The organism is Sphingomonas sp. 37zxx (assembly GCF_000786205.1).
Taxonomy (GTDB): Bacteria; Pseudomonadota; Alphaproteobacteria; order Sphingomonadales; family Sphingomonadaceae; genus Sphingomonas.
The window spans coordinates 171,456-228,324 of record NZ_JROH01000001.1 but is presented as its reverse complement, the minus strand read 5'-3'; the positions used below and the strand labels follow the sequence as shown (position 1 = coordinate 228,324).

The 56,869-nt window shown below is 66.5% G+C and carries 55 protein-coding genes (1 of these 55 running past the window's edge); 26 read left to right on the top strand and 29 right to left on the bottom strand.

The annotated features are described in order from the left end of the window. Positions 1-53 precede the first annotated feature (53 nt). The 3 genes from QU44_RS01085 (at position 54) to QU44_RS01075 (ending at position 3,791) form a co-directional block, all read left to right on the top strand. Complete coding sequence (locus QU44_RS01085; protein WP_033919611.1) at positions 54-443, top strand: hypothetical protein; 390 nt, start codon at positions 54-56, stop codon at positions 441-443. 80 nt (positions 444-523) lie between these two features. Continuing rightward, complete coding sequence (locus QU44_RS01080) at positions 524-2,551, top strand: TonB-dependent receptor family protein (RefSeq protein ID WP_033919537.1); 2,028 nt, start codon at positions 524-526, stop codon at positions 2,549-2,551. After that, complete coding sequence (locus tag QU44_RS01075; protein ID WP_033919610.1) at positions 2,538-3,791, top strand: PepSY-associated TM helix domain-containing protein; 1,254 nt, start codon at positions 2,538-2,540, stop codon at positions 3,789-3,791. The genes QU44_RS01080 and QU44_RS01075 overlap by 14 nt, the downstream gene beginning before the upstream one ends. 44 nt (positions 3,792-3,835) lie before the next feature. Here QU44_RS01075 and QU44_RS01070 read toward each other — a convergent pair whose 3' ends face one another. Continuing rightward, positions 3,836-4,132, bottom strand: coding sequence for a hypothetical protein (locus QU44_RS01070; RefSeq protein WP_033919535.1), 297 nt, complete (start codon positions 4,130-4,132; stop codon positions 3,836-3,838). A gap of 26 nt (positions 4,133-4,158) precedes the next feature. Beyond that, on the bottom strand, positions 4,159-7,026 hold the full coding sequence (locus QU44_RS01065) for a M16 family metallopeptidase (RefSeq protein ID WP_033919609.1): 2,868 nt from the start codon (positions 7,024-7,026) through the stop codon (positions 4,159-4,161). Positions 7,027-7,200: 174 nt separating this feature from the next. Between QU44_RS01065 and QU44_RS01060 the strand changes: the two genes are divergently transcribed. Beyond that, complete coding sequence (locus QU44_RS01060) at positions 7,201-8,805, top strand: M20/M25/M40 family metallo-hydrolase (RefSeq protein ID WP_033919533.1); 1,605 nt, start codon at positions 7,201-7,203, stop codon at positions 8,803-8,805. 180 nt (positions 8,806-8,985) lie between these two features. Here QU44_RS01060 and topA read toward each other — a convergent pair whose 3' ends face one another. Then, the gene (topA, locus tag QU44_RS01055; RefSeq protein WP_033919532.1) at positions 8,986-11,589 is read right to left on the bottom strand and encodes a type I DNA topoisomerase; all 2,604 of its coding nucleotides are present in this window, start codon (positions 11,587-11,589) and stop codon (positions 8,986-8,988) included. Positions 11,590-11,748: 159 nt separating this feature from the next. Here topA and QU44_RS17290 point away from each other — a divergent pair, with 159 nt between their 5' ends. Beyond that, the gene (locus tag QU44_RS17290; protein WP_052134195.1) at positions 11,749-12,174 is read left to right on the top strand and encodes a hemerythrin domain-containing protein; all 426 of its coding nucleotides are present in this window, start codon (positions 11,749-11,751) and stop codon (positions 12,172-12,174) included. A gap of 20 nt (positions 12,175-12,194) precedes the next feature. On the opposite strand, the gene dprA is transcribed toward QU44_RS17290, so the two are convergent. Both dprA and plsY read right to left on the bottom strand, forming a co-directional pair. Further along, positions 12,195-13,295, bottom strand: coding sequence for a DNA-processing protein DprA (gene dprA / locus QU44_RS01045; RefSeq protein ID WP_052134194.1), 1,101 nt, complete (start codon positions 13,293-13,295; stop codon positions 12,195-12,197). Then, the gene (gene plsY, locus QU44_RS01040) at positions 13,288-13,896 is read right to left on the bottom strand and encodes a glycerol-3-phosphate 1-O-acyltransferase PlsY (RefSeq protein ID WP_033919531.1); all 609 of its coding nucleotides are present in this window, start codon (positions 13,894-13,896) and stop codon (positions 13,288-13,290) included. The genes dprA and plsY overlap by 8 nt, the downstream gene beginning before the upstream one ends. A 130-nt stretch (positions 13,897-14,026) precedes the next feature. Between plsY and murI the strand changes: the two genes are divergently transcribed. Continuing rightward, the gene (gene murI, locus QU44_RS01035) at positions 14,027-14,824 is read left to right on the top strand and encodes a glutamate racemase (protein WP_033919530.1); all 798 of its coding nucleotides are present in this window, start codon (positions 14,027-14,029) and stop codon (positions 14,822-14,824) included. 11 nt (positions 14,825-14,835) lie between these two features. Here the strand turns inward: murI and QU44_RS01030 are convergent, their stop codons facing one another. Continuing rightward, positions 14,836-15,021 carry a hypothetical protein gene (locus QU44_RS01030; protein WP_033919528.1) on the bottom strand — a complete coding sequence of 62 codons (186 nt, stop codon included), beginning with the start codon at positions 15,019-15,021 and terminating at the stop codon, positions 14,836-14,838. Positions 15,022-15,242: 221 nt separating this feature from the next. Here QU44_RS01030 and hemA point away from each other — a divergent pair, with 221 nt between their 5' ends. Continuing rightward, positions 15,243-16,481 carry a 5-aminolevulinate synthase gene (gene hemA / locus QU44_RS01025; RefSeq protein ID WP_033919527.1) on the top strand — a complete coding sequence of 413 codons (1,239 nt, stop codon included), beginning with the start codon at positions 15,243-15,245 and terminating at the stop codon, positions 16,479-16,481. Here the strand turns inward: hemA and QU44_RS01020 are convergent. Both QU44_RS01020 and QU44_RS01015 read right to left on the bottom strand, forming a co-directional pair. After that, positions 16,465-17,121, bottom strand: a complete 657-nt coding sequence (locus QU44_RS01020) for a class I SAM-dependent methyltransferase (RefSeq protein ID WP_033919526.1) — start codon at positions 17,119-17,121, stop codon at positions 16,465-16,467. The two genes, hemA and QU44_RS01020, sit on opposite strands and share 17 nt — an antisense overlap. Continuing rightward, positions 17,118-18,353, bottom strand: coding sequence for a DUF3419 family protein (locus tag QU44_RS01015; RefSeq protein ID WP_033919524.1), 1,236 nt, complete (start codon positions 18,351-18,353; stop codon positions 17,118-17,120). The genes QU44_RS01020 and QU44_RS01015 overlap by 4 nt, the downstream gene beginning before the upstream one ends. A gap of 200 nt (positions 18,354-18,553) precedes the next feature. Here QU44_RS01015 and rpiB point away from each other — a divergent pair, with 200 nt between their 5' ends. Then, complete coding sequence (gene rpiB, locus QU44_RS01010; RefSeq protein WP_033919523.1) at positions 18,554-19,000, top strand: ribose 5-phosphate isomerase B; 447 nt, start codon at positions 18,554-18,556, stop codon at positions 18,998-19,000. An 84-nt stretch (positions 19,001-19,084) separates the two neighbouring features. Here rpiB and QU44_RS01005 read toward each other — a convergent pair whose 3' ends face one another. Further along, complete coding sequence (locus QU44_RS01005; protein ID WP_052134193.1) at positions 19,085-19,570, bottom strand: DUF3429 domain-containing protein; 486 nt, start codon at positions 19,568-19,570, stop codon at positions 19,085-19,087. 103 nt (positions 19,571-19,673) lie between these two features. Here QU44_RS01005 and glyA point away from each other — a divergent pair, with 103 nt between their 5' ends. The 4 genes from glyA to QU44_RS00990 all read left to right on the top strand — a co-directional run bounded on the left by glyA (position 19,674) and on the right by QU44_RS00990 (position 22,905). Then, complete coding sequence (glyA, locus tag QU44_RS01000; protein WP_033919521.1) at positions 19,674-20,987, top strand: serine hydroxymethyltransferase; 1,314 nt, start codon at positions 19,674-19,676, stop codon at positions 20,985-20,987. Between the two features lie 2 nt (positions 20,988-20,989). Beyond that, positions 20,990-21,154: a hypothetical protein gene (locus tag QU44_RS18440; protein ID WP_197054203.1), complete on the top strand. Its 165-nt coding sequence runs from the start codon at positions 20,990-20,992 to the stop codon at positions 21,152-21,154. Beyond that, positions 21,155-21,616 (top strand): transcriptional regulator NrdR, encoded by a 462-nt coding sequence (gene nrdR / locus QU44_RS00995; protein ID WP_033919519.1) that lies wholly within the window; start codon positions 21,155-21,157, stop codon positions 21,614-21,616. It begins immediately after the preceding gene. A 224-nt stretch (positions 21,617-21,840) separates the two neighbouring features. Further along, entirely contained in the window at positions 21,841-22,905 is a 1,065-nt protein-coding gene (locus QU44_RS00990; protein ID WP_081987779.1) for a TrmH family RNA methyltransferase, read from the top strand. A 6-nt stretch (positions 22,906-22,911) separates the two neighbouring features. On the opposite strand, the gene QU44_RS00985 is transcribed toward QU44_RS00990, so the two are convergent. Continuing rightward, entirely contained in the window at positions 22,912-23,214 is a 303-nt protein-coding gene (locus QU44_RS00985) for a chorismate mutase (protein ID WP_033919518.1), read from the bottom strand. A gap of 226 nt (positions 23,215-23,440) precedes the next feature. On the opposite strand from QU44_RS00985, the gene rpsD reads away from it, so the two are divergent. The 9 genes from rpsD to clpS all read left to right on the top strand — a co-directional run bounded on the left by rpsD (position 23,441) and on the right by clpS (position 32,770). Further along, positions 23,441-24,055 (top strand): 30S ribosomal protein S4, encoded by a 615-nt coding sequence (gene rpsD / locus QU44_RS00980; RefSeq protein ID WP_033919516.1) that lies wholly within the window; start codon positions 23,441-23,443, stop codon positions 24,053-24,055. 295 nt (positions 24,056-24,350) lie between these two features. Continuing rightward, a complete protein-coding gene (locus QU44_RS00975; protein WP_033919514.1) occupies positions 24,351-25,994 on the top strand; it encodes a M28 family metallopeptidase in 1,644 nt (547 codons plus the stop codon). A 69-nt stretch (positions 25,995-26,063) separates the two neighbouring features. Continuing rightward, positions 26,064-27,035 (top strand): agmatine deiminase family protein, encoded by a 972-nt coding sequence (locus QU44_RS00970; protein WP_033919513.1) that lies wholly within the window; start codon positions 26,064-26,066, stop codon positions 27,033-27,035. A 123-nt stretch (positions 27,036-27,158) separates the two neighbouring features. Continuing rightward, complete coding sequence (gene aguB, locus QU44_RS00965; RefSeq protein WP_033919512.1) at positions 27,159-28,007, top strand: N-carbamoylputrescine amidase; 849 nt, start codon at positions 27,159-27,161, stop codon at positions 28,005-28,007. 146 nt (positions 28,008-28,153) lie between these two features. Beyond that, complete coding sequence (locus tag QU44_RS00960; protein ID WP_033919510.1) at positions 28,154-29,155, top strand: sensor histidine kinase; 1,002 nt, start codon at positions 28,154-28,156, stop codon at positions 29,153-29,155. Positions 29,156-29,238: 83 nt separating this feature from the next. Continuing rightward, the gene (locus QU44_RS00955; RefSeq protein ID WP_081987778.1) at positions 29,239-29,535 is read left to right on the top strand and encodes an EthD family reductase; all 297 of its coding nucleotides are present in this window, start codon (positions 29,239-29,241) and stop codon (positions 29,533-29,535) included. Beyond that, entirely contained in the window at positions 29,528-30,067 is a 540-nt protein-coding gene (locus tag QU44_RS00950) for a cytochrome b (RefSeq protein ID WP_269429152.1), read from the top strand. Before QU44_RS00955 ends, QU44_RS00950 begins: the two co-directional genes overlap by 8 nt. A gap of 143 nt (positions 30,068-30,210) precedes the next feature. Beyond that, entirely contained in the window at positions 30,211-32,304 is a 2,094-nt protein-coding gene (locus QU44_RS00945) for a TonB-dependent receptor (RefSeq protein ID WP_033919508.1), read from the top strand. A gap of 130 nt (positions 32,305-32,434) precedes the next feature. Continuing rightward, positions 32,435-32,770 carry an ATP-dependent Clp protease adapter ClpS gene (gene clpS / locus QU44_RS00940; RefSeq protein WP_033919603.1) on the top strand — a complete coding sequence of 112 codons (336 nt, stop codon included), beginning with the start codon at positions 32,435-32,437 and terminating at the stop codon, positions 32,768-32,770. Positions 32,771-32,802: 32 nt separating this feature from the next. On the opposite strand, the gene QU44_RS00935 is transcribed toward clpS, so the two are convergent. Further along, on the bottom strand, positions 32,803-33,537 hold the full coding sequence (locus tag QU44_RS00935) for a Crp/Fnr family transcriptional regulator (RefSeq protein WP_231621567.1): 735 nt from the start codon (positions 33,535-33,537) through the stop codon (positions 32,803-32,805). 121 nt (positions 33,538-33,658) lie between these two features. Here QU44_RS00935 and murA point away from each other — a divergent pair, with 121 nt between their 5' ends. Further along, the gene (murA, locus tag QU44_RS00930; RefSeq protein WP_033919506.1) at positions 33,659-34,954 is read left to right on the top strand and encodes a UDP-N-acetylglucosamine 1-carboxyvinyltransferase; all 1,296 of its coding nucleotides are present in this window, start codon (positions 33,659-33,661) and stop codon (positions 34,952-34,954) included. Between the two features lie 4 nt (positions 34,955-34,958). Here murA and QU44_RS00925 read toward each other — a convergent pair whose 3' ends face one another. Continuing rightward, positions 34,959-36,227, bottom strand: coding sequence for an acyltransferase family protein (locus tag QU44_RS00925; protein WP_052134192.1), 1,269 nt, complete (start codon positions 36,225-36,227; stop codon positions 34,959-34,961). A gap of 100 nt (positions 36,228-36,327) precedes the next feature. On the opposite strand from QU44_RS00925, the gene ispG reads away from it, so the two are divergent. The 3 genes from ispG (at position 36,328) to QU44_RS00910 (ending at position 40,052) form a co-directional block, all read left to right on the top strand. Then, entirely contained in the window at positions 36,328-37,452 is a 1,125-nt protein-coding gene (gene ispG, locus QU44_RS00920; RefSeq protein WP_033919504.1) for a flavodoxin-dependent (E)-4-hydroxy-3-methylbut-2-enyl-diphosphate synthase, read from the top strand. Between the two features lie 28 nt (positions 37,453-37,480). Next, positions 37,481-39,010, top strand: coding sequence for a PQQ-dependent sugar dehydrogenase (locus tag QU44_RS00915; RefSeq protein WP_231621566.1), 1,530 nt, complete (start codon positions 37,481-37,483; stop codon positions 39,008-39,010). Between the two features lie 139 nt (positions 39,011-39,149). Then, positions 39,150-40,052: a DMT family transporter gene (locus tag QU44_RS00910; protein ID WP_033919501.1), complete on the top strand. Its 903-nt coding sequence runs from the start codon at positions 39,150-39,152 to the stop codon at positions 40,050-40,052. A 70-nt stretch (positions 40,053-40,122) separates the two neighbouring features. Here the strand turns inward: QU44_RS00910 and ppa are convergent, their stop codons facing one another. Together ppa and QU44_RS00900 are read right to left on the bottom strand one after the other, a co-directional pair. Further along, entirely contained in the window at positions 40,123-40,704 is a 582-nt protein-coding gene (gene ppa / locus QU44_RS00905) for an inorganic diphosphatase (protein WP_033919499.1), read from the bottom strand. Between the two features lie 110 nt (positions 40,705-40,814). Continuing rightward, positions 40,815-42,737, bottom strand: coding sequence for a M61 family metallopeptidase (locus QU44_RS00900; RefSeq protein WP_033919498.1), 1,923 nt, complete (start codon positions 42,735-42,737; stop codon positions 40,815-40,817). A gap of 150 nt (positions 42,738-42,887) precedes the next feature. Here QU44_RS00900 and QU44_RS00895 point away from each other — a divergent pair, with 150 nt between their 5' ends. Further along, positions 42,888-44,195 (top strand): methyltransferase family protein, encoded by a 1,308-nt coding sequence (locus tag QU44_RS00895; protein WP_231621565.1) that lies wholly within the window; start codon positions 42,888-42,890, stop codon positions 44,193-44,195. Here the strand turns inward: QU44_RS00895 and QU44_RS00890 are convergent. The 15 genes from QU44_RS00890 to QU44_RS00820 all read right to left on the bottom strand — a co-directional run. Next, complete coding sequence (locus QU44_RS00890; protein ID WP_033919496.1) at positions 44,192-45,565, bottom strand: glutamate--cysteine ligase; 1,374 nt, start codon at positions 45,563-45,565, stop codon at positions 44,192-44,194. The genes QU44_RS00895 and QU44_RS00890 overlap by 4 nt on opposite strands. 158 nt (positions 45,566-45,723) lie before the next feature. After that, a complete protein-coding gene (locus tag QU44_RS00885; RefSeq protein ID WP_033919494.1) occupies positions 45,724-46,830 on the bottom strand; it encodes an OmpA family protein in 1,107 nt (368 codons plus the stop codon). A gap of 109 nt (positions 46,831-46,939) precedes the next feature. Further along, complete coding sequence (locus tag QU44_RS00880; protein WP_033919492.1) at positions 46,940-47,446, bottom strand: DUF2793 domain-containing protein; 507 nt, start codon at positions 47,444-47,446, stop codon at positions 46,940-46,942. Next, entirely contained in the window at positions 47,443-49,563 is a 2,121-nt protein-coding gene (locus QU44_RS00875) for a phage tail protein (protein WP_081987775.1), read from the bottom strand. Before QU44_RS00875 ends, QU44_RS00880 begins: the two co-directional genes overlap by 4 nt. Positions 49,564-49,636: 73 nt before the next feature. Continuing rightward, positions 49,637-50,092: a peptidoglycan endopeptidase gene (locus tag QU44_RS00870; RefSeq protein ID WP_156140847.1), complete on the bottom strand. Its 456-nt coding sequence runs from the start codon at positions 50,090-50,092 to the stop codon at positions 49,637-49,639. Continuing rightward, positions 50,089-50,889 (bottom strand): DUF2163 domain-containing protein, encoded by an 801-nt coding sequence (locus tag QU44_RS00865; RefSeq protein WP_033919491.1) that lies wholly within the window; start codon positions 50,887-50,889, stop codon positions 50,089-50,091. Before QU44_RS00865 ends, QU44_RS00870 begins: the two co-directional genes overlap by 4 nt. After that, positions 50,886-53,171: a DUF2460 domain-containing protein gene (locus QU44_RS00860; RefSeq protein ID WP_033919489.1), complete on the bottom strand. Its 2,286-nt coding sequence runs from the start codon at positions 53,169-53,171 to the stop codon at positions 50,886-50,888. Before QU44_RS00860 ends, QU44_RS00865 begins: the two co-directional genes overlap by 4 nt. Before the next feature lie 100 nt (positions 53,172-53,271). Beyond that, a complete protein-coding gene (locus tag QU44_RS00855) occupies positions 53,272-53,838 on the bottom strand; it encodes a hypothetical protein (protein ID WP_033919487.1) in 567 nt (188 codons plus the stop codon). Continuing rightward, entirely contained in the window at positions 53,831-53,974 is a 144-nt protein-coding gene (locus tag QU44_RS18615) for a phage tail assembly chaperone (RefSeq protein WP_443018061.1), read from the bottom strand. Before QU44_RS18615 ends, QU44_RS00855 begins: the two co-directional genes overlap by 8 nt. A gap of 116 nt (positions 53,975-54,090) precedes the next feature. Next, on the bottom strand, positions 54,091-54,369 hold the full coding sequence (locus QU44_RS17615; RefSeq protein ID WP_231621563.1) for a GTA-gp10 family protein: 279 nt from the start codon (positions 54,367-54,369) through the stop codon (positions 54,091-54,093). 116 nt (positions 54,370-54,485) lie between these two features. Continuing rightward, entirely contained in the window at positions 54,486-54,893 is a 408-nt protein-coding gene (locus QU44_RS00840; RefSeq protein ID WP_033919483.1) for a phage major tail protein, TP901-1 family, read from the bottom strand. A 38-nt stretch (positions 54,894-54,931) separates the two neighbouring features. Then, positions 54,932-55,339: a tail completion protein gp17 gene (gene gp17 / locus QU44_RS00835; RefSeq protein WP_033919482.1), complete on the bottom strand. Its 408-nt coding sequence runs from the start codon at positions 55,337-55,339 to the stop codon at positions 54,932-54,934. Then, entirely contained in the window at positions 55,336-55,542 is a 207-nt protein-coding gene (locus tag QU44_RS00830) for a hypothetical protein (RefSeq protein ID WP_033919480.1), read from the bottom strand. Before QU44_RS00830 ends, gp17 begins: the two co-directional genes overlap by 4 nt. Beyond that, the gene (locus QU44_RS00825) at positions 55,539-56,093 is read right to left on the bottom strand and encodes a head-tail connector protein (RefSeq protein ID WP_081987787.1); all 555 of its coding nucleotides are present in this window, start codon (positions 56,091-56,093) and stop codon (positions 55,539-55,541) included. The genes QU44_RS00830 and QU44_RS00825 overlap by 4 nt, the downstream gene beginning before the upstream one ends. Positions 56,094-56,157: 64 nt before the next feature. Then, positions 56,158-56,869: the 3' portion of a phage major capsid protein gene (locus QU44_RS00820; RefSeq protein WP_231621562.1), read on the bottom strand. It continues 308 nt past the right edge of the window; only the last 712 of its 1,020 coding nucleotides appear in the window; its start codon lies beyond the right edge, outside the window; the stop codon is at positions 56,158-56,160.

Genomic DNA, 56,869 nt, shown 5'->3' with positions numbered 1-56,869 from the left:
GCGCCTCAGTCCCCGGTGACAAACCCCGCGCCCCGCGCTAGGTGCCCGCCAACATGTTCCAGATTCGTCGCCTCCTGTCGCGCCACCCGGCGCTTGCCGCGCTGCTGCTGGCAGCGGTGCTGGCGATGAAATTGCTGGTGCCCGCCGGATACATGACCAGCGTATCGGGCACGACGATCACCGTCGCGGTGTGCAACGGCAGCGGGCCGATGACGATCACCATCCCGATGGAAGGCCACGACCAGGCCGATCGCAGTGACGATGCGATGCCCTGCGCCTTTGCCGGGGTGCCCGGCGCGATGCTGGCGGCGACCGATCCGGTGCTGCTGCTGGGCGCAATCCTGTTCGTGCTGGCGCTGGGGCTGTCGCGCAGCCGGATCGTGCTGCCGCGCGCCGCGCCGTATTTGCGGCCCCCCTTGCGCGGGCCTCCCGCCCTCACCTGAACCAGCGAAGCGCCGCCGGCATATCCGGCGGCATCTGATCCGCGCGCGACCCGCGCGCCGCTTTTCCAGGTGAATTTTACATGGCTATCCGTTGCTACGCGCCGATCGGCGCGCCCTTGCTGTTGCTTGCCGCCCTTCCTGCCCATGCCGATGATCGCGAAGATCGGGAGCGCGACACCATCGTCGTCACCGGCCAGCGCCTGGCCGACCAAGCCGAAGCCGCGCTCCAGCGCACCCCCGGCGGTGTCGATGTCGTTGCCGCCGAGGAGTTCGAAAACACGCTGGCGGTGTCGCTGCGCGATGCGCTCGCCTTTTCGCCGGGCGTCTATGCCCAGCCGCGCTATGGCCAGGAAATCCGGCTGTCGGTGCGCGGATCGGGGATCAGCCGGGGATTTCACATTCGCGGGCTGATGCTGTTCCAGGATGGCGTGCCGATCAATCTGGCCGACAATAGCGGCGATTTCCAGGAGCTGGACCCGCAGGTGTTCGAGCGGATCGACGTGCTGCGCGGCGGCAACGCGCTTCGGCTGGGGGGATCGACGCTGGGCGGGGCGATCAACGCGATCACCCCCACCGGGCAAAGCGCGCCGGGGATCGAGGCCAGGATCGACGGCGGCAGCTTCAACACGTTGCGCGGCAAGGTGGCGGCGGGCTTTGCGACCGCGCGCGGCGATGCCTATCTGGCGCTGACGCATGACAGCTCGGACGGTGACCGCGAGCATGCCACGCGCCAATCGACCCGGCTGAACGCCAATGCCGGCATCCGGCTGACCGATAGCGTCGAGACGCGCTTTTACGGCACGATCAGCGACATCGACCAGGATTTGCCCGGCACGCTCAATCGCGCGCAAGCCCTCACCAATCCGGGTCAGGCGCTGCCGGCGCTGATCCTGGGCGATCAGGCGCGCGACGTGAATTCGATCCGGTTGCAGAACCGCACCACCATTGATCTGGGGCGCGGCACCGTGTCGGGCGGCGTGTTCGCCAATGCCAAGCAGCTTTATCACCCGATTTTTCAGGTGATCGACCAGAAATCCTTTGATTATGGCGCGTTCGTCCGGCTCGATCTGGCGAGCGAGATTGGCGGGATGCCACTCGATCTGGCGATCGGCAGCACCGCGCGGCTGGGATCGGTGAATGCGCGCCAATATATCAATATCGGCGGCAAGCGCGGGGCATTGACCGCGCGATCACGCCAGGAAGCGCAGACGATCGACAGCTATGGCGAGCTGCGCCTTAGTCCGCTGCCCGTGCTGTCGCTGATCGCCGGCGGGGTGCATTCGCATGGTCGCCGCCAGGTGACCAATTTCCTGAACGGCGCGCGCAGTGGCGAGGCGAGCTTCGATGCCTTTTCGCCCAAGCTGGGGCTGTTGTACGAGCCCAACGCCAGCATCCAGTTCTTCGCCAATGCCAGCCGGTCGATCGAACTGCCGGGCTTTAGCGACCTAAACCAGACGCCGTTCGCCAGCGGCGGCGTGATCGCTCCCGGCTTCGTCGATCTCGACCTGCAACGCGCCTGGACGTTCGAGGCGGGGACGCGCGGCACGGTGGGCATCGCCAAATGGGACGTCACCTTTTACCGCGCCGATATTCGCGGCGAGCTGTTGCAGTTCGATCAGGCCCCCGATGTTCCCGCCGCCACCTTCAATGCCGATCGCACCCGGCATCAGGGGATCGAGGCGGGGATCGACCTTGATCTCACCACCTGGCTGCGGCTGCGGCAGGCATATCAATATAACGACTTCACCTTTCGCCGTGACGCGCAGTTCGGCGACAATCGGCTGCCGGTGGTGCCGGAGCATGTGTATCGGAGTGAGCTGACACTGGGCACCGATCGCGCCAGCATCGCGCCGGTGATCGAATGGGTGCCGCGCGGGGCGTTTGCCGATTATGCCAATACCAGCCGCGTTCCGGCGTACACGCTGCTTAGCCTGCGCGCACAGGCGACGCTTCGCGACGGGCTGACGCTGTTCCTGGACGCGCGCAACCTGACCGATGAAAAGGCGATCGGCGACATTTCGGCGGCGGTGCGCGCTACCCCGGCGTCGGTGATCTATTATCCGGTCGAGCGCCGCGCAGTCTATGGAGGCGCGCGTGTCCGCTTCTGATCGACGTGCATCGCTGTATCGGTCGGTGTGGCGATGGCATTTCTATGCCGGACTGCTGGTGCTGCCGTTCCTGGGCTGGCTGGCGATCACCGGCGGGCTGTATCTGTACAAGGCCGAGATCGAGCGGCTGGTCTATGCCGACTGGATCGCGGTCGCGCCAGCCACGCCGCTGCCGGCGGCGATGCTGGTGCAGCGGGTTGGCGCGCAGACCGGGGTGAGCGTGACTCAGATCACCCGCCCCGCTGCTGCGGACGAAAGCTGGCGGATGACGGTGGTGAAGGATGGCGAGCGGCGCACCGCCTTTGTCGATCCGGGCACCGGGCGGGTGCTGGGCACCACCCATGCTGGCGGGATCATGGCGACGGTAAAGTCGCTGCACAGCCTGGCGATCACCGGGACGATCGGCAACGCGCTGATCGAGATTGCCGCCGGCTGGACGATCCTGCTGGTGGCGACCGGCGTGTATCTGTGGTGGCCGAATGGGGCCGCGCCGGCACTGGCGCTGCGCGGCAGGATGCGCGGGCGGTTGTTCTGGCGCGACCTGCATGCCTCGACCGGGGTCATCGCGGGTGCGCTGATCCTGTTCCTGGTGGTGACCGGCATGCCGTGGAGCCTGGTATGGGGCAAGACGCTGCACCGCGTGGTGGCGCAGCAGGGGCTGGGCCGGCCGCTGCCGCCGGTGCCGAGCGATCATCACCCGCTGCCCTGGTCGCAGGAGCATGTGCGCATGCCGGCATCGGGAGGGCATGGCGACATCGGCGTCGATCGCGCGCTCGCCATCGCTGCCGATCGGGGGATCGCCGCGCCCTGGATGCTGACGCTGCCGGCGACGCCCGGCGCGCCCTATCTGATGTCGCAAGTGCTGGCCAAGGCGAGCGATGCGCGGGTGCTGTATATCGACGCCAGTAATGGCGCCGTGTTGCAGGATGCGGCCTATGCCGATTTCGGTGCGCCCGCGCAGGTGATCGAATGGGGCGCGGCGGCGCATGAGGGGCGGCAATATGGCGAGGCCAACCGGCTGGTGATGCTGGCCGCCTGTATCGCGATCCTGCTGCTGGTGATCAGCGCGCCGGTGATGTGGTGGAAGCGCCGCCCGGCGCGCGGGCTGGGTGCGCCGCCTGCCCCGATCCATCGCGCGCGCGGGCTGGCGGGGCTGATGCTGGCGGCGGGAATCGTCTTTCCGCTGACCGGGCTGACGATGCTGGTCGCGCTTGCCGGGGAACGGCTGGCGCGGCGATGAGAGCTGGTGGCGCGGCGTTGCTGCCGCGCCACCAGCCTAACGGGTCAGCCGCGCTTGCCGATCAGGGGGAAGCTGCCGAACGCACCGGCGGTGACCTTGCCGTTCAGCTCGTCACCCTCGACCGTCGCTTCGCAATCGAGCGTCATCGGCATCGGGACGGTGATGTTCATCTTCCACGTCAGCGTATCGCCATCGACCGCGCCGGTGACGTCCGACGTACCCATGCCGCCGGCGAAATTGCCGGTGAAGCTGTCATCCGCCGAAGTGACCGCCAGCGTCGCCTTCTGGTCGCCCATCGGCGATTTGACCACTACGTCCCAGTTTCCGTCCACATTCGCCATCTTGTCTCTCCCAAGCCTATCGAGAATCACTGAGCCACGGCGGGGGCACCCGCGGGCGCGGCTGCTATCACCTCGACAGGCAGGCCCAGGCTGTCAAGCTGGCCGCGCACCTTGGCAGCATCGCCGACCACCACCCAAACAAAGCCCTTGGGGTCGATCGTCTCGCGTGCCGCAGCGTCAAGTTGCGCCACCGTGAGCGCGCGATATTTTTGCGCGATGCCGTCATAATAATCGTCGGGACGACCATAGAGGTCGTTGCCTTCCATCGCGCTGAGCACCTTGCCGCTGGTTTCGAAATTGCCCGCAAGCTCGCGAGTTTCGCCGTCGATCGTGCGGCGGAACTCGACATCGGTGATCCCCTGTGTCGACAGGAAGCCCGCTACCTGCTCGCGAAGCGACGCAAGCGCGGGGCCGGTCTTGTCGGCCTGCACCGGCGCGTTGACGATATAAGGCACCGCGCCCTCATAGCGCGAATAGCCGCCGCGCGCGCCATAGGACCAGCCCTTGGCCTCGCGCAGGTCCATGTTGATCCGGCTGAGGAAGCCCGAGCCGAGCACTTCGTTGGCGGTGAGCACCGGCAGCAATTCGGCCTTTGGATCGAGCTTGGTCAACTGGCCGCCGGTGATGATCGATTGCGGCGAATCGGGGCGATCGACCAGGATGATCCGCTCACCGCCGGCTTGCGGCTTGGTATCGATCGCCTTGGTCCCCGCCGGTCCTTGCGCGCGCCAATCGCCCAGCGCCGATTCAAATGCGGCGCGGACATCGGCCAGCGGCAAATCGCTCACCACGAAAATCTTGGCCTTGTCGGGGCGGATCCAGGCGCGGTGAAAGGCGACCAGATCTTCGCGAGTCGCGGCCTCTACCGCTGCCGGATCGCCCGTGCCCGCCGCCAGCTTACGGTAGGACGAGCCTTCCGCATACAGCAGCGGCGGCAGCGTCCGCGCGGCCATCGCGCCGGGATTGGTCAGCTCGGCCGAAATCTGCGCCAGCCGCTGACCGCGCACCCGCTCAATCTCGCTGAGGGCAAAGGCTGGGTTACGGACGACATCGCCGAGCAGCGCGACCGCTGCTGCAAGATTGGGGCTGGGCGCGAACAGGCTTAGGCCGCTGCGATCGGCATCGTTACCCGCACCGATCCGCGCGCCAAGCCGCTCCTGCGCTTCGGCCAGCGCAATCGAATCGCGCGTGGTGGTGCCTTCTTCGATCGTCGCCATCGTCAGGCCGGCAATGCCAAGCTTGCCGGCAGGATCGGCGACGATGCCCGCGTCGAAGCTGATGCTGACCTGGGTCGTCGGCACTGCCTGTTGCCGGGCATAGACGAGTTCGATGCCGTTCGACAGGCGCGTGCGCTCGACCGTGGGGAAGCGGATGTCGCGGACGTCGCCGATCGCAGGCATCGCGCCGCGATCGATCTTTGCCGGACCTTGCGCGGCGGCAGGGGAAGCCTTGGCCGTCGCGCCAGCGGCAGGGGTCGCCTCCTGGTACGCCTCGCGCGCGCCGGGTTCGATCGTCAGCGCATAAACCGGACGCGACAGCCATTTATTGGCCGCCGCCTTCACCCCCGCAGGCGTCGCCGCGGCGAACAGCGCGAGCTGCTTCTTGAAATAGAGAGGATCGTCGGCGAACAGCGCGCCCGATGCCAGCGTGCCCGCCTTGCCGCCGCCGCCGCCAACCGCCTCCAGCCCGGCGAGCCGGCCCGAGATCGCGGTGGTCGCGACTCGCTGGACTTCATCGGCGGTGGGGCCGGTTTGCAGGAAATCGGCGATCACCGCGTCGAGCCGAGCCTCGGCCTGCGCGACGTCGACGCCGGGGCGCACATCCATCTGCACGCCGAAATAGCCGATCTGAGTCAGCGCTTGGGCGAACGCCGCGACGCCGACCGCAAGCCGTTCCTTGCGGACCAGCACATTGTCGAGCCGAGAGCTGGCCAGCCCGCCAAGCACGCGCGCGGCGACGTCGAGATTGGCCGAATCGGGGTCACGCAAGCCCGGCACCGCCCACAGGCGATAGACGCGGGTAGTGGCCACCCGATCCTTCATCGTTTCGCGCACCGGCGCGGGTAGTGTCGGCACCGGCGCTGGCGGCGCGACGCTTTCGGGGCCACGGGGAATCGCACCAAAATATTTTGCCATCAGCCGCTTGGCGGTGGGCACGTCGATGTCGCCCGCCAGCGCGACCACCGCGTTGTTGGGACCATAATAGCTGCGGAACCAGGCCTTCACATCCTCCAGGCTGGCGGCCTGGAGATCGGCCATCGAGCCGATCGTCGAGTGGTGATAGGGATGGCCCGGCGGGAACAGCCCTTCGCTCAGCTTGTAGCGGAACAGGCCGTAAGGCTGATTGTCGCCCTGGCGCTTTTCATTCTGGACGACGCCGCGCTGGTTATCGAGATTTTCCTGCGTCACCGCACCGAGCAGATAGCCCATGCGATCGCTTTCGAGGAACAATACGCGCTCCAAGCCGGCGGTGGGCACCGTCTCGAAATAATTGGTGCGGTCCTGGTTGGTCGTGCCGTTGAGGTCGGTCGCGCCGAGCGTGCGTAGTGGTTCGAAATAATCGCCGGGGGCGTTTTCCGATCCGTTGAACATCAGATGCTCGAACAGATGCGCAAAGCCGGTCTTGCCCTTTGGCTCATGCTTCGACCCGACGTCGTACCACACCGACACGCCCACCACGGGTGCCTTGCGATCGGTATGCACCAGCACGCGAAGCCCGTTGGGCAGCGTGAACTCCTCATAGGGAATATCGACCTGCGCGATCAGCTCGGACACCGGCGCCGGGCGCGGCAACGTGGTTTGGGCGGTCTGGGCGGTCTGGGCGGTTTGCGCGATGGCAGAAGTGGTGAAGGCAGCAAGCGCGACACCGGCAAGGATATGAGAGACGAGGCGCATCGGCGAGGTTTCCAAATGGTTTCAATCGCGACGATACCCAGCCGCGCGCCGGGGGCAAGCCCCGCATTGGTACCGTAGCCCAGCGCCGGCGCACTTGCCGCGCCTTTTGCCGGGCTTGCGAGCGTTCGGTGTTGCGTTAGACCTGTCGCAACCTCTGCTGGAGACGAGCTTTCGATGCGCATGCTGACTTTCGCCGCCATTTTGATGCTTTCTACCTCGGTCCAGGCGCAGACCGGGCCGGCCCCTGCGATCACCCCCGACGGCGTGCGCGCGCATGTCGAATTTCTGGCCGACGATCTGCTCGAAGGGCGCGACGCCGGCACGCGCGGACACGAAATCGCCGCGCGCTATGTCGCGACCCAGTTCCAGGCGCTGGGGCTGAAGCCCGCCAATGGCGATAGCTGGTATCAGCAGGTGCCGCTGGAGATGCGCGCATTGGGCGAGCCGGCGACCTCGTTCGTGACGATCGGCGGCGCGCCCTTCGCCAATGGCAGCGAGGCGATCGTGCGCGCCAACCTGCCCGGACCGCAAAAGGCGAGCGGCGGCGCGGTGTTCGTCGGCTATGGCATCGTCAGCCCCGAAAACCGGATCGACGATTATGCCGGGCTCGACGTGGCGGGAAAGACCGTGGTGATGCTGTACGGCGCGCCCAAGAAGCTGCCGAGCGATGTCCGCGCGGCGCTGGCGCAGGACAAGGGCAAGGCGGCACTCGCCAAGGGGGCAGCGGCGGTCATCACGCTGTTCGATGCCGAGATGGTCAAGCAATATCCCTGGGAGGTGGTGGTCGGCGAGGCAGGCGGCCCCGCCACCCGGCTGGCCGAGCCGAGCGACAAGCCGCAGGAAACGACGCCGGTATCGGCGCTGCTGAGCCCGGTCGCCGCCGAAGCGCTGTTTGCCGGCGCGCCGACCAGTTACCGGCAAATGCTCGCCGCCGCCAACAAGGGGCGTGCGCTCAAGGGCTTTGCGCTTAAGCCACCGGTGGCGATCGAGGGGACGAGCAGCACGCGGACCTTTACCAGCCCCAATGTGATCGGCGTGATCCCCGGATCGGATCCGGCGCTGGCGGGCGAAGTCGTGCTGCTGATGGCGCATCTCGACCATAATGGCACGCGCGCCGACACCAAAAGCGAGGACAAGATCTTCAACGGCGCGATGGACAATGCCGCCGGCACCGCATCGATGATCGAGGTCGCGCGCGCCTTTGCCGCATCGGGCAAGGCCCCCAAACGCACGGTGATGTTCGCGGCGGTCACCGCCGAGGAGGACGGGCTGCTGGGGTCGCGCTATCTGGCGACGCATCCTGTGGGCGCGGGAAAAGTGGTGTCGGTGGTCAATCTCGACATGCCGATCCTGCTGTACGATTTCACCGATGTCGTCGCGTTCGGGGCCGAACATTCGACGATGGGGCCGCTGGTGGCGGCGGCAGCGGCGAAGGACGGGGTGAAATTGTCGCCCGATCCGATGCCCGAGGAAAATCTGTTCACCCGATCGGACCATTACAGCTTCGTCCAGCAGGGGGTGCCCTCGGTATTCCTGGTGACCGGCCATGCCAATGGCGGGGCGGCGGCGTTCAAGACCTTCCTGGCGACGCATTATCACAAGCCGAGCGATGACCTGAAGCTGCCGTTCAACTGGGCGGCGGGGGCAAAGTTCGCGCGGGTGAACTACAATATCGCGCGCGACCTGGCCGACGCGGCGCAGGCCCCGCGCTGGTATGCCGACAGCCCGTTCGGGAAGCAGTTTGCGGCGGATGCGCCCAAGGCGGTGCGGGCGAAATAGGGGGACGAGGGATCCCATACCCCCGTTCGTCCTGAGTAGGGGCTGAGCGCAGGCGAAGACCCGTATCGAAGGACCTGCCCCAAGCGAGCCGGTGCTTCGATACGCCGCTTCGACAAGCTCAGCGGCTACTCAGCACGAACGGGGGGTGGGGTGCGACTGCCCTACCCCGCCCCCTCCCGGTCAGTCCGCCTTTGCAGCCGCAGCTTTCTTCGCGGGTGCCTTCTTGGCCGCAGCCTTTTTTGCCGGGGCCTTCTTCGCCGCCGCCTTCTTCACCGGCGCCGCCGCATCCTTGGCCGGGGCCTTTTTCTTCACCGCTGCCTTCTTCTTCCCCTTGGGCGGGCCGAGCGCCGCGCGCGCGTCGATCAGCGCGGTGGCTTCCTCCAGCGTCAGCGTGTCCTTGTCGGCGGTCTTGGGCAGGGTCGCGTTGGTGGTGCCGTCGGTGACATAGGGGCCATAGCGGCCCTCCATCAGCTTGATCTCGCCGCCGCTGGTGGGGTGTTCGCCCAGCACCTTGAGCGGGGCCTGCGCCCCGCGCGCCGCGCGACCGCCGCCGGCGGCGGCCTCGGCCAGCTTCACCACCGCCGCGTTCATGCCCGTCTCGAACACATCGGCGGTCGTCGTCAGCCGGCCATATTTGCCGTTATGCGCCAGATACGGGCCATAGCGACCGATCGACGCGGTGATCGGCTCGCCGGTTTCGGGGTGGAGGCCGATGGTGCGCGGCAGGCTCAGCAGCTTGACCGCCCAGTCTAGGTCGAGATCAATGTCCTTGGGGATCGACGCGCGCGCCGCATCCTTGCCATCGCCCATCTGGATATACGGCCCGAATCGCCCCGAGCGCCGGACGATGTCCTCGCCGGTATCGGGATGCTTGCCCAAGGATTCGGGGCCGGTGTCGTCACCATCACCGCCGCCGGGCTGGGCGAAGCGGCGGGTATATTTGCAATCGGGATAGTTTGAGCACGCAACGAACGCGCCGAACTTGCCGCCGCGCAGCGCCAATTGCCCCGCGCCGCAATTGGGGCAGAGCCGCGGGTCGCTGCCATCGGCCTTGGGCGGGAACAGATAGGGTTCGAGGAACTTGTCGAGCTCGGCGGTGACCTCGCTCGGCTTGAACTCCATCACCTCGGTCGTGCGCGGTTTGAAATCGCGCCAGAAGGCGTCGAGCACGGTCTGCCATTCGGCGCGCCCGCCCGAGACGTCGTCGAGCTCTTCCTCGAGCCCGGCGGTGAAATCATAATTCACATATTTCTGGAAGAACCGCTCGAGGAACGCGGTGAGCAGCCGCCCGCTTTCCTCGGCAAAGAAGCGGTTCTTTTCGACGCGCACATAGGCGCGATCCTTGATGACCTGAATGATCGAGGCATAGGTCGAGGGGCGGCCAATGCCGAGCTCTTCCATCCGCTTGACCAACGACGCTTCGGAAAAGCGCGGCGGCGGCTGGGTGAAATGCTGTTCGGCGGTGACGCCGTGCTTGGCCGGCGCATCGCCCGAGCGCAGCAGCGGCAGGCGACGCGAATCTTCGTCCTCGCTGTCGTCGCGGCCTTCCTCGTAGAGCGCAAGATAGCCGGGGAAGAGTACCACCTGGCCGGTCGCGCGCAGCGCCACCGAACCGGTGCCGTCCTCTAGCTCGACGGCGGTGCGCTCCATCCGCGCCGACGCCATCTGACTGGCGAGCGCGCGCTTCCAGATCAAGTCGTACAGCCGGCCATGATCGCCCGATCCGGCCCGATCCTTGGTGAAATCGGTCGGGCGGATCGCCTCATGCGCTTCCTGCGCGTTCTTGGCCTTGGCGACATACTGGCGCGGCTTTTCGGGGATGTAGCCGCCGTCATAGCGGTTCACGATCGCCTTGCGCGCATCGTCGATCGCGCTGTGATCCATCTGAACGCCGTCGGTCCGCATATAGGTGATCGCGCCGTCTTCGTAGAGCGCCTGCGCGATCCGCATCGTGTGGCTTGCCGAAAAGCCCAGTTTCCGCGCGGCTTCCTGTTGCAGCGTCGAGGTGGTGAAAGGCGGCGGCGGATTGCGCGTTGCGGGCTTGGTCTCGACATTGGCGACGCTGAAGCGCCCGGCCTCGACCGCCGCCTTGGCGCGCATCGCGGTGCCTTGTTCACCGATCGTCAGCCGATCGATCTTTTTGCCCTCGAACTTGGCCAGCCGCGCGGTGAAGCGCGTCGAATCATGCTCGAACTCGGCGGCGACCGACCAATATTCCTGGGGCAAGAACCCCTCGATCTCGCGCTCGCGCTCGACGATCAGCCGCAGCGAGACCGACTGGACGCGGCCTGCCGACTTGGCCCCTGGCAGCTTGCGCCAAAGCACCGGCGACAGCGTGAAGCCGACGAGATAGTCGAGCGCGCGGCGCGCACGATAGGCGTCGATCAGATCGGTATCGAGCTGGCGCGGCGCTTTCATCGCGGCGAGCACCGCCGCCTTGGTGATCGCGTTGAAGGTGACGCGCTCGACCTCGCGGGGCAGCGCCTTTTTCTTGGCGAGCACTTCCTGGACGTGCCAGCTGATCGCCTCACCCTCGCGATCGGGATCGGTCGCCAGGATCAGGCGGTCGGCCTGTTTGGCAAGGTCGGTGATCGCCTTTAGCTGCTTGGCCTTGTCGGCGTAATTTTCCCATTCCATCGCAAAGCCGTCATCGGGGTTCACCGATCCGTCCCTGGGCGGCAAATCGCGGACATGGCCGTAGCTGGCGAGGACGCGATAATCGCTGCCCAGATATTTCTCGATGGTCTTCGCCTTGGCGGGCGATTCTACGATGACGAGTTGCATATGGTCTTGTCTGGCCCTGTTTCGCGTACACGCGCGAGGATGGAGAGGCGCACGCACCGCCGTCAAGCCGCGAACCGCCTGGCGGCATCGGTTCATACCAAGTGTTAAGCCTGGGATGGCATGGTCCGCTTGCCCCCAACCGACAGGTATTGCGCGTCCATGTATTCGTTCGAACGCCTCATCCGCGAACACAAGGCGATCGGCGTGCTTGCCGGCGAGCTGATGCGCGCCGCGCAAGGGGCAGCCGATGCAGAGGGCGGCCGGCGCGCGCTGAGCGCCCTTGCCACCGAGCTTTGCGATCATCTGGCGAATGAGGATGCCGACATTTATCCGCTGCTGATCCTGAGCAAGGATGAAGGGGCAGCGGCGATGGCGCGCGATGCGATCGCGGTGCATCAGTCGCTTGCCGCCGATTTCACCGCCTATGCCGCGCATTGGACGCAGGATGCGATTGCCGCCGATTGGGAGCGTTTCGCCGATGCAACCGATGGCCTGATGCAGCGGCTGGGCAACCGAATCCGGACCGAGAATGAATTGCTCTATCCGCTGGCATTGCGCGCCGCGCACATCAGCCTGCGCGGATAGGCCCCTGCGCGGCTGAAAGCTCAGGCAATCAGGCTCACCCGCCCGCCGGCGTGCCGTTCCAACCGGCCTGCCAGTTCGAGTTCGAGCAGCACCGTCTGCACCACGGCGGGGGCCTGGCCCGATTGGCGGATCAGTTCGTCGACGCTCACCGGCACCGGGCCGAGCAGGGCCGCGATCGTGCGGCGTTCGGCGTCACTGGCATCGGCGGGCGGCGGCCCTTGCCAGCCGCTGCCGGGCGAGCGAAGCGCGCGCGGGTCGATCGGGCGAACCGCCTCGAGGATGTCGTCGGCGGACTGCACCAATGTCGCGCCCTCGCGGATCAGCAGATTGCACCCCTGCGCGCGCGGATCGAGCGGGCTGCCGGGCACCGCCATCACTTCGCGCCCGGCTTCGGCCGCCAGCCGCGCGGTGATGAGCGATCCCGATCGCGGCGCCGCCTCGACCACCACGGTGCCGACCGCGCAGCCGGCGATGATCCGGTTGCGCGAGGGGAAGAAGCGCGCCAACGGCTCGGTGCCCGGCGGCTGTTCGGCGATCAGCAGCCCCTGATCGCCCACCCGCGCCTGAAGCTCGGCATTTTCGGGCGGAAAGGCGATGTCGATGCCGCTGGCGATCACGCCGACCGTGCCGCTTTCGATCGCGCCGTGATGCGCGGCGGTGTCGATCCCGCGCGCCAGGCCGGAAATGACGGTCACCCCCGCCTCGCCCAGCGCATGCGCGAGCAGCCGGGCAAAGCGGCATGCCGCTGCCGAGGCGTTGCGCGCGCCGACCATCGCGATGCAGGTGCGCGCCAGCAGCGCCACGTCACCGCGCACGATCAGCGCAGGCGGTGCTGTTTCGGTCGCCGCGAGCAAGGCGGGGTAATCGGCGTCACCGATCATGCAATAGCGCGCGCCCAGCCGCTGAACCCGCGCAATCTCGTCACGCACCGCGCGTTCATCGGCGATTCGCGGTGCTGCGCCACCCCCGCGCGCCGCGAGCATCGGCAATGCTTCAAGCGCGGCGCTGGCGCTGCCGAAGCGGGCGAGCAGTTGCGCGAAGCTGACCGGGCCGATTCGGGCTGAGCGGATCAGGCGCAGATGCGCCAGCCGCTCGCCCGCCGCCCCGGTGGCGTCAGCCACGCTGCGCCGCGCCGATGCGGGGCTCGGTGCCGTTCATCAGCCGTTCGATATTCTGGCGGTGCTTCCACAGCACGATCAGCGCCAGCGCCAGTAGCAACAGCACCAGATCGAACCGCCCCATCGCCGCTGCCCCCACCGGCGCACTGAACGCCGCCGCCAGCCCCGCCACCGATGAGATCCGCAGCAAGCCAAGCAGGCCGAGCCACACCACCGCATAGATCACCGCTGAGGGCCAGTGCAGCACCAGCACGATGCCCATCAGCGTCGCCACCCCCTTGCCACCGCGAAAGCGCAGCCACACCGGATAGCAATGCCCGATAAAGGCGGCGGCGGCGGCCAGCACGCCGTTGCCGGGCGCAATCGCCTCGACAATCAGGATCGCCACCGCGCCCTTGAGCGCATCGAGCAGCAACGTCGCAGCCGCCAGCCCCTTGCGCCCGGTTCGGAGCACGTTGGTGGCACCGATATTGCCCGATCCGATCGTCCGCAAATCGCCGGCACCGGCCATGCGCGTCAGCAGCACGCCGAACGGAATACTGCCCAGCAGATAGCCAATCGCCAACGCCGCTGCCGGTGCGACCCACAATATTTCGGTTTGCACGCCCTACCCCTCGTCGATCGCGCCAGATTAGGCGGGTTGTGCCCGATCCGCAACGACATGGATCAGCGTGCAGGGTTCGATGCGCGGCGACGTTGGCAAGCCGGCGGCGGATGCTTAGAGGCCCTCGAGCATGACCGATCCGCGCCCGATCCTGTTTTTCGATTCCGGGGTCGGCGGCCTTTCGGTGCTGGCCCCGACGCGCGCGCTGCTGCCGCAGGCGTCCTACGTCTATGTCGCCGATTCGGCGGGCTATCCCTATGGCACGCGAAGCGAGGCCGAAATCGCCGCGCGGGTGCCGGCGCTGCTGGGGCGGCTGGCCGAACGCTATCGCCCGCGATTGATCGTGATCGCCTGCAACACCGCATCGACGATCGCGCTGGCAGCGGTGCGCGCGGCGCTCGACCTGCCGGTGGTGGGCACGGTGCCCGCGATCAAGCCGGCGGCGGCGATCAGCCGCACGCGATGCTTCGGGGTGCTGGGGACGCAGGCGACGGTGCGCCAGCCCTATGTCGATGACCTGGCGGCGCGCTTCGCCGCCGATTGCACGGTGATCCGCCACGGCTCGGCCGAGCTGGTGGCGCTGGCCGAGGCCGAACTGCGCGGACAGCGCCAGCCCGATTCGGCGTATCGCGCGGTGCTGGCGGGGCTGTATGACCAGCCGGGAGCAGCCAAGATCGATGCGATCGTCAACGCCTGCACCCATTTTCCGCTGGTCGCCGATCGGCTGATCGCGGTGGCACCGGGGCCGGTGCGCTTCGTCGATGGGGGGGATGGGATTGCGCGTCGCGTGGCGTATCTGACGCAAGATCAGGCCTGGCCCGCCTCACCCGCCCCCGGTGTTGCGGTATTTACCCGAATCGATACAGAGACTGCAGCGCTGGCACCCGCGCTGCTGGCCCGCGGGCTGGAGCGGATCGAATCGCTCTGAAACAGCGCGGTTCAGCTCGCAGAGGAGCCGGAGGTCGGGGGCGCGGCAACCATCGGGGCGACTTCGACCCGGGCGTGATAGCGTTTCGCCATGCCCAGATGCGCCAGACGCGCGGCGATATCGCTACAGCGATCGGCGCGCGCGAGTTCCTGGCGCTCACGCTGCGCGAAATAATCGGTCTCGCTTCGGCTGCTCATCGCAAGAAGCTCCTAATATGCAAGCGGAAGGCTGTTGCTCCCTCGCGGGCCGGCTTGAGACTCGGACGCACCGCGATGGATTTTCTCTATCATAATGATCGAACGCGCGCATTGATCCAGAGCAACAGCGTGGTTGCCGACGATTCCCCTTCACTGAGTGCGCTACGGGATTTGGGGCTTTCGACTGGAAATCCACCGCCTCATTCGCTAGGTGGCACCCCATGATACGAGAGGCCAAGCCCGCAATCGATTATGCGCGCGTTTTTTCGCAAGCGATCGATCGACTGCACGCCGAAGGGCGTTACCGCGTGTTCATCGACATTTTGCGGAACAAGGGCGCGTTTCCCAACGCACGCTGCTTCGCCGGCCATAACGGGCCGAAACCGATCACCGTCTGGTGTTCGAACGACTATCTGGCGATGGGGCAGCACCCCAAGGTGATCGCGGCGATGGAAGAAGCGCTGCACGATGTTGGCGCAGGATCGGGCGGCACGCGCAATATCGGCGGCAACACCCATTATCATGTCGATCTGGAACATGAGCTTGCCGACCTGCACGGCAAGGAAGCAGCGCTGCTGTTCACCAGCGGCTATGTCTCGAACGAGGCGACGCTGTCGACGATCGCCAAGCTGCTGCCCGGCTGCATCATCTTTTCAGACGAACTGAACCACGCATCGATGATCGCGGGTATCCGCAATTCGGGCTGCGAAAAGCGGGTGTTCCGCCACAACGACCTGGCGCATCTCGAAGAATTGCTCGCCGCCGAAGAAGAGGGCGTGCCCAAGCTGATCGCGTTCGAAAGCGTCTATTCGATGGATGGCGATGTCGCGCCGATCCACGCGATCTGCGATCTGGCCGACAAATATAACGCATTGACCTACCTCGACGAAGTTCATGCCGTTGGCATGTACGGTACGCGCGGCGGCGGCATTTCGGAGCGCGACGAATGCGCCAGCCGGCTGACGATCGTCGAGGGCACGCTGGGCAAGGCGTTCGGGGTGATGGGCGGCTATATCGCCACCGATCGCACGATCGTCGACGTGATCCGCAGCTATGCGCCGGGGTTCATCTTCACCACCAGCCTATCGCCGGTGCTGGTGGCAGGCGCGCTTGCGAGCGTGCGGCATCTGAAGGGCTCGTGCGAGGAGCGTGACGGGCAACAGGCCGCTGCCGCGCGGCTCAAGGCGATGTTCGACGCAGCCGGCCTCCCGGTGATGGATTCGACCACGCATATCGTGCCGCTGATGGTGGGCGATCCGGTGAAGGCCAAGAAGATCAGCGACATCCTGCTCGCCGAATATGGCGTGTACGTCCAGCCGATCAATTATCCGACCGTCCCGCGCGGTACCGAGCGGCTTCGCTTCACCCCCGGCCCCGCGCATGACGAAGCGATGATGCGCGACCTGACCGCCGCATTATGTGAGATCTGGGGTCGGCTGGAGCTCAGGCTGGCCGCCTGACCTCCGCCGCCCAGGCATAGCCGCGATAGAGCGGTCTAAAGCACGCAACCCCGCCCGCCGCATCCGCCGCGCTCTCCACGATGCGCAACAGATCGCCGCGCGGGGTGACGTCGAACTTGCGCAGCCAGGCGAACAGCCCGGTGCGGAACGGGCGCGGCAACCGTTCCTGCTGGCCGAAATCAACGATGTGCAATTGCCCGCCGGGTGCGAGCGCGGCGGCAGCAGCGGCGATCGCGCCCTGCCAATCGGGGATCATCGACAGCGTATAGCTCATGAACACGCGGTCGAACGCGGGCACGCCGAACAGGGCGGCTGGGGCGAAATCGGTGGCATCGCCCTGCGCCAGCGTGATCCGATGCGACAGCCCCGCCCTGGCGACATTGGCGCGCGCGGTTTCGAGCATCGCCTGCGAAATGTCGAAGCCATAGCAATGCGCCTGCGGCCAGCGGCGCGCGGCGACGATCAGATTGCGCCCGGTGCCACAGCCGACTTCGAGCACCGTTCCCTGTGGCGGCGGCATCAGGTGGCGGATCAGCCGGTCGCGCCCGAGCAGATAATATTTGCGCGTCAGGTCATAGAAATGCCGCTGGGTGGCATAGATCGAATCCATCTGCCCGGCATGGCGCTGTGCCTCGCTCATCGCTTGAACACGTACAGATGGACGCCGCCATAGATCGCCGATCGGTCGCGGCGGGTGTAATCGAGCGATTCATCGGCGCGATAGTCCCAGCGATCGAGGATCGAGTCGGGCACGCGGCCCGGCAGCAGCGTCGGCGCGGCGGCGGTGCGGAACAGCACGCGCGCGCCGGGGCGGGCGGTGCGGGTGATGCCGGTCCACAGCCGGGTCAGTACCTCGTCGGTCATCCAATCCTGCGCGTCGAGCAATATGTAGCGATCGAGCGAGGCATCGGGCATCGATTCGAGATAGTCACACATATTGGCATGGCGCACCTCGACGCGATCGACGCGATCGACCACCGCCTGGTAATTGGCGGGCTTGAGATAGGGCGGCAGCGACGCCGCCGGTCCCTCGCCATAGCCGCGCCCAAACGCCTGCCAGGCGAAATAATTATCGGCGAGCGCGAAGTCGCAGGCGAGCTTTTCGAGCCGCTGCTTGAGCACCGCCGAAATCCCCTCGGGATCGTCGCCCGCCAGCGCGACATATTGCGCAGGGGGGATGCCGAGGCCGAACAGCGAGGCCGGCTGGTCGGTGAGCCAGCGGACGAACTTCTTGTCGAACACCGGCGCCAGCTTGGTCTCGAAAATCTGGCGCTGTTCCTCGATCGTTTTGGCCTGGAGGATGATTCGCGGATCGATGCCATAGAGCTTGGCGACCAGATGCGCCGCACCGATGAAGCCGCCGAGCAGCCCGCGCTTGTAAAAGCCCTTGGAGAAACCCGAGATGCGGCGCTTGCCGATCAGCCCGCGCCCTTCCCAATAACGCCGGCTGGTCTCGTCGAGATGCGGCGCGACATATTTGCGATAGGCGTCGATATTGTCGGGGCGGTTGGCCTCGCCGAAGAAGCGGTGGAAGGCGGCGTGATCGGGCAGATGCCGCGCGGCGGCGATCTTCAATTTGCCGAGCGCGATGTGCGCGGTGTTGAGATCGACCGCCGTGATCGCGGCCGGATCAGCGGTGAGATAGCTCAGCACGTTGCAGCCGCCCGAGGCGATCGTCACGACATGGCAATCGGGCGTGATCGCCAGCGCCTCGAGATCGACTTCAGGGTCTTCCCATATCTGGGCATAGACCAGCCCGCGAAACGCGAAGGAAAAGGCGCGTTCGAGCAGCCCCTGCTTCGACAAATGCTCGTGACGATGCACCGCGTCGCGGACGGCGTGGTTCTTGGGGGCTTTTGCAAGCGAGGCCATGGGCTATCCTTCAAGGAAGCGCGCGGACGGGTCCGTGCATCCAACCGCCGATAGTGATGCTGTGTGACGCTTCGATGTCAACACCGGCGCGGGGCCAGGCGCGGCGGGTGAAGGCGATATGTCCACGGGGGGTGGTGGCGCTATCGATCGCTCGAAGCTAGATACGCGCAGCATTCCCGCGAACCTGAGAGAACCCGCCCGTGCAACGCAACATCATCATCGCTTCGGATCATGCCGCGTTGGAGCTCAAGGCGGCACTGGCAGGCTGGCTGCGCGAGGGTGGCCATGCGGTCGACGATCTGGGGCCGCATGACGGCGCGAGCGTCGACTATCCCGATTATGGCTATCGGCTGGCGCAAGCGGTGGCTGGCAGCGATGCGATCGGCATCGCCTTGTGTGGATCGGGGATCGGCATCTCGATCGCGGTCAACCGCCACCCCGGCTGCCGCGCGGCATTGGTCAACGAACCGCTGTCGGCGGCGTTGGCGCGCGAGCATAACGACGCCAATGTCATCGCGCTGGGCGCGCGGCTGGTGGGGGTGGAGATGGCCAAGGCGTGCGTCGCGGCGTTCTTGGCGACCGAGTTCGGCGGCGAGCGCCATGCACGGCGCGTGGGCAAACTGGGCGCGCCGGTGCTGGGGGATTAGGGCAACGCGAAACGGGTTGCGGGAAAACGGGCCAGGAAAACGGGCCAGGAAAACGGGCCAGGAAAACGGGCTGGGGAAACGCGCCTAGCTCATCACCCCGATCGCCAGCGTCAGCCCGCCCAGCCCCAGCGACAGCGGCACCCGCAGCGTCATCCACCATGGCGGCGCGATCCCTTCCGCCACCAGCCGGCGATCGATCGCCAGACTGCCGACAATCCCCAATCCCAGCAGCATCAGCGACGGCCCCGGCCAGGTCATCCCGACCGCCCAGGGGATGGTGCTCACCAGCGCCACCAGCGACGGCAGCACCGCCATGCCGAACACCCATCCGCGCGCGGTATGGGCAGGCGCGGCGGCGGCAAGGCCCCACCACAGGCCACCCAGAAAGCTGAAGATGATCGCGGCATAGGCGAACGCCAGCGCCTGCGCCGAAAACGCCCATTCAGGATTGCCCGGCAGGATCGCGGCGAAGGCAGCGATTTGCGGCAGCAGCCCCGCGAAGCCGAGCAACCGGGCGTTGGCGGGAATGGCGGCGAAGCGGCTGGCGGGCGGGGAGGCGGATTGGGGCATACCCCCTTAATGGTGGGTGGCGTTCGGCTTCGCCAGCATCTAAGGACACAGCCGACCGGTGCGCCGCTCCAGATGCTGGCGCCCATCCGAAAGGTACCGCCGCATGAGCACCAATCCGCAAACCCTGCACGACCTTCAGCCCGACGGCTTTTTCACCCGCGACCTCGCCTCGAGCGATCCCGAAATCTTCGCGGGCATCGAGCATGAGCTGGACCGCGAACGCCACCAGATCGAGCTGATCGCGAGCGAGAACATCGTGTCGAAGGCGGTGCTGCAGGCGCAAGGATCGGTCTTCACCAACAAATATGCCGAGGGCTATCCCGGCAAGCGCTATTATCAGGGCTGCGCGCCGTCGGACGAGGTCGAGACGCTGGCGATCGAGCGCGCCAAGGCGCTGTTCGGGTGTGGCTTTGCCAACGTCCAGCCGCATTCGGGGGCGCAGGCCAATGGCGCGGTGATGCTGGCGCTGGCCAAGCCCGGCGACACGATCCTGGGCATGAGCCTCGATGCCGGCGGTCATTTGACGCACGGTGCCAAGGCGGCGCAGTCGGGCAAATGGTTCAACGCGGTGCAATATGGCGTTCGCCGCGAGGATCACCTGATCGATTTCGACCAGGTCGAGGCATTGGCCAAGGAGCATCGTCCCAAGCTGATCTTTGCCGGCGGTTCGGCCTATCCGCGCCAGATCGATTTCGCCAAGTTTCGCGCGATCGCCGATGAAGTCGGGGCCTATCTGCTGGTCGACATGGCGCATTTTTCGGGCATCGTCGCGGCGGGGCATCACCCCTCGCCCTTCGGCCACGCGCATGTCGTGACGACGACGACGCACAAGACGCTGCGCGGTCCGCGCGGCGGCATGATCATGACCAATGACGAGGCGCTGGCCAAGAAGTTCAACTCGGCGGTGTTCCCCGGCCTTCAGGGCGGCCCGCTGATGCACGTCATCGCCGCCAAGGCGGTCGCGTTCGGCGAGGCGCTTCGCCCCGAATATAAGAGCTATATCGCCGCCGTGGTCGAAAACGCCAAGGTGCTGGCGGCGACGCTGAAAGAGCGCGGATCGGACCTCGTCTCGGGCGGCACCGACACGCATCTGGCGCTGGTCGACCTGACCCCGCTCAAGGTGACCGGCAAGGACGCCGACGAGGCGCTCGAGCGTTCGGCGATCACCTGCAACAAGAACGGCATCCCGTTCGATCCGCTGCCGCCGATGAAGACCAGCGGCATCCGCGTCGGCAGCCCCGCGGGTACCACGCGCGGCTTTGGCACCGCCGAGTTCCGCGAGATCGGCAACATGATCGCCGACGTGCTCGACGCGCTGGCGGCGAACGGCGAACATGGGGACCCTTCGGTCGAGGCCGACGTTCGGTTGAGGGTGCGCGCATTGTGCGAGCGCTTCCCGATCTATCCGGAGCTTTGAACATGAACCAGAACGACACCGGCATCGACAAGACGCTCGGCAAGAGCATGGCAAAATGGGGCGCATTGGGTGCGGTCATCGCGATCCCGGTGCCGTTCATCGGCCCGATCATCGGCGCTGCCGCCGGCGCTGGCTATGCGTATTACAAGGGCAAGAAGCGGGTCTGAATGCGCTGTCCTTTCTGCGCCCATGAAGACAGCCAGGTAAAGGACAGCCGCCCGAGCGAGGACGGCGGCGCGATCCGCCGCCGTCGTCAATGCTCGGCCTGCGGCGCGCGCTTCACCACGTTCGAGCGGATTCAGTTGCGCGAGCTGTCGGTGCTCAAGAGCGAGGACCGCCGCGAACCGTTCGACCGCGAAAAGCTGATCCGATCAATCTCGATCGCCTGCCGCAAGCGCCCGATCGCCGCGCCGCAGATCGAGCAATTGGTATCGGGCATCCAGCGCCAGCTCGAAACCTCGGGCGAGACCGAGGTGGGGACGAAGCGGATCGGCGAGATGGTGATGGAGGGGCTCAAGGGCCTCGATTCGGTGGCGTATATCCGCTTCGCGAGCGTGTATAAGGACTTTCGCGAGGCACGCGATTTCGAGGAATTCGCCGGCAGCGTGACCGAGGTGGCGCGGGGGTGAAGGGTTCGTTCCTTACCCCGTTCGTCCTGAGGTGGGGCTGAGCGAAGGCGAAGACCCGTATCGAAGGACATTGCCCCACGCGACCCAGTCCTTCGATACGCCATTTCGACAAGCTCAATGGCTACTCAGGACGAACGGAGAGGAAAAACGCTGTCGCTGGCTTCTTTTCCGCAAGCCGCATACCGTTTAGCACCCCATCCAAACCGCGCATCGAAGGACCGCGAGTGGCATTCCACACCTATATTCTGCGCTGCTCCGACGGACATTATTATGTCGGCCACACCGATAACCTTGAACGGCGGATCGCGCAGCATCAGGCGGGCGAAATGCCCGGCTATACCCAGACCCGGCTGCCGGTCGAGTTCCTGTGGTCGGCCGATTTTCCTTCTCGCGCCGAGGCGTTGCAGGTCGAGTTGCAGCTTAAGGGCTGGGGGCGTCCCAAGAAGGAGGCGTTGATCCGCGGCGATTGGGCCGCGGTGCAGGCGCTGGCGAAAAAGTCCTTCGATACGGGTCTTCGACAAGCTCAGCCCCACCTCAGGACGAACGGGGAAGAGGATCATTCCGCACCCCAACTCGCCCCGCCCCCCGTCCTCATCCTTGTCCGCCCCCAGCTCGGCGAAAATATCGGCAAGGCGGCGCGGGCGATGCTCAATTTCGGGCTGACCGAGCTGCGGCTAGTGGCACCGCGAGACGGCTGGCCCAATCCCAGCGCCGGCCCGGCCGCCAGCGGGGCCGATCGCGTGCTGGCCGAGGCGACGGTCTATGACAGCGTCGCCGACGCGGTCGCCGATTGCGCGCATGTGTTTGCGACGACGGTGCGGCGGCGCGGCGTCGTCAAACCCGTCATGACGCCCGAACAGGCGGCGGTGGCGATCCATAGCGATTCGTCGCGCGCGGCGATCCTGTTCGGGCCTGAGCGTTCAGGGCTCGACAGCGACGATGTCGCGATCGCGCGGACGATCATCACCGTGCCGATCAACCCCGAATTCGGATCGCTCAACCTGGCGCAAGCGGTGATGGTGGTCGCGTATGAATGGTCGAAGCATGTCGCGCTGGCGCAGCCATCGCGCATCGAGCCCGATCCGCCCGCGCTGCAGGCCGATCTCGACGGCATGATCGGCCAATGGGATTCGATGCTGGAGGAGGCGGGCTATTTCTTCCCGCCCGATCGCACCCCGGTGACCAAGCGGATGATGCGGACGCTGCTGACCAAGCCCAATTGGAGCGCGCAGGAGGTGCGGACGGTGCGCGGGATGCTGACCGCTTTGGCCAAGCCGCAAAAACGCTGACGCGGGTTAGCGCCGGTCGAACGCCGCCAGTTCATAGGCGATCGACGCTTCGACCAGCCGTTCCCACAACTCGCCGACCACCGCCTCGGGCACACCCATGTCGCGGGCATGCGCTTGCGCATTGGCGATCACCTGCGCCTTGCGCGCTTCGTCGCGGACCTGGCCGCGCTCGGGCTTGATGCGCGCGGCGGCGTCCATATAGCCAAAGCGCGTGGCGAGCAGCGCCACCAGTTGCGCGTCGAGCGCATCGACGCCGGCACGAACATCGCGCATGGTGGTGCAATCGGCGGGGGGAAGAATATCGGCCATGCCCGCCGCTTTCGCGCAGGCGGCGCAGCCTGTCCAGCTTGACTCGCAGCCCCCTCGCCGCTAACGGCCACGGCTTCGCAATCGACCCCGCACCCCGGTGAAGCGGTGGTCCTGCCGGTCCCAATGACTTTTCGTTTAAGGTCAGGCCGATCCAAGCAGCGCGACGACCGGGATCGCATGGCATTCGGCCGTGCGGTCAACCGCAATTGCTACAAGGACTTAACGTATGTCGAAGCGCAACAGCGCCAAGTACAAGCTCGATCGGCGGATGGGCGAGAATATTTGGGGTCGTCCCAAATCGCCCGTCAACAAGCGTGAATATGGCCCCGGCCAGCACGGCCAGCGCCGCAAGGGCAAGGTGTCGGACTTCGGCATCCAGCTTCGCGCCAAGCAGAAGCTCAAGGGCTATTACGGCGAAGTCACCGAAAAGCAGTTCCATTCGACCTATGTCGAGGCGGCACGCCTGAAGGGCGATACCAGCCAGAAGCTGATCGGCCTGCTCGAGCAGCGGCTCGACATGGTGGTGTATCGCGCCAAGTTCGCACCGACGATCTTCTCGGCGCGCCAGATCGTGAACCACGGCCACATCCGCGTGAACGGCGTGAAGTGCAACATCGCCTCGCGCCGGATCAAGCCGGGCGACGAAATCTCGCTGGGCAGCAAGGCACAGCAGATGGCGCTGGTGATGGAAGCACAGACGCTGGCCGAGCGCGACATCCCCGATTACATCGCGCCCGACGGCAACGCCAAGGTGACCTTCACCCGCGTGCCGACGCTCGACGAGGTGCCGTATCCGGTGAAGATGGAACCGAATCTGGTGGTCGAATTCTACTCGCGCTGATGCACGGGATTTAGCGCAGCTAAATCCGGCACCGAGCGACGGCGCAGCTTTGCCGCGACGCAGTTTCAGGAAAAGGGCGGTGCCGAAAGGTGCCGCCCTTTTTCATGCGGCGCGCAATCGCCTGCCTCGTCATTCCCGCGAAGGCGGGAATCCATAAAGGCGAAGCTTGCCGCTCATTGCCGACGTCCGAGACCATGGATTCCCGCCTTCGCGGGAATGACGATCGGTGGGCAGGTGTGGACAAGCCCCCCGCTGCGGCTACCATCGCGCGCATCCCCTTCCGCCGGAGTATCCGATGCGTATCCTTCCCCCCGCGATCCTTCCCCTCGCCTGCCTCCTCCTCGCCTCGACCGCCGCCAGCGCGCAGACGGTGCCGATCGACACCTTTCGCGATGCGGTGAAGACCCTGTCGTCGGACGAATATGAAGGCCGCGCGCCGGGCACCAAGGGTGAGGAAAAGACGCTCGCTTATCTCGTCGAACAATTTCAGGCGGCAGGGCTGGAGCCGGGCAACCAGGGCGAATGGTTCCAGGATGTGCCGCTGGTCGAAATCACCGCGCGCAACGTATCGCCGCTGACCTTCACCGGCGGCAAGACTCCGATGCGCCTAGCCTATGGCCCGCAAATGGTGATCGGCACCTATCGAGTCACGCCGCGCATCGACCTGAAAGACTCCGACGTCGTCTTCGTCGGCTATGGCGTCAACGCGCCCGAGCGCGGGTGGAACGACTATGCCGGGGTCGATGTGAAGGGGAAGACCGTCGTCATCCTGATCAACGATCCCGATTGGGCGAGCAAGGACATGACCGGCGACTTCGGCGGGCGGGCGATGACCTATTATGGCCGCTGGACCTACAAATATGAAGAAGCCGCGCGCCAGGGTGCCGCCGCCGCGATCATCGTCCACCAGACCGCGCCCGCCGCCTATGGCTGGAACGTCGTCCAGTCGAGCTGGACCGGCGCGCAGCAATTGGCCGACAGCGCCGATGGCGGCGCGAGCGAGAGCAAGGCGATCGGCTGGATCCAGCTCGATCAGGCCAAGGCGCTGTTCGCGGGCGCGGGCAAGGATTTCGATCAGCTCGCCGCCGCCGCCGCGCGCAAGGGGTTCAAGCCGGTGCCGCTGACCGGCGTGAAGGCTTCGGTGAGCTTTGACAATCAGGTCCGCAAGCACGCCTCGAAAAACGTGATCGGTATCCTGCCGGGCACCGCGCGACCCGACGAGGTGGTGCTCTATACCGCGCATTGGGATCATCTCGGCCGCTGTGAAGCTGCGCCCGATGGCGACGACATCTGCAACGGCGCGATCGACAATGCGACGGGCACCGCCGCGCTGGTCGCGCTGGCCAAGGCCAATGCGGCAGCGGGCGCGACGCCGCGCAGCCAGGTGTTCCTGGCGGTAACCGGGGAGGAATCGGGGCTGCTGGGCAGCGCTTATTATGGCGACAACCCGGTCTATCCGCATGCCAGAACCGTCGGCGGGGTCAATATGGACGCACTGCAAATGGCTGGCCCGGCGAAGAACGTGACCGTGGTCGGCGCAGGCAAGTCCGAGCTAGACGGCTACCTCAACCGCGCGCTGGCGGCGCAGGGCCGCGTCGCCAGCCCCGAGCCGACCCCCGAAAAGGGCTATTATTACCGATCGGACCATTTCAGCCTCGCCAAGCATGGCGTGCCGATGCTGTATGTCGATGGCGGCAACGATCTGGTCGAAGGCGGCGTCGCGGCGGGCGAGGCTTATGCCGCAGCCTATGAGAAAAACGCCTATCACGGCCCCAAGGACGAGTTCGATCCCAAATGGCGCTGGGACGGGGTGCAGCGCGACCTCGACCTGTACTACGCCGTCGGGCGCGCGCTGGCGACGAGCGATGCGTGGCCCAACTGGGTGGCCGGCGACGAATTCCGCGCGATCCGCGACAAGAGCCGGGCGGGGGTGAAATAAGGGGGCACCTTTCCCGCAAAGGGGGGAAGATGCTTTCCTCCCACCGCTTCCCCCATTACATCGCGCGCCATGACTCTCCCCCCTCCCCCCGAATGGGCATCGCATGATGCGGTGTGGATCGGCTTTCCCAGTGACCCCGACATCTGGGGCGCGCCGATCGACGGCGCGCGCGCCGAGACCGCCGCTTTTGCCAACGCGATCGCTGCCCAAGGGCGCGGCGAGACGGTGTTGCTGGTCGCCGCCGATGCCGAAGCCGCCGCCGCCGCGCGCCCGCTGATCGACGCGCAGGTCGAACTGATCGTCGAACCCTTTGGCGATGTCTGGCTGCGCGATACCGCCGCGATCGTCACCGGCGACGGCAGCGCGCGCGATTTCGGCTTCAACGGCTGGGGCGGCAAGTTCCACTTTCCCGGCGATGAGGATGTCGGCGCGCGGCTGGCACGGCGGCAGGGCTTGCGTTTCGAAACCTGCGACTGGGTGATCGAGGGCGGATCGATCGACGGCGACGGCACCGGGCTGGTCGTCACGACCGAGCAATGCCTGCTCAACCGCAATCGCAATGCCGCGCTGTCGCAGCAGGATGCCGAGGCGCGGCTGCTGAGCGATCTCGGCTATGATCGCGTGCTGTGGCTGGGCGACGGGCTGGTCAACGACCATACCGACGGCCATGTCGACAACCTTGCGCGCTTCGTCGGGGTCAACCGGCTGGCGATCCCGGCCCCGGAGGAAAACGACCCCAATTGGCTGATCTATCAGGACGCGGTGCGCCGTGCCGAGGCGTTCGGGGTCGACGTCGTCCGCCTGCCCTCGCCCGGCCGGGTGATCGTCGAGGGCGACGTGGTGCCCGCCAGCTATATGAACTTCTATATCGGCAATGCAGCGGTCGCGGTGCCGACCTATGGCATGCCCAACGACGCAGCCGCCGTCGCGGCGGTGCAGGCGCTGTTCCCGGATCGCGAAGCGGTGGGGCTGCGCGCCGACCATATCCTGACGGGTGGTGGGAGTTTCCACTGCATCAGCCAGCAATTGCCGCGAATCTAATTCCCCCCTCCCGCTTGCGGGAGGGGTCGGGGGTGGGGCTATCCATCACCGGCAAACCAGTGTGCGGATACGCCCACCCCTAACCCCTCCCGCAAGCGGGAGGGGGACCAGAAGAGGTAGCCCATGACCACCATCACCGTCGCCGCGATGCAGCTTGCCTTTGGCCCCGACCTCGGCGCCAACATCGCCGCGGTCACCGAGCTTGTGCGCGAGGCACATGCCAAGGGCGCGCAGGTCGTGCTTCCCCCGGAACTATTCGAGGGTGAATATTTCTGCCGTACCGAGGAGGAGGAATGGTTCGCCACCGCGCGGCCCGTTACCGAACATCCCGCGGTGCTGGCGATGCAGCGCCTCGCTGACGAGCTGAACCTCTACATCCCCACCAGCTTTTTCGAGGCCGACGGGCCGCATCATTATAATTCGCTGGCGATGATCGGCCCCGATGGCGGCGTGCAGGGGGTCTATCGCAAGAGCCACATTCCCGATGGCCCGGGCTATGAGGAGAAATTCTATTTCCGCCCCGGCAATACCGGCTTCAAAGTGTGGGACGGCCCCGCCGCCCGCCTCGGCGTCGGGGTGTGCTGGGACCAATGGTATCCCGAAGTTGCGCGAGCGATGATGCTGATGGGGGCCGAAATCCTGTTCTATCCCACCGCGATCGGGGCCGAACCGCATGATGCCACACTCGACACGCGGCATATGTGGCGGCGCGCGATGCTTGGCCATGCGGTGTCGAACGTCGTGCCGGTGGTCGCGTCGAATCGCATCGGCGTCGAGCATGGCCAGGCATTTTACGGCCACAGCTTCATCTGCGACGAATATGGCGAAATGCTTGCCGAATTCGGGGCGGAGGAGACAGGCGTGCTGACCGCCACGCTCGATTTGGCGCGGGTGAAGAAGAACCGCGCCGGCATGGGCTTTTTTCGCGATCGGCGGCCGGAACTATATCGCCGGCTGGTCGAGGACATCTGAAGCCGTGCGCCGGGCTGCCATAATCCCGCGGTCGCCTGCCCTAAAAACCGCTAATAATGGCTAGACGAAGCCCCGTTTCATCCCTTAACGCTCGCTGAATACTGGTTCGCAACGGTCGCTGAAACATATCAACCCAAGGTGACGACATGGCCGCTGATCTGCCCAAGGCACATGAGTGGCAGGCCGAGCATCTCCGCTTGGCGATCGACGCTGCGGGCGTGGCCTTATGGGCATGGAACGTCGATACCGACCTGCTGACGATGGACATACGCGGCTTCCAGCTGTGGGGCGTCGCGTGGAGCGACAAGGTCACCTTTGCTGAATTGTCGCTGCGCATTCACCCCGCCGATCGCGACCGCGTGCGATCGGCCTTCGCCGCGACCCGCGCGACACTGGGTGCCTATGAGACCGATTTTCGCATCCTGATCGGCGACGAAGTCCGCTGGATCGCCGCGCGCGGCCAGGGCGAGGATGTCGGCATCGTCGGGCGCACGATGTTCGGCATCTTCCTCGACGTCACCGGGCGCAAACAGGCCGAGGAAGGCCATGAGCTGCTGGCGGGCGAAATGAGCCACCGCGTCAAGAATCTGCTCGCCATCGCCACCGGCCTGACCGCGATCACTTCGCGATCGGCGACCAGCACGACGGAGATGGCGCGCGAGCTTACCGGGCGGCTGGCGGCATTGGGGCGCGCGCATGATCTGGTCCGCCCGCTGCCCAATGGCCAGGGCGGCGCGGCGCTGCTGGGCGACCTGATTTCGATCCTGCTGGCCCCGTATAACGACCTGGGCGCGTTCAAGGGGCGGATTCGGGTCTCGGTGGAGCGGCTCGGCGTCGGCGAGGCGGCGGCGACGGGCATCGCGCTGATCATCCACGAACTCGCGACCAATTCGATGAAATATGGCGCGCTGTCGCAACCCACCGGCACGCTCGACGTCACCAGCGCGGCCGAATCCGAGCATGTCGTCCTCACCTGGGTCGAACGCGGCGGTCCGCCGGTCGATGCGCCGGGCAAAGCCGAAGGATTTGGCAGCCAATTGGTAAAGCGCAGTGTTTCGAGCCAGCTGGGCGGATCGATCGATTATAACTGGGCGGCTGAAGGATTGATCGTCACGCTGGGCATCAAACGCGATCTGCTGGCCGCATAGCGATATTTGCCCGCGCTGCTCGACTTGGGGCCAAAGCGGGGATAGCGTATAGGTTGATCGCCGAGGGAGAAGCGCTTGTGAGCATGTTGCTGGTCACTTACCCCAAAAGCGATGGGGCGCGATTCGACGCCGATTACTACACCGCCGAGCATCTGCGCCTGGTGCGCGAGGGATGGACGCCGCACGGGCTGACCGACGTCCATGCGCTGTTTCCCAGCGGTGCCGGCGATACCGGCTTTACCGCGATCGCGGTGATCAAATTCGGCGACAATGATTCGCTGCAGGCGGCGCTTGCCTCGCCCGCGACGCCCGGCATCATGGCCGATGTGCCCAATTTCACCGATATCGAGCCCTCCATGCACTTCATGAAACGTGGCTGAGGCCCTGCACCCCGCCGATCGCTATGGCGCGGTCGCCCGCTTCCTGCATTGGAGCATGGCGGCGCTGATCCTGATCAACCTCGCGCTGGGGCTGTTGCACGACTGGCTCGAGGATATCGGCTTTCAGGCGATGGGCCTGCACAAATCGCTCGGGCTGACCTTGCTGGTGCTGATCGTCGTCCGGATCGGCTGGCGGCTGGCGCATCGACCGCCGCCGCTGCCCGGCAGCATGTCGGCGAAGGAAGCGCGGCTGGCCACCGCCGTACATATCGCACTCTATGCGCTGATGGTGGTGATGCCGCTCAGCGGCTATATCTTCTCGTCGGGCGGCAAATATCCGCTCACCTATTTCGACCTGTTCAGCGTCCCCAAATTGCCCGTCACCCGCGACGACATGATCGTCGACCTGTCGCATGAGGGGCATGAGATCCTCGGCTGGGTGATGCTGCTCGCCGCGATCGGGCACATCGCCGCCGCCTTGCGCCACCATCTGGTGCTGCGCGACGGCATGCTCAAGCGGATGCTGGGCTGAAGGATCAATAGCGCGCGGGTTCAGCGCCAGCCCAGCCAAATCTGTGGTGTTTTGGGGGCCTATGGTACTTTGGGGTAATGCGGTTGACCCCGTCGCGCCGAGCATGCACCGAATGGGGCCTATCCATTGGAAGGCCCGGCATTTTGCAAACCCCCAATTCGCTCTGGCCCAATTCGCTCCGGCGCATCGCCTTCGCCCTGCTCGCGGGGACCGCCACCCCGGTGTTGGCGCAAAGCTTACCCGGGCAAGCGCAGCCCGACATCGTCGTGACGGGCGGCGGTATCGACGAGGTCGATCCCCGATCCGACGCGATCGCGATCCTCGAACGTGACCGGCTGACCCGCACCGCAAGCAATCGGCTCGAGGATGCGCTGGCCGATGTCGCGGGCCTGCAATCCTTTCGCCGCGCCGATTCGCGATCGGCCAACCCGACCAGCCAGGGGATCACGCTGCGCGGCATCGGCGGCAACGCCTCCAGCCGCGCGCTGCTGATCCTCGACGGCGTGCCGCAGGCCGATCCGTTCGCCGGCTGGGTCGCCTTCCCCGCCTACGCCCCCGCACGCCTGGGCCGCGTGCGCGTGCAGCGCGGCGGCGGCAGCGCGTTATGGGGTTCGGGCGCGCTATCGGGCGTGATCGAAATGACCAGCGCCACCCCCGATCAATTGTCGCCGCTGACCGCCGATATTTTCTATGGCGAGCGCAATTCGGTCGATGCGCAAGGTTCGGCCAGCCTGGTGCGCGACAGCGGCTTTGCCAGCTTTACCGCCGGCTATGCGCGCGGTGACGGCTTCGTGCCGATCATCGCGCAAGATCGCGGCGCGGTCGATCGCGCCGCGCCCTATGAACAATTCAACGCATCGGCGCGCACCGTGTTCGCCATCGCCGCCGACACCGAATTGCAGGCAACGGTGCAGGGCTTCACCGACCGGCGCGAGCGCGGCCAGGCATTTACCGGGATCGAGAGCGACGGCGCCGATGCCAGCGTTCGGCTGGTGGGGCGCGGGCGCTGGGGCTGGTCGGCGCTTGGCTATGTCCAGACGCGCCGCTTCGCCAGCAGCTTTGCCGCGATCGCCGCCGATCGCAGCACCGCGACGCAGACGCTGAACCAGTACAACACCCCCGCCACCGGGCTTGGCGCGCGATTCGAAATCGCGCCGCCATTGGGCGAGGCGCTGTCGGTGCGGTTGGGCAGCGACGTTCGCGAAACATCGGGCGAGACGCGCGAATTATTCACCTATGTCGCCGCCAATCCCACCCGCCGCCGCGTCGCGGGCGGCACCACGCGGACGCTGGGCGGCTTTGTCGACCTCAAGGCGACATTGGGCGACCTGCGAATCGACGCCAATGGCCGGCTCGACGGCTGGTGGATCGAGGATGGGCGGCTGTTCGAGGCGACGCTGGCGACCGGGGCGACGCTGACCGACACGCGCTTCGCCGATCGGTCGGGCACCCAGCCGACCGGGCGCTTTGGCCTGGCCTATGCCGCCGCCGATCCGCTGACGCTGCGCGCGGCGGTGTATCGCGGCTGGCGGCTGCCGACCCCCAACGAGCTGTATCGCCCTTTCCGCGCCGGGGCCGACGCCACCGCCGCCAATGCCGAACTCACCCCCGAAACGCTCGAAGGGATCGAGGCCGGGGTCGATTTCGCGTTCGACGACCGCTTCACGCTGGCAGCGACCTTGTTCGCCAACCGGCTGAACGATGCGATCGCCAACGTCACCGTGGCGCGCGGGCCGGGCACCTTCCCGGGTGTCGGCTTTGTTTCGGCAGCGGGCTTTTACCGCCGGCGCGACAATCTCGAATCGATCGAATCGCGCGGGGTCGAAATTGACGGGCGCGCGCGGCTGGGCGCGTTCACGCTGGGGCTGTCCTATGCCTATGCCGACGCGACCGTCACCGCCGGGCCGCTCGCGCCCGCGCTCGACGGGCTGCGCCCCGCACAGGTGCCCGCGCACCAGGCGGCGGGCACGATCGGCTGGGCCAGGAACGACTTCCTCGCCTCTGCGGCGCTTCGCTATGTCAGTGAGCAATTCGAGGATGACCAGAACAGCCGCTCGCTCGGCGACGCGCTGACGCTCGACGCGGTGCTGGCGGTGCCGGTCGCGCAAGGACTGGCGATCGAGGGGCGCGCGGAAAACCTGTTCGACGCTCGGGTCGAAACCGGGTTCAACGGCACGGCGCTCGAACGCGCGCGGCCACGCCAGCTTTGGATCGGTATCCGTGCCGCGATCGATTGACGTAGCGGTATCGGCGGGGCGGCGGCGGATGCAAAAGCTTGCCACCCCGCCCATCGGCACTCTTGCCCTTGCCCCCCAAAATGCCATATTTCAGGGCGTGATGTTGACCCAGACCAATCCGCCGATGCTGATGGCCGAAGACGGCGATGACCGCGATAACGACAATGGTCGCGATTCGCTGGGCGTCGCCACGCGGACGCGGACCAAGACCAAACAGCCGACGCCATATCGCGTGCTGATGCTCAACGACGATTATACCCCGATGGAATTCGTCGTGCTGTGCCTTCAGCGCTTTTTCCGCATGAATATGGAAGAGGCGACCAGGGTGATGCTGCACGTCCATCAAAAGGGCGTCGGCGTATGCGGCGTGTTCACCTATGAGGTCGCCGAGACCAAGGTGAGCCAGGTGATGGACCTGGCACGCCAGAATCAGCATCCGCTGCAATGCACGCTGGAAAAGGCCTGACGGAGCGAAATCCTGACCCGCCAGGCCCGGCGTCAACGCCCCTTGGGCAGCCAGGACAGATCCAGCCCCTGGTAGCGATCGACATAATTGGTCGCGGCCATCAGCCCCGCTTCATCGCGGATCGCGACCTTGGTGCCGTCGCGGCCGATCATCCCCTCTTCTTCCAATTGCCGCAGCATCCGGTTGACATGCACCGCCGTCAGCCCGGTCGCATCGCCGATTTCCTCCTGCGTAAGCCCCAGCATGAAGCCATTGCCGGTGCCGCTGTCGTCGGTCCGCTGGCGGTTGCGTAGTTCTAACAACAGCGACCCCACCCGCGCCTTGGCCGATGTGCGCCCCAGCGCCGCTAGCCGATCGGTCAGCGCCACCCGCTCGATCTGGCCATAGACCAGGATCATCGCCGCCAGCCGGGGATGGGTTTCGACCAGTTCGCTCAACCCCGATTTCTCGAACGGACAGACGACGCATTCGGACAGCGCACAGATCGTCTCAGGCGCTTCTTCATACAGGATCGCCGACAGGCCGAGCATGTCGCCGGGAAAATGAAAGCGCAGGATCTGCCGCGCGCCATCGTCCAGGATGACATAGGTCATCATCATGCCCTTGCGCAGCACGAACAATTCGTTGCCGGTATCGTGCGAGCGCCGAAGCACCGATCCGCGCTTCACCGTGCGGTTGCGCTCCTCCAGCCGGGCCAGCGCCTCGCGCTCATGCTCGGTAAGCGTAATATGCTCGCTCAATACCTCGGCGAAACAACTCCCAGCCACGCAATGATTCTCCCTGTTTGGTCGCGCCCATCACCCTTGTTTCGGGCCGCCGCCATAACCTCGATCAATCGGCAGATAATGCGAAGCTTGCGCCGTGGTTCCGGTGCGATAGAAGCCGCGCATGGATCGCATCATCATTCGCGGCGGCAATCGGCTGCAGGGCCGCATCGCCATTTCCGGGGCCAAGAACGCGGCGCTCACGCTCATGCCGTGCGCGCTGCTCACCGATGAGCCGCTGACGCTGCGCAATTTGCCGCGGCTGGCCGATGTCGACGGCTTTGGCCATTTGCTCAACCAGCTCGGCGTGTCGACGATGGTCGAGGGCGCGCACCCCACCGATTTCGGGCGGGTGATGACGATGCGCGCACAGCGGCTGACGTCGACGGTCGCGCCCTATGACATTGTTCGCAAGATGCGCGCGTCGATCCTGGTGCTGGGGCCGCTGCTGGCGCGCGCGGGCGAGGCGACGGTGTCGCTGCCCGGCGGCTGCGCGATCGGCAACCGCCCGATCGACCTGCATCTGAAGGCGCTCGAGGCGCTGGGGGCCGAGATCGAGCTGGCGGCGGGCTATGTAAAGGCGACCGCGCCCAAGGTGAATGGCGTCGCCCGACTGCCCGGCGGGCGCGTCAGCTTCCCGATCGTGTCGGTTGGCGCGACCGAGAATGCGATCATGGCGGCAGTGCTCGCCACCGGCACCAGCGTGATCGAAAATGCCGCGCGCGAGCCAGAGATCGTCGATCTGTGCAATTGCCTGCTGGCGATGGGCGCATCGATCACCGGCATCGGCGGTGAGACACTGACGATCGAGGGCCGCGACCGGCTGCACGGCGCGACCTATCGCGTGATGCCCGACCGGATCGAGGCGGGCAGCTATGCCTGTGCCGCCGCGATCACCGGCGGCGCGGTCGATCTGGTGGGGGCCAGCGCCGCCGACATGCGCGCGACGATCGCCGCCTTGGTGAGCGCGGGCGTTTCGGTGGAAGAGCGCGGCGATTCGCTGTTCATCCAAGCTTCAAACGGCCTCAAGCCGCTGACGCTGTCGACCGCGCCTTATCCCGGCTTCGCCACCGACATGCAGGCGCAGTTCATGGCGATGCTGACGCAAGCCGAGGGTGCCAGCCTGCTGACCGAGACGATCTTCGAAAACCGCTACATGCACGTGCCCGAACTGGCGCGGATGGGGGCCGACATCCAGGTGACCGGGCGTTCGGCGGTGGTGCGCGGGCGCACCCCGCTGGTCGGCGCGCCGGTGATGGCGACCGATCTTCGCGCGTCGATGAGCCTGATCATCGCAGGGCTTGCGGCGCAGGGCGAGACGCAGGTCAGCCGGATCTATCACCTCGACCGCGGCTATGAGCGGCTCGAGGAAAAGCTCCAGGGCGTCGGTGCTGACATCGAACGCCTGGGCGACGGCTGACCCCTTATTCCTCCCCCGCAGGGGGAGGGGGACCATGCGCAGCATGGTGGAGGGGGGGCACCACAAGCGACATTGCTCGTGGAAAGCCCCCTCCACCGCTACGCGGTCCCCCTTCCCGTTCCGGGGAGGAACTTGCCAGGCCAATTATCGGCCGCAGCCAGCGCACGCGCCGCCCGACCAGATAAAAGCCAACACACGCCGCCACCGTCCCGCCCAGCAGCAGCGCGAACTCGGCCCAGGGTGACAGCCCCCACCCCAACGTCTCCCACGCGATCAGCACGATCGCGGTGTGGTGGATCAGGTAAAAGGGAAACACCGCCTCACCCAGCCTCTTGCGCCAGCGATGGTCGCGGTTCCAATAGCGATCGGCGAGGTGGAACAGCGCCAGGATCATCGCCCAACCCATCGCCACCCGCGCAAAGCGATCGGCCATCATCACCAGATGCGGCGGCACCGCTTCGCCCTGATAGCGAAGCTCGGTCGCCACCACCACCGCGCCGGCCGCCACCGCGATTGCCAGCGCGGGCTTCCAAAGGCGATCGACACCCGCCCACAGCGCAGGCTGCGCCGCCAGCGTGAAGCCGAACAGGAAGCTAGGGAAAAACGTCGCATGCCCCGGCCAGTCGGTGAACAATCCCTGTTGCTCGGGCACGGTGAACAACAGCGCCAGCCGCACGATGCCCATCACCGCGATCGGCACCCATAACAGCCGCCCGCCGTGCAGCAGCCAGCCGACCAGTCTTGGCCCCGGCACCCGCCCCAGCGCGCCCATCGCCACCGCGACCATCGTATAGGCCCATAGATACACGACGAACCACAGATGCTCCCAACTGGGAAACAGCTCGCCCCAGAACGATCCGACCCGCCAATAATCGCGCGTCCAGAAATGCCAGTAGCTGCCCGGATAGCCGTGATCGACGATCTGGACCCACATCTCGATCGGCACCAGCATCACCATGCCGAACGCCAGCGGCAGCAGCAGTCGCCAGTTGCGCGACCGCACGAAGGCGCGCGCGCTGTCCGATCGCAGCAACAGCATCCGCGATGCATAGCCCGATACCGCGAACAACAGCGCCAGCCGCCACGGCGTCAGCGCCGCCATTGGCGCGATCAGCGCGGGATAGCTGCGCTGGGTATCGATCACCCAATGCCAGGGCGCAAAGACCATGCCGATATGATACAGGATCAACAGCGCAAAGGCGGCGATGCGGAGCCAATCCAGTCCATAATGGCGCTGCCCCGCCGGCTTGTCGGTCCCGGCAATCGCCTCCATCTGCACTAGGCTGGCCTTCGATAGGGGACGCGCGCTTTCGTGCGGCGGTTGCTGACGCTATAGGCAGTGCCAGGTAACCGAACCGTTAGCGAGATTTCTCATGTCGATCAGACCATGGCGCGACATCACCCGCCGCCGCAGCCGGCAGATCATGGTGGGTAATGTTCCCGTCGGCGGCGACGCGCCGGTGACCGTCCAGACCATGACCAACGCGCCGACCAGCGACGCCGCCGCGACGATCGCGCAGATCCGTCGCTGCGAGGAGGCGGGGGCCGACATCATCCGCGTGTCCTGCCCCGATGTCGAAAGCACCGCCGCTTTGGGCCAGATCGTCCGCGCCGCGCGCGTGCCGATCGTTGCCGACATTCATTTCCACTATAAGCGCGCGCTCGAAGCCGCCGATGCCGGCGCTGCCTGTCTGCGGATCAACCCCGGCAATATCGGTTCGCCCGCGCGCGTCGCCGAAGTCGTGCGCGCTGCCAAGGCCAATGGCTGCGCGATCCGCATCGGCGTCAATGGCGGCTCGCTCGAGCGCCACCTGCTCGAGAAATATGGCGAGCCCTGCCCCGAGGCTTTGGTCGAATCGGCGCTCGACCATATCAAATTACTCCAGGACCACGACTTCCACGAGTTCAAGGTGGCGGTGAAGGCATCGGACCTGTTCCTGGCGGTCGCCGCCTATCAGCAGCTCGCCGAAGTCGTCGATTGCCCGCTGCATTTGGGCATCACCGAAGCGGGCGGCTTCGTCGGCGGCACCGTCAAGTCGGCGATCGGGATGGGCAGCCTGCTGTGGTACGGCATCGGCGACACGATCCGCGTCTCGCTATCGGCCGAGCCCGAGGAGGAAGTCCGCGTCGGCTTCGAAATCCTCAAGGCTCTTGGCATCCGTAATCGCGGCGTCCGCGTCGTTTCGTGCCCCTCGTGCTCGCGCCAAGGATTCGACGTGATCCGCACCGTCCAGAAGCTCGAAGAGCGCCTCCAGCACATCCGCACCCCGATGAGCCTCTCGGTCCTGGGATGCGTCGTCAACGGCCCCGGCGAAGCGCGCGAGACCGACATCGGCATCACCGGCGGCGGCAATGGCAAACACATGGTGTATCTGTCGGGCGTCACCGACCACCATGTCCAGGACGAAGGCATGGTCGATCACATCGTCCGCCTGGTCGAGGCTAAGGCAGCCGAACTGGAGGCAGCCGAGGCGGCGAAGGCGGTGGTGGCGGCGTGAGGGATCACTCGGCCCGCAACGCAACCCCTTGATCCCGCACTATCATTCCGCCAAGGTCTCAGGAAAGCGGGGAAATTGGGGCATGGCGATAGGGCAGATCGGAAATAAGCGGGCGGTCACGGGAGCGCTCGGCGCTCTGGTTTTCAGTTTGCTGGCAGGTTGCGGAGGTGGCGGCAGCACAACACCAAGTCCAACACCGGCACCGCCGCCTGTGAACCGCGCGCCAGCCTTCACCTCGGCTGCGACCGCAAATACCCTCGAAAACACGGAGGCAAGCTTTTATCAGGCAGTCGCAACCGATGCCGATGGCGACGCGCTCAGTTACTCGATCGGCGGTGGGTCTGATGCTTCGCGGTTTCGGATCACGTCTGGCGGCCAGTTGTTTTTCCTGGTTGCACCCAATTTCGATCTTCCCAGCGATGCCGATGGTGACAATGTCTACCGGGTAGATATCGTCGCCAGCGACGGTCGAATAACGACGACTATCACCCTTGGAGTCACCGTGACCAATTCGAAGGAGGGGGTTGCCGTTCGCCGGGTAGCCAGCGGATTCAATAGTCCTGCCGCTATAGATGCGGTAAGCGACACGCTGTTACTGATCGCCGAACGATCTGGCGCGGTATACCAACTCAATCCGCAAACTGGCGGAAGATCGCTGCTGGTGCAGGTCGAGAATGTTGGTGGAGTAGGCGTAACCGCAATCGCTGCGGCTCCTGATTTTGCTACAACGGGCACGTTCTTCGTGATGCACACCACGGAAACCGGCTTTCTTGTCCTTCAGCGATATCTGCGCAGTCGGGCAGGTCCGACGCACCCTGACAATTTGTCCCTGATATTGGGGATCAACGCCCCCCAATATGCAGGCGGTGGATCGCTCGGCTATACCGCTAACGGCACCCTGTTCGCAGCCACCGGCGACGCTGGCGGAAGCGGCGATCCTGCGGGCAGCGCGCAGGATGCAAATTCGAGGCTCGGCAAGATTTTTCGGATCACGGCGAACCCGGATCCCTATGCAGGTGCAACGGTACAGTTCTTCCTCGTCAACCCCGTTGGTAGCGGCCTGCATCAGCCCAACGGGTTCGCTCGGTTTCAGGACGGGTTCCTGATCACCGACCAAGGTGAATCGATCGCCGACGAAATCAACTTTCTATCCAATGGCACCACTATCACGAATTTCGGATGGCCCTTCCGCGAAGCGACGCGCACGGTCCGAGGGGGGGCCGTGAATGGCCTTACCGATCCGGTCGTCGAATACCCAATCGGTGCCGCCGCGCGTCCGGGACGAGGGATCATTGGCGGCGCAATCGGGCCGAGCACGATAGCATCGCTCCGCCAGCAATATATCTTCGCCGATCGTGACGGGGCGATCCTCGCCGTGCCGGTCGCGTCGATCCGCGCGGGGACCACGCTTGGCACGACAGTGCAAGAGCGTCGCACCGCCGATTTCGTACCCGATCAAGGCACAATCGATCGCCCGGTGGCGATCGCTGCGAGCGCGACCGAGAAAATGTACATCGTCGATGCTGATGGCGAAATATTCAGTGTGGAGGGTAGTTAAGCCAAAGCGGAATTTCATCGGGGCATGGCGGCGTGCCCCAACGTGCAGGGTTGGCGGAAAGCCGACTGGTCAGACCGTTGGCGGATTATACATATTCGAGCCGCTGGCCCCACCCCCACACCCCCGCTAAGCCCGCCCCATGCCCCGCCCCACCCCCGCTATCGCCGCTTTCCTCGTCGCCTGCTTTGGCGTTGCGATGTTTTCGGTGATGGATGTCGTGATGAAGGGGCTGGTGCTCGGCATCGGCGTCTATTCGGCGGTGGCGTGGCGCAACCTGGTCGGCGCGTTGATCGCGGGCATCGCCTGGGGGGTATCGCGCCCGCGCCTGCCGGGACGCGCGGCGCTGGCGCTGCATGGCCAGCGCGGGGTGGTCGTCGCCGCCATGTCGCTGCTGTTCTTCTATGCGATCAGCGTCCTGCCGATTGCCGAGGCGATCGCGCTGTCATTCATCGCGCCGCTGATCGCGCTCTATCTCGCCGCGATCCTGCTGGGCGAGACGATCGGGCGCGCGGCGATCCTGTCGTCGATCATCGCGCTTGTCGGAGTCGCGGTGATCCTGGCCGGGCGGCTGGCGGGTGCCTATGAGCCGGCGGCGCTGAAGGGGGTGGCGGCGGTGCTGCTGTCGGCGGTGCTGTTCGCCTATAACCTCATCCTCGCGCGCAAACAGGCGATGGTCGCCGGCCCGATGGAGATCGGCTTTTTCCAGACGCTGACGGTGCTCGCGATACTGGCGCTTGCCGCCCCCTGGCTGCTCGATTGGCCGCGCGCGACCGACTGGCCCGCGATTATCGGCGCAAGCGTGCTGGCGGTGGCATCGCTGATCGCGATGGGATGGGCCTATGCGCGGGCCGAGGCGCAGTTGCTGATCCCGGTCGAATATACCGCGTTTGTCTGGGCGGCGATCTGCGGCTGGCTGTTCTTTGGCGAGCGCGTCACCGCGACCACGCTGGCTGGCACATTGCTGATCGTCGCGGGCTGTATCCTCGCCGCCCGCGCCCGCCCGCCGATCGCCGAGCCCGTCGTCGAAAGCGCGATCGCCTGACACCGCAAGCAAAAACCCCGCCGGTGCCTGCGCGCCGACGGGGTTGTTCACAACCGCAAAACGGGTCGGCTCAGCCCTCGCGGCCGGCCACGTCGTGGTTCATCGGCTCCTGGCCCTTGGCCTTGGCCGCCTCATAGCGTTCGATCGCCTCGACGGTGACTCGCTTTGCCTCATCGGCATCGCCCCACACCCCGACGCGGACCCATTTCTTCTTTTCCAGGTCTTTGTAATGGGTGAAGAAATGCTCGATCTGCTCGAACACGATTTCGGGCATGTCGCCGCGTTCGGAGACGTTGGAATAATAAGGGAAGGTCGAATCGACCGGCACGCAGACCAGCTTCTCGTCGCCGCCGGCCTCGTCCTCGAGGTTCAGCACCGCGATCGGACGTGCGCGCACGACGCAGCCGGGAATGAACGGCGAACGTGCGATCACCAGCGCGTCGAGCGGGTCGCCATCGGGGCTGAGCGTATGCGGGACAAAGCCGTAATTCGCCGGATAGCGCATCGGCGTGTGCAGGATGCGATCGACGAACAATGCGCCGCTTGCCTTGTCGAACTCATATTTCACCGGCTCGCCGCCGGTGGGAACCTCGATGATGACGTTCAGGTCGTCCGGCGGGTTCTTGCCAACCGGCACCATATCGATCCGCATGCAATTCTTCCTTATTTCCGTATCGCGATACCAACGGCGCGCGCCCAATCCCGCCTACATGTCCCATGCTGCTACAAGCGCACGGTGGCAAGTGCCGACGAAGGTCGCGGTCAGCGCGCCGTCAGCAGCCGATCGAGCCCGCCCTGGCCGGTGCCGATTTTTTCCAGCCGCGGATAACGCAAGCCACCGCGATAATCGATCGTCACCTCGCGAAAGCCGTCGCCGTCCTTCAGCATCAGCTTCACCGGTGCCTGGCCGCCCTTGTTGGTGCCGCCCTTGTTGGCGGTCACCGCCGCCTTGATCCGGTCGGGGGTATAGCTCGCGCCATTCACCGCGACGATCTCGGTATCGACATCGATGTCGGCGCCGAATGCCGGGCCGTCCCACTTCACGCTCGAAACCTTGCCTTCCTTGCCGATCGCCATGCCAAGCGAATAGGTCAGGTCGAGTGTGCCGGCTGCCTCCTGCGTCTTCAGAAACGCGGTCGGCTCGTCGGTATAGATGATCCGATAGCCATTGGCCTCGAACCCGCCCAGCGGCGCGCGCTCGCCCAATTCGGTCAGCCGCTTGTTCAGAAAGCCAGCCCAATCATAGGGTTGCACGCTGTTCAGCGTCGTCGCCACGTCCTCGAACGTGTAAGGTAGCACGCCCCAGTCGCCATCGTTCATGCCGAAAAACGCCTTGGCGAAATCGTCCATCGATTTCTTGCCGCCCGATTGCTGGCGAAGCATCGAATCGACCTCAAGCCAGATCAGCAGCCCTTCATTGTAATAATCCTCGCTTCGCTGCCAGCTTACCCAGCCCTTGGGCCTCCGTGCCGAGATGATCGGGTCGTTGACGGTATCGCCCACCGGCCGCCACTCGCGCCCTGGCCGCGCATCGAGCGACGCGCCGATCGACGCCAGCATGTCCAGCGTGTCCTGTTTCGAGACGATCCCCGATCGCGCCTGCAGCACATAGCCCCAGAATTGAGTCTGGCCTTCATATACCCACAACAGCGAATTGCGCATCGGCGTCGCGAAATCGGGGGTGAACAGGTCGGCCCCGCGGCGATATTTGCCGTTCCAGCTATGCACCAGCTCGTGCGGCAACAGGTTGCGGCGGCCCGGCCCCTTGTCCCATTCGGTGAAATAGCCCGGCGTCACGCCGTTTTCCGAACTGCGATGATGCTCAAGCCCGATGCCACCCATCTTGTCGGTGATCGCCAGCAGGAATTCATAGCGGTCGTAATGCTGCGCGCCGTACAGCTTCATCGCCTGCTCGATCAGCCGGCTGTGCGCGGCGATATGTTCGGGCTTGGCCGCCAGTTCTTCGGGCGTGTCGGCAAACACGTTCAGGTCGACGCGGTCGCTAAGCTTCCATTCCTTGTAATGTGCCCCGGCGAACACCGGCGAATCCTGCAAGGTTTCATAGCTGGTCTGCTGATAGGCATAGGTCGAGCCATTGCGCGTCGATGGCAGCCCAGACGCGGCGGTCCAGCCCGCCGGATAGCGCACCGTCGCCTGGATCGGGATTTGCCGCGTGAAATAGCCCGCCGGATACAGGCTGACCGATTCCCATTGCAGGTTCAGCATGGCAGGCGTCATCACGATCCGCCCCTGGTCGCCCTTGTTCGCCGACAGGAACTCGAACGACAGGTTCAGCTCGCGCACCCCGCTCGGCACGTCGATATGAAAGGCATAGGCATTCACCAGATCGCGCGTCCAGCGCACCGGCTTGCCGCCCGCGATGATCTTCAGCCCGGCCAGCTTCTCGATCTGCCCGCGCGGCGCGTGGTTGCCCGGCAGCCATTGCGACATCAGCAACGTCATCGGCCCCGATTCGACGACCGGGATCGTTTCCTGGACGCGAAAAATCGCGCGCTCGATGTCGGTCGCATCGACGTCGAGCTTGATGACGCCGGGATAGGCGATGTCCATCGCGGTCGGCACCGTCTGTTCGATCGGCACCGGCTGGGGCGCAGTGTTCTGCACCTGCGCCGACGCGGCGGTGGATGCGAGCAACAGGGCAGCGAACGCAAGGCTACGGGGCATAAGCGCTTTCGGAAGGTGGAAATGGACAACCGCCAGTAAAGCGGGCCGACGGGGCAAGGTAAAGGCTTAATCCCGCTCCCGCTGCCGGAAGAGGGTCACCACCGCGCACCCTTCACCCGTTGCTTACCATTCCCGCGCTACCCCCGACCGATGCACCCCGCCGCCGCCCTTGCCCCCCACGCCGCCGCCGATCCGCGCCCGGCATCGGCGGTGTCGAGCGGCACCGGGATGGCGGGGCTGGCCGGCATGGCGCTGTGGCTGGGCTTCGCGCGTTGGCATGGGCTCGACGGCCCCTATGGCGCGCTGGTCAATCTGCTTGCGTGCGGCATCCCGATGATCCTGTGGTCGTTGCTGATCGACAAGGTGCATCGCAATCCCTCCACCGGCCTCGATTGGGCCAGCCCACGTCCGTGGCGCGACAGCATCGACATCAGCCTCACGCGCCTGGCGGGGCTGTGGATCACCTTTGGCGGCATCGCGCTGATCTATTTCACCGCGCGATTCTATCATGACGGCATCTTCGTCTTCGCGATCGAATGCATCGCCGCCGCCGCCCCGTGGCTGTTCCTCGCCTCGATCCCCTATGTCTTCTTCACCGATCGGATCGTCACCGATCCGCGCGACGGCACCTGGCATCTGGGGGCATGGGCGATCGGCCTCGACGAGGCGATCGACCGCGCGGCGATCTGGAACCATCTGCGATCCTGGGGAGTGAAGGCCTTCTTCCTTCCCTTCATGCTCGGCGTCCTGCCCGGCGGTTATAGCCAGCTGATCCGCCTCGACCTTACGCAGGTTCTGGCCGACCCGGTCGCGCTGTCGATGGCGCTCATCACGCTGATGTTCGTCATCGATGTCGGCTTTGCCACGGTCGGCTATATGCTCACGCTCCGGCCGCTCGACGCGCATATCCGCACCGCCAACCCTTATGCCAGCGGCTGGGTGGCGGCGCTGATCTGCTACCCGCCGTTCATCCTGATGAGCCCCGGCGGCCCGCTCGATTATCACCCCGGCAGCGGCGAATGGAGCGATTGGTTCGCCGGCCACCCGCTGCTGCTGAGCCTGATCGGCGCGGTGCTGGTCGCGCTGACGCTGATCTACGCCTGGGCGACGGTCGCGTTCGGGCTTCGCTTCTCGAACCTCACCCATCGCGGCATCATCACCAACGGCCCCTATCGCTGGACTCGCCACCCGGCTTATCTGTCCAAAAATCTGTTCTGGTGGCTGTCGACCATCCCGATCCTCACCACCACCGACAGCCTTAGCGACGCCGCGCGCAACACCATCCTGCTGGGGCTGGTCAGCGGCGTCTATTACTGGCGCGGCAAGACCGAGGAGCGGCATCTGGCTGCCGACCCCGCCTATCGCGACTATTCGGCCTGGATGGAGCGCAACGCCCCGATCCCGCGCGCACTGGCGTGGCTGCGCGGCAAGCCGGCAAAAGCTGAAGGCCGTCCTTAGAAGCGGTTCTCGCTATAGATCGCACAGGCATCGCCATCCCAGGCGGTGTTATACCGGTCGAGCAGATATTGCGCCGGCACCTTGCCGCTGCGAACGATTTCGCGCAGCGGATCGAGATAGCCGGTCTCATCATCGCCAGCGCCATTGCCGCGCGCCCGCGCCGCAAGCCCCGCATGCGAGATGTCGAGCACTTGCCCCGCAATATCGCGCAGCCGCCCGCCGCCGGGCAGCGGCGCATCGAGCGCCAGTTTGGGCACCGCATTGCGAAGCGACTCGCGGTCCTCCATCGACCAGCCCTTGACCAGATCCCACGCGGCATCGAGCGCGCCCTGGTCATACAACAGCCCCACCCACAAAGCGGGCAGCGCGCAGATTCGACCCCAGGGACCGCCATCAGCCCCGCGCATTTCCAGGAAGGTCTTCAGCCGCACTTCGGGAAACGCGGTCGACAGATGATCGGCCCAATCGTCGATCGTCGGCTTTTCGCCGGGCAGCACCGACAATTCACCGCGCAGGAAATCGCGAAAGCTCAGGCCCGCCGCGTCGATATAGCTGCCGTCGCGATAGACGAAGTACATCGGCACATCGAGCGCATAGTCGGTGTAGCGATCATAGCCAAAGCCATCCTCGAACACGAACGGCAGCATCCCGGTGCGATGCGGGTCGGTATCCGACCAGATATGGCTGCGATACGACAGCATGCCGTTGGGCACGCCCTCGGTCAGCGGTGAATTGGCGAACAGCGCGGTCGCCAGCGGCTGCAGCGCCAGCCCGACGCGGAATTTCTTCACCATGTCGGCTTCGCTCGAATAATCGAGGTTCACCTGGATCGTGCAAGTCCGCAGCATCATGTCGAGCCCCATGCTGCCGACGCGCGGCATATGGTTCAGCATGATCTTATACCGGCCCTTGGGCATCACCGGCAGGTCGGCGCGCGCCTTGTCGGGCCACATGCCAAGGCCCAGGAACCCCAGGCCCAGTTTTTCGCCGACCGCCTTTACCTGCTGCAAATGGCGGCCGGTCTCGGCGCAGGTCTGGTGCAGATTTTCCAGCGGCGCGCCCGAAAGCTCCAACTGCCCCGCCGGCTCCAGGCTGACGGTGCCGTCCGGCCCGGCGAGCGCGATGACGACGCCCTTTTCCTCGATCGGGGTCCAGCCGAATTCGGTCAGCGCCATCAGCAGGTCGCGGATGCCGCCCGGCTCGTCATAGCTGGGGGCGCGGCAATCATCGGTGCGATACACGAATTTCTCATGCTCGGTGCCGATGCGCCAGCGGTCGGCGGGCTTCTCGCCGCCGGCGAAATATTCGACCAGCTGCGAACGGTGTTCGATCAGCGGGGCTTGGGTGACCGATACCGTCTTGGTGCTCATAGACGCGCATTACGCCGCTCGCGCGCCGAGCGCTAGAGGGCGGACAAACTGATAAAACCGCGCATCGCCTTATCATCACACAAAAAAAGGGGAGACCGGTTGCCCGACCTCCCCGATTTTTTCGCTCGTTTCCCCGGAAGCTCCAGGGAAACTGGCAATTACATGCCGGCGCCTGGGCCGTAGGTAACTTCCACGCGACGGTTCTGCAGTTCGCGCACACCATCGGCGGTGTCGACGCGCGGCTGCGATTCACCGAATGCTTCGGTCGAAATCGCGGTATCTGCGATACCACGGCCCGACAGGTACGAACGGACCGAGTCAGCGCGACGCTGCGACAGACCGACGTTGTACGTTGCCGCACCCGACTTGTCGGCGTGACCGGCAAGCATGACCTGCGCGTTACCGCAGCTCTGGTAAGCCGACACGGCGTTGTCGAGGATGCTCGACGCTTCCGGCGTGATGTCCGAGCGATCCCACTCGAAGAACACGATGTACGGCCCGGGGGTGCAAACCTGCTCAACCGGCGCTTCAGGCGGCGGCGGGGGAGGAGGCGGCGGGGGCGGAGGAGGCGGCGGGGGCGGCGGCGGCGGTGGGGTCGGCTCGCCGAAGTTGAAGATCAGACCACCCAGGATGCTGTGCGAACGGAACCGCGTGTCGAGCGCAGCGCCCGTGTTTGCGATCACGTTGACGTTGTCAGCGTTGAAGAAACGATACTTCAGCGAGACATCGACATTTTCGCTCAGCGGTGCGCGAACGCCCGCCAGTGCCTGCCATGCAAACACGGTGTCGCTGTCGTCCAGCAGAGTCACGGCACCGATGCCGTAATCTTCGAACTTCACGCGTGCCACACCGGCACCACCGCCGACAAAGCCCTGGATGCCGTCATCGGGACCGAAGTCCAGAAGGCCGTTTACCATGAAGCTAAGTGCCGACGCGCGGCCGCTTGCATTATTGTCATAGTTACCAGCCGGGATACCCGCGAGCGGGACCGTGGTCTGGTGGCCATCGACGCCTGCGCGACGATAGCCGACTTCGGTTTCAAGGCGGAACGCCCCGAAATCATAACCGACCAGCGCGTCGACATCCCAGCCGTAACGCGAATCGGTGCTCACAACGTTGGTGTCAGTGTCGGCGAGGTCGAACTCGACATCCTCGACGATCATTGCACCGCCCTCAACGCCCACATACCACGCACCATCGCGGGCCAGGACGGGAGTGCTCAGTGCGGTGGACGCAAGCGCCACAGCTACGGCAATCTTCCGCATAAAAAATCCCCTTTCTCGGTTGTCACTACGGACAGCGCAAACTCCCTATACTCGGGTTAGTTTCCAGGCAAGCGAAACAAAAATCAGACTGTTGCCCGAACAGCACAGGTTAAGCCGTTGCGATAAGACCATGCTCGCGCAGCGCAGCCAGTATCCCGACGACCGCAACCCGGCCTTGCAGGTCGATCGTTTCGCCTCCGACCGGGTTTGCCACCGCTGCTTTTTGCGATCCGACCACCTGTTGCCCATCGATCAACACCACACGCGCCGCAACCTCGCCCAGCCGCCACGCGCCGCCTCGGAACCGGGCCTCGACACCATCGGCGATCGACCATGCCCGCATGCCCTCGCGCGCCGCCACAAAGCGCCAGCCATTGGCGGTCCACCCCGCAATCGCCCCGTCCTGCCCTGCCCATGCCCCGCTCGCGCCGGTGCCGACGATCCAGCACGCCCCTGCCACCGGGTCGGCGGGCGGCACACTCATTCCCACCGCCTGCACCGCCGCCGCCAGCATCAGATCGATCCGCACCAGCGCTTCATTATGGATGATTTCCTTTTGCGCTTGGCCCGCATGCAGCAGCGGCAATGCCAGCCGGTCGGTCTCGTCATCATTCATTGCATGTCCCCCTCGCTGATTTCGCTCCTGCGCGACGCGCCCACGGTGCCCAATTGAGCAACCGTCGCGCGCCAGCCCGGCGGCGGGGACGGCAGCACCACCCCTGCCTGCGCTGTCACCACCTCGCCCCCCGCCACGCGCACCGCATAACGTTCGGCTTCCTCGGCCAGCGGCACATCGACCCCGTCGATCCAGCGCCACCCCGCCCGGCTTCGCCTGGTCCAGCCAAGCGCGACGCCATCGCCGCTTGCCCGCGCGCGCAAATGCACCGGAGCCGGCGGCACCACCGACGCGCCGGTCACCGGCACTACCCGCTCGACCGGCTGGGCATCATCGATCCCCACCGCCGCCACCCGGATCGTCCCGCCGATCGACGACACCGGCAAATCGATCGTCACCACACTGTCGGGGGCGAGCAGCGCAAAGCGTTCGCCAGGCAAATGCCCCGCCATCGCCGCCTCGGTCCCCAGCCGCCCGCGCCACAGCCGCGACAGTCGCCAGCGCCGCGCACTTTCCTGCACCGCCGCGCCGAACTGGATCAATTCGTCGCCCACCAGCGCCAGATTGGCCCCGCGATCGAGTGCGGCGCGATCGGCATGACCCAGCAGCATTTCGCCATGCGCCAGCTCGACCAGAATCGTGTGCGCCCGATCCTCGATCGTCGCCCGTGCACCGCCCGGCGCTTGCACCACCGTGCCGATCACCCCCGGCGCGCGCGTCACCCCCGCCACCGTCCAGCCGCCGCCCTCGCTCCCCAGCATCAGCGTCGCCGATCGCCACCCCGCCCCGGTGCCGCCCGCAACGATCGTCAGCCGTGGTTGCGTCAGCACCGCGCCATCGCCCGGCGGCAGTTCGGCGGCGACCAGTATCGTCGCGCCATGCACCCGGTCGGGTGCCGCCACCACGTCGCCCGCCGACGCCGCCGCATGCGCGCTCGCCACCGCGATCGGCACCAGATCGAGCATCACCCCGCCGCCCTCGAGCGACCATTCGGCCACCCGCCACAGCCCGTCCTCGCCCGCGATCCGCACCCGGTCGCCCGGCGCGATGCCGATCGCATCCCATCCCAGCGCCACCCGCCGCCGCCTGCGTCCCGCATCGGCGCGCGCCAGCATGGCCGCTGCCACCCCCTTGGCAGTCGCTGCATCGATCACTGCGGGCAATTCCAGATGCAGCTCGCGATTACCCGCCCCCGGTCGCGTCGCGCGCTGCAACCCCGCCTGATAATCGCGCGCCGCATCATAATGGCCGATCGTCAGCACGCGCGGTGCCTGGTCCGCCGCAGCGATCGATCGCGCCCCACGCGCGCCGCCCACGCCTTGATCGACCACTTCGCGCGCCGCCCCTATGCCGCCACGCATCGCAATCCCCTCGCCATTGGCGGCAAACCACGCCCCCGTCGCTTCGCCCAGCGTTTCGAGCACCGCGCGCGTCGACCCGCCATGCGCCGAAAACCCGCCCAGCACCGGCACCAGCGCCTCGCTGCCCACCCCGCCCAGCGCACCCGCCACCGCACCCGCGCTCACCGCCCCCGCATCAGCCTCCACCTCGAAGGTCAGCGACGGGATCCGGTTGCCGAAATCGGCGAGCTGCAATTGCTCGAACACCGCATAGGCATGGCCGCGCCACGCCGGACATTGCGCCGCCCCCACCGCACCCGCGATCAGCGGATCGACCGGCTGGTCGGCATCGCCCAGGTGCAGCCGAAACCCGGTTGCCGCCTTGAAATCCCCCGCCGCCCCGCGCAGCAATTTGCCATCGGCCCAGATCCGCTTCACCCCCGCCACGCGCCGCGCCGACAGCAGCACCGCGAACGACGCGGCATAGCTATATTGGACGCTACCCGGCCGCCCCTTGCCGCCCCCCTCGCTGGTGCGCGTCTCGATCAGCTCGGTCGACCAGATCACGCTGCCCGCCACCCGGATCGTCCCGAAGAGTCGCGGCACCTGCGCACCATAGGAGGATGTCTGCACGGCCAGCTCGCTGAGCCTTGGCCCCTCGCGCCGCCCCGGTCGCAGCAACACCCCATCGACCGCGCGCCCCGCCAGCGCCCCGATCGCGCCCCCCACCGGCCCGCCGATCAACCCGCCCACCGTCGTCAGCACCAACGTAGCCATAATTTTTCCCCCATTCCCTCTCCCGCGAGCGGGAGAGGGTTGCGCAGACTTGGGTCGCGTCCTTCACGCGGCCCTAGTCGGAGCTGGGTGAGGGTGGTGCGACCGCACTTGCGGTCGCCCCTGCGCCACCCCCACCCCAGCGAAACACCCCCACCACCGGCCAAGCCACCGCCCCCGGCCGCTCAACCACCCGCCGCAAATGTGCATCGGCGTGCACCAGCCCGTCGCCGGTCCACACCCCCAGGTGCAATTGCCCCGGCCCGCTGCGCACCAGCACCACATCGCCCGCCGCCATGCGCTCGACCCGCACCAGCCCCGCGCGCGCAATCAGCATCGCCACCCGATCGGCATCCCCCGTCCGCATCGCATAACCCTGCGGCACCGTGACCTGCGCCCCAGCCCCAGCCCCAGCCCCGGCCAACGCCGCCGCGACCACCCCCACGCAATCGAGCCCCGTCGCCGGATCACGCCCGTGCAACCGAAACCGCACCCCCACCAATGCGCGCGCCGCCGCCGCCACCGCGCTCACGCCCCCGGATACCGCGTCAGCAAATCGACCCCCGGCAGGAACGGCTCGCCCTGGAAATTCGCGGCGTTGCCGAACCGCCCGGCACAGGTCTCCAACCTTTTGTCACACCCCTCGATCAGCTCGACCAGATCGCCCGCCACCACCGGCAATCGCGGCGCATGGCGAAGCGTCACTACCGTCCCTTCCGCGGTGTCGATCGCATCCTCCAGCCCGCTATTCTCGCCGCCGAACCAGCGCAGCAGCCCGCTCCCCAGCCCCTCGCCCGCAGCATCCAGCGTCACCGCATTGCCCGCGCTCGCCACCACTCGCGCGAACCGCCGCCGCCCCGCCATCGCCACCCGGCATCTTTTGTCGCCAAGCTCGGCACGACATTCGGGCGAGGTCACCTCGCACACCGGCCCCTCAAGCTTCGCGCTCGCCCCGCGCAATTCGGCGCTGAAGCTGCCATCGCCGGTCTCGATCGCGCCGATCATCCCCTCGCCCAGCAGCACCCGCCGCACCGGATCGGTCCAATCGACCGCGAACAGCGCCACCCGCGCGCAGTCCCATCGCCCGGCAAGCAGATCGACCTCGCCGATCGCGGCATGGTTCAGCACACCGGCCACCTCCATGCTGTCGGCATCCAGCCCGTCGCTCCGCCGGATCGCCGACGGCACGATCCCAGGCGCAGCGCGATGCACCAGCCCCTCGATCAACAGGTCGCGATCATGCGAGGTCAGCCCGATCGCCACCCCGTCGCGCCGCTCGACCCGCCAGCAAAAGGCGATCGTGGTGCAAGTCTCCTCCAGCCAGCTCATTCGCGGATCTCGACCAGCGGCACCGACGGCACCTCGCCCGCCAGGAACGTCGCACGATTGACGCGCAGCATATCCTCGGCAAACCGCACGGCCACGTCGAAGGCGAAATCGGCCACCACCGCGATCCCCGCCGCCGGCGCGGCATCAAGCGTCACATAGCCCCCCGGCTCGACGCTGAAGCCCTGCATCGCCACCCCGCCGACGCGCAGCACCACGCTGCCCGCCACCGGCCGCGTGATCCGCCGGACATGCTCGCCATAATGCTTCACCAACGCGAAGCGCACCGTCTGCCCATCGCCAGTGCCGATCCGCTCGCCCACAGCCTCGGCATCGAATGGATCGCGCAGCCGAAACCCCCGCGCCGCCCCCATCCGCGCGCGGAAAAACGCCAGCAACGCCGCAATATCGCCCTCGGATCGAACCCCTGGCCCCACGTCATAGCGGGTGCGCGGCTGCGCCCAGCCGACATTGCGCTGCTCATGCCCGCCCGCACTGGTCATCACCATCGTCGAAAGTTCGGGCGCGACCTCGCATTGCGCCCCCAGCGCCAGCGGAAACAGCACGTCGTCGAACGGCGTCATCGCATCCTCCCCTTGCCCGAAATGCAAATATCCATCGCGCAGCACCTGCGGCAGCGCCCATATGAAGGTCTCGGCCACCCCGCGCGCCTTGGCGACATCGGCGGCGGCGTCGATCGCGTGCCATTGCCCCGCTTCCTCGGGCCGCAGCACGAAGCCGCTCAGATAATGTTGCTCGGCCACCGGATAGCCCAGCCGCGCCTGCGCCAGTGCCACCCCGCGCGCACTCGCCCCCGCATTGCCAGTCGCCGCCCAGTCATAATCCTCGAGCTGCAACACATCGAACGCCGGCTTGGCCCAGCCGACCGGCAAGTTCGCGCGCTTGGCCTCGGGCGCTTGCGCGTCGAGCACCGTCGGCAGATACGCCAGCAGCAATGTCTCGGCATCGGGTGCCACCGCCTTCACCGCCGCGCACAATGCCGCGGTCGACGCGGCGAGCATCGCTCCGGCACGATCGAGCAACGCCTTCTGCCCGGCATCGAGCGGCGAGCGCAAATCCTCGATCACCACCGCCCCGCCCGCCGCCCCGCCCAGCGCCGCGCGCGCGGCATCGTCATACAGGCACGGTCGCCCCTCGCCGGGCGTCACCCACCACCACGGCTCGCCCACCTGGAACCGCACCCGCATCCCCACCGCCACCGCGATCCCCACGAACGCCTGCGCCACCTGCTGCAAATACCCCATCGCCCCGGCATGCGCGGGCGACAGCAGGGTCGACGGCGGCACCCATCCGGTCAGCGCCGGCGCGCCGGTAAAATCGCGCTGCTTCCAATCGTTCCAGCAATGCGCGTCGAACAATTCATAGCTCAGCGACCAGATGATGTCGTAACCAAGCGCGTGCGCACGCTCGGCAAAGTCGCGATGCCATGCCAGCGTCGGGGTATTCAGCGCCCCGCCCGCCAGGCTGACACACAGCCCCCCGCCTGCCGGCTCGAGCCGGAAATAATGGCTCATCCCGACATAATGGATCACCGGCCCGCGATAGCCCAGCTGCAGCATGTTGCGCAGCAATCGCGCCGGGGTCAGGTTATAGCTGTCGTCATACCCCCCCGACATTCGCAGGTCGTGCGCGGGCACCACGCAATCGCCGATCGCCAGCACGCTGCCCGATCCATCGCACGCAATGCCCGACAATTCGGCCCAGCCCTCGCTCGCGGCGATCAGCCCCTCATCCCCCTCTACGAACCCCGGCGGCACCAGCGATACGAACATCCGGTCGACATCGCCCGCAAACACCGGATCGGCATCGTCGGGCAGCCGATAGCCCCCGACGATGCTGGCAAAGTCGATCGTCACCACCGCATCCTCGGCGCTGCCGACCGCATAATTCCACAACCGCACATACCAGGCGCGCGCCACGCCCGCTTCATCGCGCCCCTCGATCGTCAGCGTCGGTCCATTGACGGCATCGAGCGCGATGACACCCCCCGACCGCCAGCGAAACCGCAACCGGCACCGGCGATAATCGCGATCGGTCTCGTATCGCAGCAGCGGATGATCATGCCTGTCCTCGCTGTCCCAGATCAGCCCCGCCAGATCGCCGCGCCGATAAAAGACGCAATCGACCCGCAGCGCATCGGGCGCGGTGGTGACCACGCTCGCCATCATCGGTCGCGGAAAATTGACGCTCCAATATCGCGGATCGAAGCGCGAAACCGTCCCTCCCGCCTGCACCCCCCGCGCAGCCGCCAGCCAATGTCCCATGATAAATCCCTATTTTCGTCCCCTCTTCTTCCCCCCTCCCGCCTGCGGGAGGGGTCGGGGGAGGGCATGTAAAAACACGTCCGTTCGGAGCCGAAGCCCCCTAATCCACACCCCCCAGCGCAGCCTTCACCGCGCGCGCCACCTGCCGCCCCGATCGCGCCAGCGCGGCGGGTGCCTCGCCCGCCCCGGCATGCACCGCGATCGACACCCGCACCTCGCGCACGCCCCCCGGCGCGCCGGTCTCGACCCGCCCACTCGCCGTCGGCACGAACAATTCCGGCCCGCGCTCGCCCACGACATAGGCCCGCCCGGGACTCACCGGCCCGCCGGTCGCGCGCCCCGGCGCACCCGAAATCAGCCCCGCCAGCGCCCCCACCAGCCCGCCGATCCCGCCACCACCACCGCCCAGCGCCGCGCCGATCCCGCCGCGCACCGCGCTCGCGGCGATCTGGTCGAGCACCCCCAGCGCCACCTTGCCCAGATCGTCGAACCCCAATTTGCCCGATCGCACCGCGCGCAACAGCGTCGTCTCGATCGCCCGCCCCGCGCGATCGACCCCCGCCTCGAACGGTCCCTCCAGACTGCCGCGCATCTCGGCCACATCGCGCGCAAAGCCCTGCGTATCGGCGCGCACCCGCACCACCAGCCGTTCGATTTCCTCATCCATCGGGAAAAGCCTCCATCAACCGCATGAGCGTCCCACGATCCGCCGCCGCCACCTCGTCGCCGGTGAGCGCAACAACCAGCGCCGCCAGTTCGGCAGGCGTGGCGTCCCAAAAAACCCCCGGCGTCCACCCAAACACCACCCCAGCCATCCCCGCCAGCCGAGCAGCACAGCCGCCAAAATCCTCCCCGAGCTCGGCTCGGGGAGGGGGACCATGCGCAGCACGGTGGAGGGGCAAAGCCCAACGCTCCCCCATCACCGCCCCGCCAATATCTGCCCAACCAGCACGCGCAGCACCGGCGTCGCCGCCGCCAGCCCGCCCGCCGCCACCGCCTCGGCGAAATCCGCCCGCGCCATCGGTGCCGGCTCGCGCAGGCAATGCCAGAACAGCGCCACCATCTCGCCAATCCCCAGCCGCCCCGCCGCCGCGCGCTCGACCAGCGCGAACAACGGCCCCACCTCCCCCTCCGCCGCCACCAACGCCGCAAACGAAGGCCGCAACACCAGCATCTCCCCCGCTACCCGCAAAGCCATCTCGCCCCGCGCCGCATTGGCCCCCGACCGCCAAAGCCCCTCCCCTTCAGAGGAAGGGTTGGGGTGGGGCCTGTCCACAAGCACCCCGGCCTCGTCCGGCCCGAACCCCGCCCCCATCATGCGCTCACCACCGGCCCGGAACTCTCCAGGCTCAGCGTGTAGCTGCGCTCGCCATTCACATCACCGGCATAGTCGAGCCTGGTCACCAGGAACCGCCCGGTCATCGTCTCGCCACTCTCGAAGCTCAGCCGATACTGGTCGATCACCCCGGCCAGCGCATTGCCCTTCACGCGGACCTCGGCTGCCGATCCGGTAAAAATCCCCGCCGCCGAAACGCTCACCGATCGCACGCCTGCACCCGACAGCAATTCGCGCCACCCGCCCGAATCCTTGCTGGTGATCGCCACCGCCTCGCCATTGATCGACAATTGCGTGGTCCTCAGGCCAGCGACGGTCGCAAACCCCACCGGCACCGCCCCGTTCCCCACCTTAAGCAGGAACGCACTACCCTTTTCCGCCGCCATATCCCGTCTCCTCGCTGATCCTTCTCCTCCCCTCCCTGTCAGGGAGGGGAGCCACCCTCGCGCAACATCCGCACCCGCGCCTCGACCACCGCCACCCAATCGCCGGCGCGCACCCGCACCACCCGAGTCCGCACCGGCACCAGGCTCGCCACGCGCCAGCCCTGCCCCAGATCGCGCGGCATCGCCGCCAGCGCCGCGCCCGCCGCCTCGGCCAGCGCACGCAGCCGCCCCGGCACCTCGCCGCCGTCATGCAGCTCGATCGCCACCCGCGCCTCGATGCCGGGCTGGTCCTTGGTGCTCCAATCGGCGACCACGCTCTCGGTCACCAGTGCATAGGGCATTGCCGATCGCACCGGCGGCGCGGCGAACACCGCCGTCAGCCGCGCGTGCAGCGGCGCATGATCCTTCAGCGCCGCCACCAGCGCACCGTGCAGCACCGCGCTCATCGCAATCCCCCCGCCACCCATCGCAAGGCGGGATCGGTCGCCGCCCGCGCCAATGCGCCGCGCGCCTCGATCACCACGCCCTCGTCCTCAACCATCACCGCGCCATCGGGCATCGCCTCGTGCAGCAGCACCGCCACCGCATCGGCCACCACCCGCGCCCGCGCCGCGCCCAGCCGCTGCGCCACCGCCAGCGCGCGGTTCACGCCGGCACCCGCATGTCGTGCAGCCGAATCCGCCGCCACGGCCGCCAAAGCGCCGCCACCGCCGCCGGCGGCACCCCGTCCTCATCGCGCGCGGCAAAGCGATGCGCCGCCAGCCGGACGATCCCGCCCGCAATTCCCGGCGGCAGCGCACCCCAATCCTCGGCCATCCCGGCGCGCATCGTCACCACGAAGCGCGCGCCCCCGCGCACCCGAACCCAGCCATCGCCTGCCGGATCAATATCCACCGCATAGTCCGCCACCGGCACCGCTACCCCGCCCGCATCGGCCACCCCCGTCACCGCGCGCACCGGCGTCGCGCGCAGCCGCTGCCAGCCGCCATCGCCGCGCACCGCTTCGGTCATTTCGCGCACGATCAGCACTTGCCCGGTGAACATTTCGGCCAGCGCCAGGCTCTCGTCGATCAGCCGCCCCAACAGCGCATCCTCGGCATCGCTGTCCGATCGCAGCAGCGCGCGCACCTGCGCGATCCCCGCCGCACGGTCGCCCTCGCTCAACGCATGCCGCCCCGGCCCGCCCGTCCCCGTCGTCATCGCCATCCTCCCCCAGCCCCTCGGTCGCGCGAAGCGCCGCCCGGTTCCCCGGGCGGCATTCCGATCAGGCGGCGGCGAAGCGCATCAGCTTGATCGCTTCCGAATTGGTCACTGCGCCGCCGACCCGCTTGGTGGCGTAGAAATGGACGAACGGCTTGTTGCTATAGGGGTCGCGCAGCACCGCGGTTTCGCCGCGCTCGGCGATCAGATAGCCGGCGCGGAAATTGCCGAACGCGATCGACAGGCTGTTGGCGGCGATGTCGGGCATGTCCTCGGCCTCGACCACCGGATAGCCGAGCAGACTGGCGGGCTGTCCGTTCGCCAGCCCCGGCGTCCACAGGAACGCGCCGTCGCTGGTCTTGAACTTGCGGATTCGCGCCATCGTGCTGGCATTCATCACCCATGTCGCGCCCTGCCGGTACGGCGCGCGCAGCGCATGGACCAGGTCGATCAGCCGGTCGCTCGGATTGGCCCCGAAATCGCCCGCCGCGCCGCTCGCCAGATGCTGGATCGTCCCGAACGGCCGCGTTGCATCGCCCACCGCCGATGTCGCCCCGGTCAGGAAGCCGCGCGGCTTGTCGACGCCATTGCCGCTCACGAACGCGCTGCCTTCGGCCTTGGCGAATTCCATCGCGATCTCGCCCGCCAGCCACGCCTCGACATCAAAGCCGGCATCGTCGAGCATCGTCTGGCTCGCCGCCGGATTGGCGAATAATTCGCCCATCGGCGGGGCGATTTCCTGAAACACCGGCGTCGCGGTTTCGGCGCGAGCGCCC

Coding starts and splice junctions, on each gene's coding strand:
- QU44_RS01085 (WP_033919611.1), top strand. CDS start 54: ATGTTCCAGATTCGTCGCCTCCTGTCGCGCCACCCGGCGCTTGCCGCG.
- QU44_RS01080 (WP_033919537.1), top strand. CDS start 524: ATGGCTATCCGTTGCTACGCGCCGATCGGCGCGCCCTTGCTGTTGCTT.
- QU44_RS01070 (WP_033919535.1), bottom strand. CDS start 4,132: ATGGCGAATGTGGACGGAAACTGGGACGTAGTGGTCAAATCGCCGATG.
- QU44_RS01065 (WP_033919609.1), bottom strand. CDS start 7,026: ATGCGCCTCGTCTCTCATATCCTTGCCGGTGTCGCGCTTGCTGCCTTC.
- QU44_RS01060 (WP_033919533.1), top strand. CDS start 7,201: ATGCGCATGCTGACTTTCGCCGCCATTTTGATGCTTTCTACCTCGGTC.
- topA (WP_033919532.1), bottom strand. CDS start 11,589: ATGCAACTCGTCATCGTAGAATCGCCCGCCAAGGCGAAGACCATCGAG.
- QU44_RS17290 (WP_052134195.1), top strand. CDS start 11,749: ATGTATTCGTTCGAACGCCTCATCCGCGAACACAAGGCGATCGGCGTG.
- murI (WP_033919530.1), top strand. CDS start 14,027: ATGACCGATCCGCGCCCGATCCTGTTTTTCGATTCCGGGGTCGGCGGC.
- QU44_RS01030 (WP_033919528.1), bottom strand. CDS start 15,021: ATGAGCAGCCGAAGCGAGACCGATTATTTCGCGCAGCGTGAGCGCCAG.
- hemA (WP_033919527.1), top strand. CDS start 15,243: ATGATACGAGAGGCCAAGCCCGCAATCGATTATGCGCGCGTTTTTTCG.
- QU44_RS01020 (WP_033919526.1), bottom strand. CDS start 17,121: ATGAGCGAGGCACAGCGCCATGCCGGGCAGATGGATTCGATCTATGCC.
- QU44_RS01015 (WP_033919524.1), bottom strand. CDS start 18,353: ATGGCCTCGCTTGCAAAAGCCCCCAAGAACCACGCCGTCCGCGACGCG.
- QU44_RS01005 (WP_052134193.1), bottom strand. CDS start 19,570: ATGCCCCAATCCGCCTCCCCGCCCGCCAGCCGCTTCGCCGCCATTCCC.
- glyA (WP_033919521.1), top strand. CDS start 19,674: ATGAGCACCAATCCGCAAACCCTGCACGACCTTCAGCCCGACGGCTTT.
- QU44_RS18440 (WP_197054203.1), top strand. CDS start 20,990: ATGAACCAGAACGACACCGGCATCGACAAGACGCTCGGCAAGAGCATG.
- nrdR (WP_033919519.1), top strand. CDS start 21,155: ATGCGCTGTCCTTTCTGCGCCCATGAAGACAGCCAGGTAAAGGACAGC.
- QU44_RS00985 (WP_033919518.1), bottom strand. CDS start 23,214: ATGGCCGATATTCTTCCCCCCGCCGATTGCACCACCATGCGCGATGTT.
- rpsD (WP_033919516.1), top strand. CDS start 23,441: ATGTCGAAGCGCAACAGCGCCAAGTACAAGCTCGATCGGCGGATGGGC.
- QU44_RS00975 (WP_033919514.1), top strand. CDS start 24,351: ATGCGTATCCTTCCCCCCGCGATCCTTCCCCTCGCCTGCCTCCTCCTC.
- QU44_RS00970 (WP_033919513.1), top strand. CDS start 26,064: ATGACTCTCCCCCCTCCCCCCGAATGGGCATCGCATGATGCGGTGTGG.
- aguB (WP_033919512.1), top strand. CDS start 27,159: ATGACCACCATCACCGTCGCCGCGATGCAGCTTGCCTTTGGCCCCGAC.
- QU44_RS00960 (WP_033919510.1), top strand. CDS start 28,154: ATGGCCGCTGATCTGCCCAAGGCACATGAGTGGCAGGCCGAGCATCTC.
- QU44_RS00955 (WP_081987778.1), top strand. CDS start 29,239: ATGTTGCTGGTCACTTACCCCAAAAGCGATGGGGCGCGATTCGACGCC.
- clpS (WP_033919603.1), top strand. CDS start 32,435: ATGGCCGAAGACGGCGATGACCGCGATAACGACAATGGTCGCGATTCG.
- murA (WP_033919506.1), top strand. CDS start 33,659: ATGGATCGCATCATCATTCGCGGCGGCAATCGGCTGCAGGGCCGCATC.
- QU44_RS00925 (WP_052134192.1), bottom strand. CDS start 36,227: ATGGAGGCGATTGCCGGGACCGACAAGCCGGCGGGGCAGCGCCATTAT.
- ispG (WP_033919504.1), top strand. CDS start 36,328: ATGTCGATCAGACCATGGCGCGACATCACCCGCCGCCGCAGCCGGCAG.
- QU44_RS00910 (WP_033919501.1), top strand. CDS start 39,150: ATGCCCCGCCCCACCCCCGCTATCGCCGCTTTCCTCGTCGCCTGCTTT.
- ppa (WP_033919499.1), bottom strand. CDS start 40,704: ATGCGGATCGATATGGTGCCGGTTGGCAAGAACCCGCCGGACGACCTG.
- QU44_RS00900 (WP_033919498.1), bottom strand. CDS start 42,737: ATGCCCCGTAGCCTTGCGTTCGCTGCCCTGTTGCTCGCATCCACCGCC.
- QU44_RS00895 (WP_231621565.1), top strand. CDS start 42,888: ATGCACCCCGCCGCCGCCCTTGCCCCCCACGCCGCCGCCGATCCGCGC.
- QU44_RS00890 (WP_033919496.1), bottom strand. CDS start 45,565: ATGAGCACCAAGACGGTATCGGTCACCCAAGCCCCGCTGATCGAACAC.
- QU44_RS00885 (WP_033919494.1), bottom strand. CDS start 46,830: ATGCGGAAGATTGCCGTAGCTGTGGCGCTTGCGTCCACCGCACTGAGC.
- QU44_RS00880 (WP_033919492.1), bottom strand. CDS start 47,446: ATGAATGATGACGAGACCGACCGGCTGGCATTGCCGCTGCTGCATGCG.
- QU44_RS00875 (WP_081987775.1), bottom strand. CDS start 49,563: ATGGCTACGTTGGTGCTGACGACGGTGGGCGGGTTGATCGGCGGGCCG.
- QU44_RS00865 (WP_033919491.1), bottom strand. CDS start 50,889: ATGAGCTGGCTGGAGGAGACTTGCACCACGATCGCCTTTTGCTGGCGG.
- QU44_RS00860 (WP_033919489.1), bottom strand. CDS start 53,171: ATGGGACATTGGCTGGCGGCTGCGCGGGGGGTGCAGGCGGGAGGGACG.
- QU44_RS00855 (WP_033919487.1), bottom strand. CDS start 53,838: ATGGATGAGGAAATCGAACGGCTGGTGGTGCGGGTGCGCGCCGATACG.
- QU44_RS17615 (WP_231621563.1), bottom strand. CDS start 54,369: ATGGCTTTGCGGGTAGCGGGGGAGATGCTGGTGTTGCGGCCTTCGTTT.
- QU44_RS00840 (WP_033919483.1), bottom strand. CDS start 54,893: ATGGCGGCGGAAAAGGGTAGTGCGTTCCTGCTTAAGGTGGGGAACGGG.
- gp17 (WP_033919482.1), bottom strand. CDS start 55,339: ATGAGCGCGGTGCTGCACGGTGCGCTGGTGGCGGCGCTGAAGGATCAT.
- QU44_RS00825 (WP_081987787.1), bottom strand. CDS start 56,093: ATGACGACGGGGACGGGCGGGCCGGGGCGGCATGCGTTGAGCGAGGGC.